57 protein-coding genes (1 of these 57 cut by a window edge) are annotated in these 55,786 nt (G+C 71.1%); 17 read left to right on the forward strand and 40 right to left on the reverse strand.

Going from position 1 to position 55,786, the window contains the following annotated elements; genetic code table 11:
- Window positions 1-253, forward strand: a 253-nt coding sequence (locus Q7L73_RS10140) for a TetR/AcrR family transcriptional regulator C-terminal domain-containing protein (RefSeq protein WP_304695310.1), incomplete at its 5' end; no start/stop codon positions are given.
- 440 nt (window positions 254-693) lie between these two features.
- On the opposite strand, the gene Q7L73_RS10145 is transcribed toward Q7L73_RS10140, so the two are convergent.
- From Q7L73_RS10145 to Q7L73_RS10210, 14 genes are all read right to left on the reverse strand, one after another.
- The gene (locus Q7L73_RS10145) at window positions 694-1,845 is read right to left on the reverse strand and encodes an inositol monophosphatase family protein (protein WP_304695309.1); all 1,152 of its coding nucleotides are present in this window, start codon (window positions 1,843-1,845) and stop codon (window positions 694-696) included.
- Entirely contained in the window at window positions 1,842-3,032 is a 1,191-nt protein-coding gene (locus Q7L73_RS10150) for an alpha-D-ribose 1-methylphosphonate 5-triphosphate diphosphatase (RefSeq protein WP_304695307.1), read from the reverse strand. The genes Q7L73_RS10145 and Q7L73_RS10150 overlap by 4 nt, the downstream gene beginning before the upstream one ends.
- Window position 3,033: 1 nt before the next feature.
- Window positions 3,034-3,771 (reverse strand): phosphonate C-P lyase system protein PhnL, encoded by a 738-nt coding sequence (locus Q7L73_RS10155; RefSeq protein WP_304695305.1) that lies wholly within the window; start codon window positions 3,769-3,771, stop codon window positions 3,034-3,036.
- 11 nt (window positions 3,772-3,782) lie between these two features.
- Window positions 3,783-4,607 carry an ATP-binding cassette domain-containing protein gene (locus Q7L73_RS10160; RefSeq protein WP_304695303.1) on the reverse strand — a complete coding sequence of 275 codons (825 nt, stop codon included), beginning with the start codon at window positions 4,605-4,607 and terminating at the stop codon, window positions 3,783-3,785.
- Window positions 4,604-5,485, reverse strand: a complete 882-nt coding sequence (locus Q7L73_RS10165) for an alpha-D-ribose 1-methylphosphonate 5-phosphate C-P-lyase PhnJ (RefSeq protein ID WP_304695301.1) — start codon at window positions 5,483-5,485, stop codon at window positions 4,604-4,606. Before Q7L73_RS10165 ends, Q7L73_RS10160 begins: the two co-directional genes overlap by 4 nt.
- Complete coding sequence (locus Q7L73_RS10170; protein ID WP_304695299.1) at window positions 5,482-6,540, reverse strand: carbon-phosphorus lyase complex subunit PhnI; 1,059 nt, start codon at window positions 6,538-6,540, stop codon at window positions 5,482-5,484. The genes Q7L73_RS10165 and Q7L73_RS10170 overlap by 4 nt, the downstream gene beginning before the upstream one ends.
- A complete protein-coding gene (phnH, locus tag Q7L73_RS10175; protein WP_304695297.1) occupies window positions 6,540-7,118 on the reverse strand; it encodes a phosphonate C-P lyase system protein PhnH in 579 nt (192 codons plus the stop codon). Before phnH ends, Q7L73_RS10170 begins: the two co-directional genes overlap by 1 nt.
- Window positions 7,115-7,540 carry a phosphonate C-P lyase system protein PhnG gene (locus tag Q7L73_RS10180; RefSeq protein WP_304695295.1) on the reverse strand — a complete coding sequence of 142 codons (426 nt, stop codon included), beginning with the start codon at window positions 7,538-7,540 and terminating at the stop codon, window positions 7,115-7,117. Before Q7L73_RS10180 ends, phnH begins: the two co-directional genes overlap by 4 nt.
- Window positions 7,537-8,436 carry a CehA/McbA family metallohydrolase gene (locus tag Q7L73_RS10185; protein WP_304695292.1) on the reverse strand — a complete coding sequence of 300 codons (900 nt, stop codon included), beginning with the start codon at window positions 8,434-8,436 and terminating at the stop codon, window positions 7,537-7,539. Before Q7L73_RS10185 ends, Q7L73_RS10180 begins: the two co-directional genes overlap by 4 nt.
- Window positions 8,433-9,257, reverse strand: a complete 825-nt coding sequence (locus Q7L73_RS10190) for a carbohydrate ABC transporter permease (protein ID WP_304695290.1) — start codon at window positions 9,255-9,257, stop codon at window positions 8,433-8,435. The genes Q7L73_RS10185 and Q7L73_RS10190 overlap by 4 nt, the downstream gene beginning before the upstream one ends.
- Window positions 9,247-10,092: a carbohydrate ABC transporter permease gene (locus Q7L73_RS10195; RefSeq protein WP_304695288.1), complete on the reverse strand. Its 846-nt coding sequence runs from the start codon at window positions 10,090-10,092 to the stop codon at window positions 9,247-9,249. The genes Q7L73_RS10190 and Q7L73_RS10195 overlap by 11 nt, the downstream gene beginning before the upstream one ends.
- Before the next feature lie 59 nt (window positions 10,093-10,151).
- Window positions 10,152-11,411 (reverse strand): ABC transporter substrate-binding protein, encoded by a 1,260-nt coding sequence (locus Q7L73_RS10200; protein ID WP_304695286.1) that lies wholly within the window; start codon window positions 11,409-11,411, stop codon window positions 10,152-10,154.
- Between the two features lie 215 nt (window positions 11,412-11,626).
- Window positions 11,627-12,376, reverse strand: coding sequence for a GntR family transcriptional regulator (locus tag Q7L73_RS10205; RefSeq protein ID WP_304695284.1), 750 nt, complete (start codon window positions 12,374-12,376; stop codon window positions 11,627-11,629).
- A gap of 251 nt (window positions 12,377-12,627) precedes the next feature.
- Window positions 12,628-12,921 (reverse strand): hypothetical protein, encoded by a 294-nt coding sequence (locus Q7L73_RS10210; protein WP_304695282.1) that lies wholly within the window; start codon window positions 12,919-12,921, stop codon window positions 12,628-12,630.
- On the opposite strand from Q7L73_RS10210, the gene Q7L73_RS10215 reads away from it, so the two are divergent.
- A complete protein-coding gene (locus Q7L73_RS10215; protein ID WP_304695281.1) occupies window positions 12,916-13,305 on the forward strand; it encodes a hypothetical protein in 390 nt (129 codons plus the stop codon). The genes Q7L73_RS10210 and Q7L73_RS10215 overlap by 6 nt on opposite strands.
- A gap of 85 nt (window positions 13,306-13,390) precedes the next feature.
- On the opposite strand, the gene Q7L73_RS10220 is transcribed toward Q7L73_RS10215, so the two are convergent.
- The 12 genes from Q7L73_RS10220 to Q7L73_RS10275 all read right to left on the reverse strand — a co-directional run bounded on the left by Q7L73_RS10220 (window position 13,391) and on the right by Q7L73_RS10275 (window position 21,520).
- Window positions 13,391-13,825, reverse strand: coding sequence for a hypothetical protein (locus Q7L73_RS10220; protein WP_304695279.1), 435 nt, complete (start codon window positions 13,823-13,825; stop codon window positions 13,391-13,393).
- 84 nt (window positions 13,826-13,909) lie between these two features.
- On the reverse strand, window positions 13,910-14,443 hold the full coding sequence (locus Q7L73_RS10225; RefSeq protein ID WP_304695277.1) for a hypothetical protein: 534 nt from the start codon (window positions 14,441-14,443) through the stop codon (window positions 13,910-13,912).
- Window positions 14,444-14,526: 83 nt separating this feature from the next.
- A complete protein-coding gene (locus Q7L73_RS10230; RefSeq protein WP_304715541.1) occupies window positions 14,527-15,678 on the reverse strand; it encodes a S1 family peptidase in 1,152 nt (383 codons plus the stop codon).
- Between the two features lie 438 nt (window positions 15,679-16,116).
- Window positions 16,117-16,638, reverse strand: a complete 522-nt coding sequence (locus Q7L73_RS10235) for a hypothetical protein (protein WP_304695273.1) — start codon at window positions 16,636-16,638, stop codon at window positions 16,117-16,119.
- Window positions 16,635-17,759: a DUF11 domain-containing protein gene (locus tag Q7L73_RS10240; protein ID WP_304695271.1), complete on the reverse strand. Its 1,125-nt coding sequence runs from the start codon at window positions 17,757-17,759 to the stop codon at window positions 16,635-16,637. Before Q7L73_RS10240 ends, Q7L73_RS10235 begins: the two co-directional genes overlap by 4 nt.
- A gap of 123 nt (window positions 17,760-17,882) precedes the next feature.
- On the reverse strand, window positions 17,883-18,224 hold the full coding sequence (locus Q7L73_RS10245; RefSeq protein WP_304695269.1) for a hypothetical protein: 342 nt from the start codon (window positions 18,222-18,224) through the stop codon (window positions 17,883-17,885).
- A gap of 273 nt (window positions 18,225-18,497) precedes the next feature.
- The gene (locus Q7L73_RS10250; protein WP_304695267.1) at window positions 18,498-19,361 is read right to left on the reverse strand and encodes a hypothetical protein; all 864 of its coding nucleotides are present in this window, start codon (window positions 19,359-19,361) and stop codon (window positions 18,498-18,500) included.
- Window positions 19,358-19,777: an autotransporter gene (locus Q7L73_RS10255; protein WP_304695265.1), complete on the reverse strand. Its 420-nt coding sequence runs from the start codon at window positions 19,775-19,777 to the stop codon at window positions 19,358-19,360. The genes Q7L73_RS10250 and Q7L73_RS10255 overlap by 4 nt, the downstream gene beginning before the upstream one ends.
- A gap of 118 nt (window positions 19,778-19,895) precedes the next feature.
- Window positions 19,896-20,411: a hypothetical protein gene (locus tag Q7L73_RS10260; protein WP_304695263.1), complete on the reverse strand. Its 516-nt coding sequence runs from the start codon at window positions 20,409-20,411 to the stop codon at window positions 19,896-19,898.
- A gap of 4 nt (window positions 20,412-20,415) precedes the next feature.
- Entirely contained in the window at window positions 20,416-20,976 is a 561-nt protein-coding gene (locus Q7L73_RS10265; protein WP_304695262.1) for a hypothetical protein, read from the reverse strand.
- Window positions 20,976-21,131, reverse strand: coding sequence for a hypothetical protein (locus Q7L73_RS10270; RefSeq protein WP_304695261.1), 156 nt, complete (start codon window positions 21,129-21,131; stop codon window positions 20,976-20,978). Before Q7L73_RS10270 ends, Q7L73_RS10265 begins: the two co-directional genes overlap by 1 nt.
- Before the next feature lie 95 nt (window positions 21,132-21,226).
- A complete protein-coding gene (locus Q7L73_RS10275) occupies window positions 21,227-21,520 on the reverse strand; it encodes a hypothetical protein (RefSeq protein WP_304715543.1) in 294 nt (97 codons plus the stop codon).
- 460 nt (window positions 21,521-21,980) lie between these two features.
- Here Q7L73_RS10275 and Q7L73_RS10280 point away from each other — a divergent pair, with 460 nt between their 5' ends.
- Genes Q7L73_RS10280 through Q7L73_RS10300 form a run of 5 tightly spaced genes read left to right on the forward strand, consistent with a single transcriptional unit; the run spans window position 21,981 to window position 27,683 of the window.
- Window positions 21,981-22,577: a PadR family transcriptional regulator gene (locus tag Q7L73_RS10280; protein WP_304690256.1), complete on the forward strand. Its 597-nt coding sequence runs from the start codon at window positions 21,981-21,983 to the stop codon at window positions 22,575-22,577.
- Complete coding sequence (locus Q7L73_RS10285; protein ID WP_304690257.1) at window positions 22,574-23,275, forward strand: ATP-binding cassette domain-containing protein; 702 nt, start codon at window positions 22,574-22,576, stop codon at window positions 23,273-23,275. The genes Q7L73_RS10280 and Q7L73_RS10285 overlap by 4 nt, the downstream gene beginning before the upstream one ends.
- The gene (locus Q7L73_RS10290; protein WP_304690261.1) at window positions 23,272-23,994 is read left to right on the forward strand and encodes an ABC transporter ATP-binding protein; all 723 of its coding nucleotides are present in this window, start codon (window positions 23,272-23,274) and stop codon (window positions 23,992-23,994) included. Before Q7L73_RS10285 ends, Q7L73_RS10290 begins: the two co-directional genes overlap by 4 nt.
- Window positions 23,991-26,528 carry an ABC transporter permease gene (locus Q7L73_RS10295; protein WP_304690263.1) on the forward strand — a complete coding sequence of 846 codons (2,538 nt, stop codon included), beginning with the start codon at window positions 23,991-23,993 and terminating at the stop codon, window positions 26,526-26,528. The genes Q7L73_RS10290 and Q7L73_RS10295 overlap by 4 nt, the downstream gene beginning before the upstream one ends.
- A 57-nt stretch (window positions 26,529-26,585) precedes the next feature.
- Window positions 26,586-27,683, forward strand: a complete 1,098-nt coding sequence (locus Q7L73_RS10300) for a DUF2600 family protein (RefSeq protein WP_304690266.1) — start codon at window positions 26,586-26,588, stop codon at window positions 27,681-27,683.
- Between the two features lie 551 nt (window positions 27,684-28,234).
- On the opposite strand, the gene Q7L73_RS10305 is transcribed toward Q7L73_RS10300, so the two are convergent.
- Window positions 28,235-28,555: a hypothetical protein gene (locus tag Q7L73_RS10305; protein ID WP_304690268.1), complete on the reverse strand. Its 321-nt coding sequence runs from the start codon at window positions 28,553-28,555 to the stop codon at window positions 28,235-28,237.
- A gap of 950 nt (window positions 28,556-29,505) precedes the next feature.
- On the opposite strand from Q7L73_RS10305, the gene Q7L73_RS10310 reads away from it, so the two are divergent.
- From Q7L73_RS10310 to Q7L73_RS10350, 9 genes are all read left to right on the forward strand, one after another.
- A complete protein-coding gene (locus Q7L73_RS10310; RefSeq protein WP_304690273.1) occupies window positions 29,506-30,141 on the forward strand; it encodes a hypothetical protein in 636 nt (211 codons plus the stop codon).
- A complete protein-coding gene (locus Q7L73_RS10315; RefSeq protein ID WP_304690276.1) occupies window positions 30,128-30,400 on the forward strand; it encodes a hypothetical protein in 273 nt (90 codons plus the stop codon). The genes Q7L73_RS10310 and Q7L73_RS10315 overlap by 14 nt, the downstream gene beginning before the upstream one ends.
- A 75-nt stretch (window positions 30,401-30,475) precedes the next feature.
- Window positions 30,476-31,027, forward strand: a complete 552-nt coding sequence (locus Q7L73_RS10320; protein WP_304690363.1) for a PadR family transcriptional regulator — start codon at window positions 30,476-30,478, stop codon at window positions 31,025-31,027.
- Window positions 31,024-31,764 (forward strand): ATP-binding cassette domain-containing protein, encoded by a 741-nt coding sequence (locus Q7L73_RS10325; RefSeq protein ID WP_304690364.1) that lies wholly within the window; start codon window positions 31,024-31,026, stop codon window positions 31,762-31,764. Before Q7L73_RS10320 ends, Q7L73_RS10325 begins: the two co-directional genes overlap by 4 nt.
- Window positions 31,764-32,483 carry an ABC transporter ATP-binding protein gene (locus tag Q7L73_RS10330; RefSeq protein ID WP_304690365.1) on the forward strand — a complete coding sequence of 240 codons (720 nt, stop codon included), beginning with the start codon at window positions 31,764-31,766 and terminating at the stop codon, window positions 32,481-32,483. Before Q7L73_RS10325 ends, Q7L73_RS10330 begins: the two co-directional genes overlap by 1 nt.
- Window positions 32,480-35,017: an FtsX-like permease family protein gene (locus Q7L73_RS10335; protein WP_304690366.1), complete on the forward strand. Its 2,538-nt coding sequence runs from the start codon at window positions 32,480-32,482 to the stop codon at window positions 35,015-35,017. Before Q7L73_RS10330 ends, Q7L73_RS10335 begins: the two co-directional genes overlap by 4 nt.
- 40 nt (window positions 35,018-35,057) lie before the next feature.
- On the forward strand, window positions 35,058-36,146 hold the full coding sequence (locus Q7L73_RS10340; RefSeq protein ID WP_304690367.1) for a DUF2600 family protein: 1,089 nt from the start codon (window positions 35,058-35,060) through the stop codon (window positions 36,144-36,146).
- 538 nt (window positions 36,147-36,684) lie between these two features.
- A complete protein-coding gene (locus tag Q7L73_RS10345) occupies window positions 36,685-37,920 on the forward strand; it encodes a S1 family peptidase (protein WP_304690368.1) in 1,236 nt (411 codons plus the stop codon).
- Complete coding sequence (locus tag Q7L73_RS10350) at window positions 37,917-38,441, forward strand: hypothetical protein (protein WP_304690369.1); 525 nt, start codon at window positions 37,917-37,919, stop codon at window positions 38,439-38,441. Before Q7L73_RS10345 ends, Q7L73_RS10350 begins: the two co-directional genes overlap by 4 nt.
- 169 nt (window positions 38,442-38,610) lie before the next feature.
- Here Q7L73_RS10350 and Q7L73_RS10355 read toward each other — a convergent pair whose 3' ends face one another.
- From Q7L73_RS10355 to Q7L73_RS10390, 8 genes are all read right to left on the reverse strand, one after another.
- A complete protein-coding gene (locus Q7L73_RS10355) occupies window positions 38,611-38,763 on the reverse strand; it encodes a hypothetical protein (RefSeq protein WP_304690370.1) in 153 nt (50 codons plus the stop codon).
- A 446-nt stretch (window positions 38,764-39,209) separates the two neighbouring features.
- On the reverse strand, window positions 39,210-41,798 hold the full coding sequence (locus Q7L73_RS10360; RefSeq protein ID WP_304690371.1) for a hypothetical protein: 2,589 nt from the start codon (window positions 41,796-41,798) through the stop codon (window positions 39,210-39,212).
- A gap of 161 nt (window positions 41,799-41,959) precedes the next feature.
- Entirely contained in the window at window positions 41,960-45,352 is a 3,393-nt protein-coding gene (locus Q7L73_RS10365) for a hypothetical protein (RefSeq protein WP_304690372.1), read from the reverse strand.
- Window positions 45,353-46,663: 1,311 nt separating this feature from the next.
- Entirely contained in the window at window positions 46,664-47,014 is a 351-nt protein-coding gene (locus tag Q7L73_RS10370; protein WP_304690373.1) for a hypothetical protein, read from the reverse strand.
- Between the two features lie 35 nt (window positions 47,015-47,049).
- Window positions 47,050-47,586 carry a hypothetical protein gene (locus tag Q7L73_RS10375; RefSeq protein WP_304690374.1) on the reverse strand — a complete coding sequence of 179 codons (537 nt, stop codon included), beginning with the start codon at window positions 47,584-47,586 and terminating at the stop codon, window positions 47,050-47,052.
- A gap of 192 nt (window positions 47,587-47,778) precedes the next feature.
- Window positions 47,779-49,650 (reverse strand): hypothetical protein, encoded by a 1,872-nt coding sequence (locus tag Q7L73_RS10380; protein ID WP_304690375.1) that lies wholly within the window; start codon window positions 49,648-49,650, stop codon window positions 47,779-47,781.
- Entirely contained in the window at window positions 49,647-49,859 is a 213-nt protein-coding gene (locus Q7L73_RS10385) for a hypothetical protein (RefSeq protein ID WP_304690376.1), read from the reverse strand. The genes Q7L73_RS10380 and Q7L73_RS10385 overlap by 4 nt, the downstream gene beginning before the upstream one ends.
- 139 nt (window positions 49,860-49,998) lie before the next feature.
- Window positions 49,999-50,580, reverse strand: a complete 582-nt coding sequence (locus Q7L73_RS10390; RefSeq protein ID WP_304690377.1) for a hypothetical protein — start codon at window positions 50,578-50,580, stop codon at window positions 49,999-50,001.
- A gap of 354 nt (window positions 50,581-50,934) precedes the next feature.
- Here Q7L73_RS10390 and Q7L73_RS10395 point away from each other — a divergent pair, with 354 nt between their 5' ends.
- Window positions 50,935-51,279, forward strand: a complete 345-nt coding sequence (locus tag Q7L73_RS10395; protein ID WP_304690378.1) for a hypothetical protein — start codon at window positions 50,935-50,937, stop codon at window positions 51,277-51,279.
- Window positions 51,280-51,654: 375 nt separating this feature from the next.
- On the opposite strand, the gene Q7L73_RS28705 is transcribed toward Q7L73_RS10395, so the two are convergent.
- From Q7L73_RS28705 to Q7L73_RS10415, 5 genes are all read right to left on the reverse strand, one after another.
- On the reverse strand, window positions 51,655-52,299 hold the full coding sequence (locus Q7L73_RS28705) for a DUF6283 family protein (protein WP_370552386.1): 645 nt from the start codon (window positions 52,297-52,299) through the stop codon (window positions 51,655-51,657).
- On the reverse strand, window positions 52,296-53,324 hold the full coding sequence (locus tag Q7L73_RS10400; protein WP_304690379.1) for a DNA adenine methylase: 1,029 nt from the start codon (window positions 53,322-53,324) through the stop codon (window positions 52,296-52,298). Before Q7L73_RS10400 ends, Q7L73_RS28705 begins: the two co-directional genes overlap by 4 nt.
- A complete protein-coding gene (locus Q7L73_RS10405) occupies window positions 53,321-53,992 on the reverse strand; it encodes a hypothetical protein (protein ID WP_304690380.1) in 672 nt (223 codons plus the stop codon). Before Q7L73_RS10405 ends, Q7L73_RS10400 begins: the two co-directional genes overlap by 4 nt.
- Window positions 53,989-54,873 (reverse strand): DUF4262 domain-containing protein, encoded by an 885-nt coding sequence (locus tag Q7L73_RS10410; RefSeq protein WP_304690381.1) that lies wholly within the window; start codon window positions 54,871-54,873, stop codon window positions 53,989-53,991. Before Q7L73_RS10410 ends, Q7L73_RS10405 begins: the two co-directional genes overlap by 4 nt.
- A gap of 98 nt (window positions 54,874-54,971) precedes the next feature.
- A protein-coding gene (locus Q7L73_RS10415; RefSeq protein ID WP_304690382.1) for a DNA methyltransferase crosses the window boundary here: on the reverse strand, window positions 54,972-55,786 show its 3' portion. Its footprint extends 256 nt past the window's final position; only the last 815 of its 1,071 coding nucleotides appear in the window; its start codon lies beyond the right edge, outside the window; the stop codon is at window positions 54,972-54,974.

Genomic DNA, 55,786 nt, shown 5'->3' on the forward strand with positions numbered 1-55,786 from the left:
CACCTTCATGCTGGGCCATGTGATCGTGGAGCTCGCAGGCCACGACTTCGCATCTCCCGAGGCGCCGGAGGACACAGAGCACCGCCAGGCCATCACCGAGTACGTGCGCGCGCAGATCGACGCAGGCGGACTCCCGCACCTCGCGCAGGACAACGTCAGCGGCATGCTGCAGCCCGGCGATCCGGACATCGCCTTCGAGCGGGGGCTCGACTGGCTGCTGGCCGGCGCCGCCGCCGCACTCGAACCGCAGTAGCGCCGAACAGTCGTCTCGACCAGCCAAGCGACGATGGCCCACGCGCGATTTCGCTCAGCGGCCCCCGCCGCCAGAGACGAGCGAAGGCCGGAGCGTGGCCTCGCCCCCAGAGATCTGCCGGCCCGCCCACTGAAGTCCGCCTGGCGCCGCCGCCGGAGGATCGAGCGACGGCTTCCTAGATCGTCAGAGGCTCGCGCGCGAACGTCTACGTCATCGCCGAACGGCCCTCCGATGACGAAGACGCGCTCGCCGAGAACATCCCCGCACATCGCTGCCATCCAAGAAGGCCGCTGCGACGCTCGCCCCACCGGTGCGGCGATGCCGCACCGATACCCGGCCCGCCGTTGTCGACCGCAACGTCCCTCCCAGTCATCACCACGACCAGCTCCTGGGAGAGCGACCGCCGATCTCCGCGCTTGAGCCCGGCGGGCCCGATGACGCTAGCGGCCCACTCCCTCCAGCAGCTCCTCCGCCTCGTGCCGCGTCGCGGCGGCGACGAGGTGGTAGTGGCGGCTCGGGTCGGCCGCGTCGAAGCGCGGGCGCTCGCGCGTGTCGGCGTCGAGAATCGTCGCGCCGGCCGCGTCGAGGATCGCAACCGCCGCGGCGATGTCGTGCGCCTGGCTGATCGCGCGGTGGACATCGAGGAACGCGGTCGCCGAGCCGTCGGCGACACGGCAGAGGTCGACAGCGGTCGCGCCCGCGATCCGCAGCCGCGCGAGGCCAGCAGCGCCGCCCAGCGCGGGCACCGCCCCGGGCGCGGTGCTCGGCAGCACGAGCAGACCGCCCGCGCAGGGGCGCGCGGGGCGCCCGTCGACGTGCGCGCCGGCGCCCGGCGCCGTCCACCAGCGCCGTCCGCTCGAGAGGTCGACGACGAGGCCGGCGACCGCCCGACCGTCGTCGATCAGCCCCGCCGACAGCGCCCACGGCGCGTAGCCGCGCAGGCAGTTGCGCGTCCCGTCGATCGGGTCGAGCGAGATCCACGCCTCGCGCGGCGCGCGCGGCGCCGCGCCGAGCCAGCCGCTCTCCTCGCTGAAGATCGGCACGCCGAGCGGCGCGAGGATGCCGCCGGCGACCTGCTCGGCCAGCAGGTCGAGGCCCTTGTCGGCCGGGTCGAGCAGGCCGCTGGTCGGCCGGCCGCGCGCGATCGTCGCGCTGACGGCGTTGGCGGCGCGGGCGGCGGCGCGCAGGAAGCGCTGCGGCAGCGAGCCGTCCGCGCCGAAGCGCACGGGCCGCTCACCGCCGACGTCGAAGGCGGCGCCGGCCGTGGTGCGGTCGACCAGCGCGGCCGCCCCCAGCAGCGCCGCCTCCACGTCGGCGGCGGCCAGCAGCGCGGACACCGCCGCCTCGTCGGCGTGCAGCTCGACGATCTCCGCCTGCCAGCGGGCGGCGGTCGGGCGGGCGAGCATCTGCAGGTGGCCGCGGTGCGCGCGCCCGCGCTCGGCGACGAGCGTCCGCTGCCACGGGATCCCCATGTCGACGTGGACGCGTTCGACGCCGCTCGCGTCCGCGCCGAGCGCGTCCAGCAGCAGCTCGGCGTCGTCGGGTCCCGCCGCGCGCACGGTCACCGTCTCCTCGCTCGGTGCAGCGCTCATGCCGGCACCCCCGCCGTCTCGCGGACCGCCGGCGGCGGCGCCTGGAAGCTGGCCGTGAGGCGACCGCCGACGACCGTAGCGATCGCCGACGGCAGGATGCCGCGGTGCTCGACGACGACGAGGTCTGCGAGCCCGCCCTCGGCCAGCGTTCCGCGGTCGGCGAGGCCGGCCGCGCGCGCCGGGTTGCCGGTCGCGAGCGCGACCGCGTCCGGCAGCGGGAGGACGTCGTCGGCCGCCAGCGCGAAGACCGCCCGCAGCATGCTCGCCGGGTGGTAGTCGGAGACGAGCGCATCGACGACGCCGAGCGCGATCGCCTCGCGCGCCGACAGATGGCCGCCGGTCGAGACGCCGCGGACGACGTTCGGCGCGCCCATGCAGACGTGCATGCCCAGCTCGCGCGCCGCGCGCGCCGCCGCGACGGTGATCGGGAACTCGCTCACGCGCGCGCCGCTGGCGTGCACGAGCCGCACGCGCTCGGGCTCGTCGTCGTCGTGGGACAGCAGCAGCGCGTCGTGCTCCCGCGCCGCCGCCCCGAGCCGGCGCAGCCGCTCGCGCGCCTCCTCGCCGAGCAGCAGCGCCGCCGCCTCGTCGGCGCGCGCGACCGCCTGGTCGACCTCCTGCTCGGACAGGTGCCCGGTGCCGAGCTGGTGGCGGCGGTACCAGTCGGCGTCGCGGAACTGGCCCTGGCCGGGCGTGTGGTCCATCGCGGAGACGGCGCGGGTGCCGCCCAGCGCCAGCAGCCGCAGCACCGCCTCCAGCGACTCCTGCTGCGGCAGCTCGCAGCGCAGGTGCAGCTCGTGCCGCACCAGCGCCCGCGCGCGCTCGGCCAGCACGACGTCGTGCGTCTCCTCGGCCCAGGCGACGGTGCGGGCTCTGCCGAGCATCAGCGAGATCGCGTGGAAACAGGTCGTGATCGCGCTGCCGGCCAGCAGCCGGTCGACCTCGGCGAACGCCAGCGGCGGCGGGAAGCGGACGTTCAGCCGCGGCATCAGCTGCTGCTCGATCGCGTCGGAGTGGAGGTCGACCATGCCGGGCATGACGACCGCGCCGCGCGCGTCGAGCGCGTCGGGCTCCGGCCCGCTGCGGTCGCGGATGCCGGCGATGCGGCCGTCCTCGATCGCGATCGTCGCGTCCTCCACGACGGCCGCGGGCGTGACCGCGGTGGCGTGGACGATCGTGCTCAGCATCTCAGGCCTCCAATGCCGTCGTCGCGTAGTCGGCGACCGGTCCGTGCCAGCTGACGGCGCCGTCCTCGAGCACGAGCACGTCGTCGGCGAGCGCCTCGACCGCCTCGCGGTCGTGGAAGATGCCGACGGCGGTCGCGCCGTCGCGCTTGAGCGCGAGGATCGCGGCGAGCGCCAGGCGGCGCGTCTCCGGGTCCAGCGCGCTGGTCGGCTCGTCGAGCAGCAGCAGCCGCGGCGCCGCGCAGAGCGCCCGCGCGACGTTCACGCGTTGGCGCTCGCCGCCGCTCATCGTCGCTGGGAAGGTGCCGCGCAGCGCCGCCGACATGCCGAGCCGCTCGAGCATCTCGTCGGCCGCGGCGCGCGCCTGCGCCGGCTCGGCGCCGGCGCGCAGCAGCGGCGCGGCGACGATGTCGCGCGACGGCACGCGCGGGATCGCCTGCAGGAACTGCGACACGTAGCCGATCTCGCTGCGCCGCAGCCGCAGCACCTCGCGGTCGGGCGCGCTGAGGAGGTCGACCGTCCCGCCGGCGGTGGCGTAGCGGATCGCGCCGGTCGAGGGCAGGTAGCGGCGGTACAGGCAGCGCAGCAGCGACGACTTGCCCGAGCCGGAGCGGCCGACGATCGCCAGGAAGCGACCGCGCGGCACCGTGAAGCTGACGTCGGCGAAGGCCGTCAGCGTCGTGCCGCCGAGCAGGTGCATCGTGAACGTCTTCGAGAGCGCGCGCACGTCGAGATGGGGCATCGGGTCGGTCCTCACAGCGCGGAGTTGACGAGCAGTTGGGTGTAGGCGTCCTGCGGGTCCTCGAGCACCTGGTCGGTCAGCCCCTCCTCGACGACGCGGCCGAGCTTCATCACGAGCGTGCGCTCGGTCAGCAGGCGGATCACGCCGAGGTCGTGGGAGATGACGACCATCGCGACGCCGGCCTCGCGCTGGATCCCCTGGATCAGGTCGAGGATGCGCGCCTGCACGGAGACGTCGAGGCCGGTCGTCGGCTCGTCGAGGATCAGCAGCGACGGTCTGCTCGCGAGCGCCTTGGCGAGCTGGACGCGCTGGCGCATCCCGCCCGAGAAGGCGCGCGGCTCCTCGTCGATCCGCGCGATCGGGATCTCGGTGCGCTCCAGCAGGTCGCTGGCGCGGGCGCGGATCCGGCCGACGTGGCGCCAGTCGGCGGCGAGCAGCCGCTCGCCGACGTTGCCGCCGGTCGTGACGTCGAGCGCGAGGCCCTGCTGCGGGGTCTGGTAGACGATCCCGATGCGCGTGTTGCGCAAGCGCCGGCGCGCGGCCGCGTCGGCGCTCAGCATGTCGCCGTCGAAGCCCTCCAGGAACGCCTGTCCGCTCGTCGGCGGCTGGTCGAAGGCGAGGCACGCGGCGACGGTGCTCTTGCCGCTGCCGGACTCGCCGACGATGCCGAGCACCTCGCCGTCCTCGACGTCGAAGCTGACGTCGGCGCAGGCGACGACGGTGCCGCAGTGGGGGCAGCTGTTGGTGCCGTGGGCGGGGCCGGTCGACGCCAGGCAGCGGTCGCAGCCGGGACCGTAGCGGCGCGTCAGCCGCTCGACGCTCAGCATCGCGCTCATCGCTGCGCCTCCGTCCGCCGCAGCTCGCAGTGGGCGGTGTCCGAGCAGGTGAAGCAGACGGTCTCGCCGCTGCGCGGGTCGAGCACCTCGTCGAGGTAGGCGTCGGTCGCGCCGCAGCGCGCGCACGGCTGCGCGAAGCGCTCGACCTGGAAGCGATAGTCCTCGAACTCCAGCGGCACCACCGACGTGTGCGGCGGGACCGCGTAGATGCGCTTCTCGCGGCCGGCGCCGAGCAGTGTCAGGAACGGCGCGCGGTCGAGCTTGGGCACGTCCCAGCGCGGGATCGGGGTCGGGCTCATCAGGTAGTGGCCGTCGACGATCACCGGGTAGTTCGCGCCGACGGCGATCTCGCCGTGGCGGGCGATGCTCTCGTACAGGTAGAGCCACATCGGCGAGTAGTCGCGCTCGGCGTGCATCCGCTGCGTCTGCGCGTAGCGCGGCTCGATCCACGACAGCGGCTCCGGCGCCGGCACCTGCAGCACGAGCGTCTGGTCGGGTCGCAGCCGCTCCTCCGGGATCCGGTGGCGGCTCTGCACGAGCGTCGCCGCGCGTGTGTCGGTGACCGGCTCGGCGTCGGTCATCGCGGCGACGAGGCGGCGCATGTTGACGGCGTTGACGGAGTCGTCGGCGCCCTGGTCGATCGCCTTGAAGCACTCGCCCTCGCCGAGCAGCGACAGCGACAGCTGCAGCCCGCCGGTGCCCCAGCCGCGTCCGAGCGGCATCTCGCGGCTGCCGAACGGCACCTGATGGCCGGGGATCGCGACCGCCTTGAGGACCGCGCGGCGGATCTCGCGCTTGGTGCCCTCGTCGAGGAACGCGTAGTTGTACGCCGGCCCCGGCTCCGGGACGGGCGTGTCGAGCAGGGTACGGACGTTCATCGATCCTCTTCTTGGTCGGTGTGCGCGCGCAGCCGGTCCAGCGAGGACTGGAAGGACACGTAGTGCGGCAGCTTGAGGTGCTCCACGTAGCCGGTCGCCTCGATCCCGTCGACGTGGAAGAGGACGAACTCCTCGTCCTCGGCGGGCGCAGCAGGCCCTTCGGCGCGGGCGTTGCCGGCCTCGATCGCGGCGTCGAGGATCGCCATCGCGATCGCCTTGCGCTCGTTGCGCCCGAGCGTGAAGCCGTAGCCGAGCTCGAGCTGGTCGCCGCCGCCGTGGTCGTGCTGGACGGTCTCGACCTCGGTGCAGACGATCTCGCCGATCTCGACCGCGACGCCGGCGTGCGGGTGCTCGACCAGCACGGGCAGGTGGCCGACGCGGAACTCGGCGAGCGTCGGGTGGGTCGCGCCGTAGCCGCGCAGCGAGCTGTACGCCAGCGCCGTCAGCGCGCCGGCCTCGCCGCGCGCGAGCCCCTGCAGCCGTCCGGAGCGCGGCGGCGGCACGCGCAGCGCGTGGCGGGTGATGTCGTACGGCTCGGCCTCCTCGGTCGCGGCGGGCGCGCTGACGAGGCCGCTCTCGCGCAGCAGGTCGGTGACCTTCGGCAGCCCGCCGCCGTCGTGCTCGGGCGCCGCGCCGAGCTCCATGTCGGGCGCGACCTCGGCGTCGGCCAGCTCGCTCCCGAGCAGCCGCCGCGTGTAGTCGCGCGTGGCGCCGAGCACCTGCCCGCCGGGCACGTCCTTGTAGGTCGACGAGATCCGCCGCACGACCCGCACCGTGCCCGTGTCCAGCGCCGGCGTCTGGTGGACGCGCGGCAGCGTGGAGCGGTAGGCCCGCAGCAGGAAGGCGGCCTCCGGCAGGTCGCCGCGCGCCTGCGCGAGCGCCAGCGCCGCGAGCTCGGGCGCGTACAGCCCGGCCTCGGCGATGACGGTGTCGACGGCGTAGGGCAGCGCCGCGACGAGCTGCGCCGGCGAGAGCCGCTCGCCGGCGTCGGCGCGCTCCAGTCGCTCGGCGGCGACGATCGCCTGCTCGCCGCCGCGCACCGCTGTGTACGCCATCAGCGCACCTCCATCCTGGTCGAGCGCGGCAGTGCCGTCACCTGTCGCCCTCCGGCGACGAGGAAGACGTCGACGCCGCGCGGGTAGCCCGCGCGCGTGGCGAGGATCGCCTCGGCCGTCGTCGCGCCGAGGCCGGCGAGGCGCAGCTCGCGCGGCGCTTCGATGCCGGGGCCGCTCAGCGTCGCGCGCGGCGCGGCGGCGCTGTCGTCCTGCTCGTCGAGCAGGTAGACGGCGGTCGCCCCCTCCGACGGGGCGACGAGCGTGCCGCGCGGCAGGCGGGCGAGCGCCTCGCCGCCGTCGTCGGCGGTCAGGAACGCGAAGCGCGCCTGCTCCAGCTCGCTCGGCCGGCCGCCGCAGCGCAGGCGGACCCGATCGGTCAGCGTGACCGCCTCCGGGCCGTGCACGGCGAAGGTCGTCTCGTCGTCCACGAGCGTCGTCGCGAGCGCGAGCAGCGGGTCGGCCGTCGCCGTCGCGGGCAGCGCGACGGCGACGCCGGGGGCGGCGCTCGCCTGCAGCAGCGCGCGGAAGGTGCTCTGCGCCAGGCGCGTCTGCGGCTGGATCTGCGGTATCGGGCTCATTGGGCCATCTCCTCGAACTCGACGCGGGTCGGCTGCACCGCCGCCCACCGCTGCGCGCGGGCGGCGCGGCAGCGCAGCAGCTCGGCGGCAAGGTCGGCCTCGACGCCGGCGAGCGCGCCGCGCCGCGCGGCGGCGTCGAGCAGCGCGCCGCAGAGCGCGCGGCGGCGCTCGTCGCCGACGACGGTCGACCAGCCGGGGACGCCCTCCAGCTCGAGCTCGCAGCGGGTGACGAGCACCTCGCCGGCGTTGAAGGCCGCGCCGGCGACCGCGTCTCTCACGCGCAGCAGCGTCAGCGCCGGCTCGGCCGGTGCGGTCACGCTCACGTCGAGCTCGCCGACGGCGGCCTGCGTGGCCGCCTCCAGCCGCTCGATCCGCCCGTGGGCGATCAGCTCGTGCAGCTCCTCGATCGTCAATCCGCTCACCGTGCCCACAGCGGGTTCGTCCACGCGCGCTTGCCGTCGGCGTCGACGACGGTGACGCGCAGCGGTCTGTCGCCGAACTGCTCGAGCTCGACCTCGTGCTCGGTCAGGCCGGGGCCGGGCGCGGGCGCGCAGACGCCGTTGGCGCCGTTGACGTAGATCCACTCGGCCGGCGAGCAGGAGATCCGCAGCGAGTCGCCGTCGATCGCGACGTCGTGCAGCTCGGGGCCCTGCGACGCGTAGCTGTGGCCGGCGCGCAGCGCCGCCACCAGCGCTTCGGGCTCGAGCGACTCAGCCCGCACCATCGTCCACGCCTCGCCCTTGCTCCCGCGGTCGCCGAAGTGGGCGTCGTCGCTGGCGACGACGCTGATGCGGCGGCCGCGCACCATCAGCGCGTCGAGCAGGTAGCCGCCGCTGTGGCGGCCGTCCCAGCCGGGGCCGCCGGACCAGATCTCGAGCGCGTGCGCGGCGGGGATCGACTCCGCGTCCTCGACCGTCAGCACGCTCGCCTCCGGGTGGGCGAGCACGACGAAGGCGCCAGCGGCGGCGGCGCGCGCGGCCAGCTCGGGCGCGCCCTCGTCCGCGACGTGCGCGAAGTCGCCCGGCAGGCCGGAGGCGACGATGTGCCAGAGGATCCCCTGCGAGGTGGCGGGCGCGTGCAGCTCGGCGCCGAGTAGCGTCGTGAAGTCCTCGCGGCGCAGCGAGCGCGTGTCGGTCACCGTGTTGGTGAACCTGCCCGGCCAGCCCCAGTGGTCGGTGATCGCGACGAAGTCGAAGCCGCGCTCGCGATAGAAGGCGGCGGTGTCGGCCGGCGACAGGAGGCCGTCGGAGCCGGTCGAGTGACAATGCAGGTTGCCTCTGAAGAAGCGCCCCGGCTTGTCGAACGGGAGCATGCTCATCCTTTCACTGCTCCTTCGAGCAGCACGTTGAAGATCTGACGTCGCAGCGCGAGGAAGGCGGCGACGGTGGGGAGGCAGGCGATCGTCGCGGCGGCCATGATCGAGCCCCATTGCGTGCCGGCCTCCTCGCTGGCGAACGCGGCCACGCCGACCGACAGCGTCTGCATCCCGGGCGCGCCGGCGACCAGCTGCGGCCAGACGTACTCGTTCCAGGTCGAGATGAAGACGAAGATCGCCAGCGCCGAGATCGCCGAGCGGCTGGCCGGCACGACCACCCGCCAGAGCACCATCCACTCCGACGCCCCGTCGATCCGGGCGGCTTCGACGATCGCGCGCGGGAACGCCTGGAAGTGCTGGCGCAGCAGGAAGATCCCGTACGCGCTGGCGACCTGCGGGAGGATCATGCCGGCGTGGCTGTCGAGCAGGCCGACCTCGGACAGGAGGATGTAGTTCGGCAGGTAGACGACGACGAACGGCACCGACATCGTCAGCAGCAGCACCGCGAACGCCCAGCGCGACCAGCGTCCGCGCGACTGGCTGAAGGCGTACGCCGCGGGGATCCCGATCGCCAGCTGCCCGAGCGTCACGCCGCCGGCGAAGATCACGCTGTTGAGCAGCTGCCGGCCGATGTCGACCGAGTGCAGGACGGCGCTGAAGTTGTCGAACGTCAGCGCCGACGGCAGCGCGCCGTCGAAGACGTCCTGCTTGGGCCGCAGGCTCGTCACGAGCATCCACAGCAGCGGCGCCAGCGTCGTGGCGACCGCCGCCAGCAGCACGGCGTTGCCGATCAGGCGGCCGAGCCGGTGCCTGCTAGCGCTCATAGGTGACACCCCGCTCGATCAGCCGCATCTGCCACACGGCCGCGCCGCCGATCAGCGCCATCAGCACGACCGCCTCGGCGCTCGCCTCACCGACTCTGAAGAAGCGCAGCCCGTTGCTGTAGACGTCGTAGAGCAGGTTGCTCGAGCTGCCGGCCGGTCCGCCCGAGGTGAGGATCTCGATCGCGACGAAGACGTTCGGCAGCGCGTGCAGCACGGCCGTCGTCGCGAGGAACAGCAGCGTCGGCATCAGCAGCGGCAGCACGACGTGGCGCAGCAGCTGCCAGCCGCTGGCGCCGTCCAGCTCGGCCGCTTCGAGCAGCGTCGGCGAGACGGCGCTGAGCCCGGCGAGCGCGATCATGTAGCTGAAGCCGAGGTTCTGCCAGGCGCCGACGACGCCGACCGCCGGCAGCGCGGTCGACGGGTCCTTGAGCCAGTTGACGGGCGAGATCCCGACCGTGTCGAGCAGCTCGTTGACGGGGCCGCCGGAGGGCAGGTACATGAACTGCCAGACGAGCGCGCCGACCGCGGTCGTGATGACCGTCGGCACGAACAGCAGCGTCTGGTAGACGCCCGTCGCGCGGCCGGCGTGGCGCAGCGTCAGCATCGCCAGCCCGACCGGCAGCAGGAAGCCGCCGACCAGGCCGATCGCGACGTACATCAGCGTGCGCCCGAGCAGCCGGTGGAAGTCCGGGTCGCCGAGCAGCTCGCTGTAGTTGTCGAGCCCGACGAACTCGCGGTCGGGGCTGACGAGGTTCCAGTCGTGCAGGCTCAGCCAGCCGGTCCGCGCGATCGGCCACAGCACGAACGCGCCGAACAGCAGCAGCGCGGGCGCCATGAACGCGAGCGGCCAGGCGCGCCGCCACCGGGGACGGTGGCGGCGGCGGATGTGATCCGCTACTGGCAAGACGCTCCGGCGATGGTGTCGTCGATCTCCTCCGCGGCCGGCGTGAGCGCGTCAGCCGCGCTCTTCTGGCCGCCGAGGATCGTGTCGGTCGCGTCCGAGACCACCTGCGTCGCCGCGAGGCCGTCTCTGCCCGGCCACGAGGTCCACGGGATCGCCGCCGGCAGCTCGGCGTCGGCGACCGCCTGCATCGGGTTTCTCGCCGTGAAGTCGCGTGCGACGCCCGGGATCGGCGACAGGTAGCCCTTCTCGTGCACCCACGTCTCCAGCGACGGTCTCGAGTCGAGGAACTGGGCGAACTTCCAGGCCGCCTCCTGCTTGGCGTCCTCCTGCGAGAAGACCATCAGCGTGTTGCCGCCGGCCGGCAGCTGCTGCGGCTTGCCGCCGAAGGTCGGGAACGGCGCGGCCTGCACGTCGAATCTCGCCTGCTGCTCGAGCGTCTCGCGGCTGGCGATCGACGTGATCAGCGTCGCGGCGCGCCCGGCCAGGAACGACTGCATGCTCTGGTCGGCGGTGACGTTGAGCGCCAGTCTGTCTCTGATCAGGCCGGCCCACCAGCTCATCGCCTCGACGGCCGGCGGCTGCGCGAAGGCGGCCTTCGTCTCGCCGGAGACGCACTGCGTCATCGCGCCGCCGTTGCCGGCGATCAGCGCCTGGCTGATGAAGTTGTCGCCGGGGTACTGCTGGAAGTTGATCGCCGGGTCGCCGCCGCTTCTGGCGATCGTGCGCGCGGCGGCCTCCCAGCCGGCCCAGTCTCTCGGCGCCTCGCTGACGCCGGCTCTTCTGAGCAGGTCGGCGTTGTAGAAGACGACGAGCAGCGAGAGGCCGTACGGCAGGCCGATCTGTCTGCCGTCCTGCTGACCGAGCGCGGCGATGTTCTCCGGCATCGCTCTCAGCGGGCCCTCGTCGCCGTATCTCTCCACCAGCTCGCTGACGGGCACGACGGGGAAGTTGCCGGCGACGTAGTTGAGGCTGTTGTAGCCGACGGTGGCGACGTCCGGCGGGCGTCTGGAGGCGATCCCGGTCTGGACGTTCTCCAGCAGCGCGGCGTAGCCGTCGTAGGTGCGCTCGGTGACGTGGATGCCGGGGTTGGCGGCGTTGAATCTTCTGACCAGCGCCTGGACCGCGGGACGCCCGTTGGCGTCGCTGTTGGTGTGCCAGTACTGGATCTCGACCGGCGTGCCGTCGGCGCCGGAGGCGCTGCTGGTGTCGGCGTCGTCGCTGCCGCACGCGGCCAGCGAGGTGATGCCCACGGCGGATGCTGCCGCGACAGCGATCGCTCGTCGCAGACGAGTCGTGGGGCGAAGTCTCATGGTGGTGGGAGTTCCTCAGGTGGTCGTGGTGTCGAGCGCCGCGCGCCCGGAACGACGGCCACCTTGCGGCCCCGCGGCGCAGGCGAGGTGAATGAGATGTGACGGCCTGCGCGACGGCGCCGCTTCCCTAGACAAGCGGCGCTGCCGGCGACCGCTCAGGCGCCAACGGTGATGATCGGCCGCGTCTGCACGTCGAAGCGGACGGCGTCGCTGCGGAAGTAGCTGAGCCCCCAGACCGCAGGCGTGCCGTCGCTCAGCGTGTCGAGCTTCTCGACCTTGAACAGCGGGAAGCCGATCGCGACGCGCAGCTGCGCCGCCGCCTCGGGTTCGGCCGGCTGCACCTCGAACCGGGTCTGCGCGCGGAACAGCTCGATCCCGTAGACGCTGCGGAACAGCTCGCTGGTGGACCCGCGGAAGCCGGCGAGCAGGTCGGCGACGCCCGGCAGCACCGCCTCGCGGAAGTATCCGACGCCCCACGACAGCGGTGAGCCGCCGACCGCGCTGCCGTTGCGGACGCCGACCAGCTCCTCCCCCACGGGGATCCGCATCAGGGTCGCGAGCGTCGCGTCGGCGCGCGCCGCGTGGATCGTCGGCGGCTGCTTGCGCACCCGCGCGCCGACGGCCTCGAACATCGCCGTGAAGCTGACCTGGTCGGCGATGCGGTAGTCCAGCCGCGGCGGCCGCACGTGGGTGCCGTGCCCCTTCACGCGGGCGACCAGCCCCATCTGCTGCAGGTGGTTGAGCGCCCGGCCGACCGTGTGCCGGTTGACGCTCCAGCGCTTGGCGAGCTCCAGCTCGCCCGGCAGCAGCTCGCCCTCGCCGAGGTCACCGCGCCGGATCGACGCCTCCAGCTCCTCGGCGATCTCCAGATAGCGCGGCAGGTGGGATTCCCGAGCACGACTCATGCGACCGCTTCAGCATCGCGCTCCACTCCGCCGAGACTGTCAACGAAGTGTTACCGAGGTGTGACCTGACACAAAGCAAGTCGATGTCGGTTGGGGGCACCGACGCGACGATTGCTGCCATCGAGCGCGTCGTCGCCGCCTCCAGGGCCCCGCGGGCTCTAGAGAAGCCGGCGGCAGGCGCCAACCGCGCACTTGCAAGCCGCCGCTGTGCGACCTCGGAAAACCGAGGTCGCACAGTCTCCCGCGGCGAGTCAGCGCACGCGCGCGCGCAGCGTCGTGACGACCCGCTGGCCGTCGCGCACGCCGCCGTCGACGCGCAGCTGGTAGCTGCCGCGCGGCAGCGTGCGCGCCGTGGTCATCTTCGTGATCGTGCCGGTCGCGAAGGTGCGCTTGCCGCGCACCAGGCGCGCCTTGGCGTCGCGCTTGAGGCGCTTGGTCGCGCCCGCCGCCGATCTCCCCGACGGGGAGCTGTAGAGGACGGAGCAGCTGACGCTTCTCGCTACCGCGTCTACGTCGGCGAGACGGCGCGCGAGGGCCTCGTGCACATCGCGATCGGTTACGCAGAGCGCCCGAGAGCCTTCGGCCGCAAGCGGAAGTACCGGATCCTCTTCCTTGGCCCCTCCTCGCCGGTCCGGCCGCTCGTCGAGTTCCTCGAGGTTGACGATCACGACAGAACCGGCGACCTGATCGCGGTCATCCGCGGCAGCGACGGCGCCAAGAAGATGTACGACCCCAGCGCCGCCCTCCCGCCCGCCTACGACCAGGTCGGCGGCTCGATCGTCGTGTTCCGCGACCGCGTGCCGCAGAGATACGCCTGGACCAAGCTCGCGCTTGTCGCCCACGAGGGCGACGTCGCGACCCAGCTCAACCACGCGCTGCTGCAGGCCCGCCGCCGCGGCGACCTCCCGCCCTCAGGGCGCCGCGAGTAGGCATGCCGCCGCCGGCCGGCGCGTCGACAAGACGCCGACGCGGACAGCACCGCCGCGACGCGGGTCACGGGCTCGCCCGCGCTGCTCAGCCGCGGGGCGGCGGCGGAGCGGGCGTGGCGGGTGGTCTGTGCGGCGAAGCGACGCCCTCCCAGGCGCCGTAGACGGTGCGGTCGCCGTCGCGGGCGACCAAGCGCGCCACGAGCTGCTGCTTGATCGAGAGGTCGTGAATGGTGCGGCGGACGGTGCGGCGCGGTGCGGGCGCGGCCGTGCGTCTGCGCGTCGAGTGGACCCCCGGGCCGGTTCTGTACTCGAACCAGATCGTGACCGGCCGGCTGTTGCGCAGCGTGCCGAGGAACGTGATGTCCATCCGCTCGTGCGGGCGCAGCTTCGTCTGCGCCAGCTCGGTCCGCACGAGCGGATCGACGGCCGCGGCCGCCGCCGGCGCGGCGGTCGCGGCGAGCGCTGCGGCGAGCAGGATCGCGGTCGGGAGCTTAGGAGCAGCCGGGGTCACGTGGTCCACCGCCCTCAAGGTCGTGCGGTGCCGCTTCGGTCGCCGGCGTCGAGCAGCCGGCCTGCGAGGTGCGGCGGTATCGCGAGCGGCCCCTTACAGCGGGATGGGATCATCGGGTCCGAGGAGTCTGAGGGCGACGCGGTCGCTGCCGAAACGGCGCTGCTGGGCGGCGGCCCAGGCGGCGTTGGCGTCGGTGAAGAGGATCGTGGCCGAGCCGCAGGTGTTCGGCCGGGTCGTGGCCTCGTCACGGACTATCGCGACGAGCTTGCGTCCCTCGGCGGCCTTTCTCAGGCCCCGGTAGACCGGTGCCATCCCGCGCAGGCCGTAGCGTCTGGGTATCAGGCGCACGGTCACCGAGAACCGCATGCTGGCGGCGATTCTGCGGGCGGCGGGCAGTGCGGCCTTGTCGGTCACCTTGAGCTGCACCGGGCTCGTCTCGTCCGTGGCGTAGGCGCAGCCGAGCGCGTCCGGGCCGAGCCGGTTGTAGGCGATGCGCTCGAGGCGAGCGATCGCCGCACTGTCGGCCGCGCGCGCCGCCGGCGCGGCGGCGCCGACGGCGACGACGGCCGCGACCAACGCGAGCGCGGGCGCTGGACTGAGGTGGAAGGTGGTACGTGCTGTCGGCATGCCGCTCCTGGGACTGGTCGGTGCTCTGCAGGTAAGCGCTGGCCGCGTCGCTGCGGAGCGACGCGGCCAGCTGGTCGGTGGCTTTAGAGCAGGTGGACGTTCATCAGGCTGTTGGCCCAGTTCTGCTGCTGGTAGTAGGTGTAGAACGTCGGCCCGCAGGCGATCGGCGTCGCGAAGGCGGCGACGCCGCCGGCGAGGTTGCCGTTTATGAACGGGCCGCCGCTGTCGCCATGGTCCCCGCAGGTCTGGACCGCGACGATCCCGGATGAATTGGCCGGCCCCGCGGTGTAGCCGCACTGGATGTTGGTGTGGATGCCGCTGTGGCAGATCCAGACGCCGGGGGTGGCTTCGTAGGTGCCGGTGATCACGCGGTTCTCGTCGATCGTCCACGCGACGACCGAGTTGGTGATGATCGGCCAGCCGGTGTTGGTCCAGCGGACGATCCCTGCGTCGGTCCCGGTCGCCTCGTTGTAGACGAAGTTGTGCACCACGCCAAACGCGGCGGCCGAACCGTTGTAGGTGTATGCGCTGACCGCCGCGCCTCTCCCGGCGCTGTTGAGGCAGTGCCCCGCCGTCAGGAGAAAGTAGTTGGCGCCGCCGTTGCCCTGCGTCATGAACCCGCCGGTGCATGTCGCGCCGGCGTTGCTGATCTTGATGCCGCCGCGCATCGGCAGATCGCAGCCGTGGGTGCCGATGTTGCACGCCAGCGGCTCGACCTTCAGCTGCTCGGCCGCAACCGTCTCGATCCGCACCGTCCCCGGCGCCCCGCGTCGGGCTTCGGCCTGAAGGCCCCCGAGCGCCTCGGTTGACGTGTCGTCGCCCACCCTGGCCACGACCGTGTTGCGCTCATAGTCGATGTTGACGTTGATCGCCGCTCTTGCGAGGAGATCGGGATGTGCCGCCGACCAGCGGGCAGCGACACCGGTCAGCTGCGCAGCGGTGTACCGCACCGGCACCAGCCGCGCCGGGACCTGCTTGGCGGCCGCGACGCGACGCGCGGCGTCCTCGCCCTTGCCGTCGACGACGCCGATCTGGAACGTCGCCGCCTCGCGGTCGTACCAGACGCCGGCGAAGTCCTCGCCGAGAGCCGCTCTCAACTCGGTCGTGATGTCGCCCGCTCGATGCTGAACCTCCAGCGAGCGCGTCGCCTGCTCGACCGAGATCCCATCATGCTCGGCGAGCGACTCGACCTCTGCCGCCGCCGGCGGCGACTGCTGGCCCAACGTCTGGATCAAGACCTCCTGTGCGGAGCCCATCGCGCCGGGCTCGCTCGCTCCGGCAGCCGCAGACCCCAGCGCCGACCAGGCCAGACATACGGCAGCTGTGCCCACAACGGCACGCACACAACCGTTCATTCTCATTCCTTTCCGCCGCGGAAGGCGGCGGTACTTGGCCCCCCCCGGTGACCCCTGCGCGAGAATCTACACCGCGTTCTCGCGTGTTGACGCACCAATTACAAAGTGTTCACAGCTCGGCCAGCATCGGATCCCGGGCGCGGGCGCAGGTACCTCTCCAGAGGCTGTCGGGGATCAGAACGATCAGTCCCACCTGCACGCGCCACTCCTGCGCGCCCGACTGCGATCGTCTACGCGCCCCGCTGGGCGTGTCGATGGCGTTCCGGGCGCTTGAGCGCCTGCGGCGCTTCCGGAAGCCGCCCGCCGGCGTCGATCTGATCACCGACGCTTCGGCGCGTGTCGACCGCTTGCGGCTGGCGGTCTGCGGCCGGCCGCCGATCCCCCCCGGAGATACGCGCAGACGCGCGGCTGGCCGAGGAGGTACGCGACGGTTTCGGCGACCTGGGTGCTGCTCGTGGAGGTGGCGGTGACCTCGATCCGCTGGACGGCGGTCGCGGCGTGAGCGGGGACCGCGGCCGGCGCGATCATCGTCAGTCGTGCGTTGCCCCGTGTATTCGCGCGGCCGCGGGCGACGGACGTCTCGGAGTCGCGGGCGACGGCGCTGATCGTGGTGCGCGGTGCGGCTCCTCTGATGTAGATCGGGATCCTGCCGTTCGGCGGGTAGCAGCCGGAGGGGTCGATCCCGACCGCCACCGCCAGCTCGTGCGGCGCGACGCCGGCAGCCCGCGCGCGCCCGGAGCGGCGGGCTCTCGCTCTGATCGTGGGCTTGCCGGCGCTGACGATCACGCGTACGCGCCGGCCGGACGGGTAGAGGCCTCGGCCGGGCTGGGTCGAGATCACAGCCCCCTCGGGATCCTCGTCCGGGACGGCGGCCGGCGCACGACGACCGGTCTGCAGCCCAGCCGCGAGAGCACGTCGCGGGCGACCGCGACGGGCGCGCCCCTGAGTCGCGGCACGACGCATCTGCGGCCTGCCGCGCGCACGCCCGGCTCGACGACCCTGATCCCTCCGCCCTGCACCGGAAGCTCGGCGTCTGCGACCGTGAGCGTCGCGCTCGCGGTGTTGTCGATCGGCGTGGCCTCCAGCGGCGGCATCGCCGTCACCGTGTTGACGAACCCGCCCGCGCTGGACGGCGTGACGACGACGACGATCGGGTCGCTGGCGCCTGGCGCCAGCGACGGGATCGCACACGTCACCTGCTGGCCCAGGACGCTGCAGCTGCCGCCGCCGGCGACAGCCGTCTCGATCCGCAGCCCCGCGGGAACGGCGTCGGTGACGCTGACCGGCGCCGGCGCAGCCCCGGCGTTGGTGATCGTCGCGGTCAGCTGCGCGAGCGTGCCGCTGGCGACGAGTCTGGGGCCGGCTGCGGCGGTGACGCGCACGTCGGTCTGCTCGACCAGGTCCGCGCTGATGTTCAGCTGCGCGGCCGGCTCGGGCGCGATCGTCTCTCTGACGGTCGCGCCGGCAGCGAGCGCCGGGACGGCCTCGCCGACGGCCGCCTGCTGCTCGACCGGGATCGAGCCGTGCTGCCATCCGCAGGTCGCGCCGTCGCCGCCGGCGACAGCCAGTCTGTCGCCGGGCTCCATCACGATCGGCACGTCCGGTTTGACCGTCGCGATCCCGTCGGCGGGCATCTGCGCGGGCACGGTCGCGGTGTCGACGGCGGCGATCGTCATCGCGTCGCCGGCGGCGCGCAGCACGACCAGCGACATGCTCGCGCCCGCCGCCGCCTCGCTCACGTTCGTCGACCACGACCCCACCACCGCACGCGCCGGCGCTGTCCAGCTGATGTCGCCCTCGGCCGCCGGGATCCCGACGAGGTTCGGTATCGACGGACAGCGGACCTCGTCGGCGCCGGCCGGGCGCTGCGTGCTGCCGAGCGTGCGCCCCTCAGCGGAGGCGCTGAGCACCACTAGCGCCGTCGCCGTCACGACCGTCGTGGCCGTCCACCGTGCCCGCATTTGGTTCCTCCTCGTTGTTGTACGCGTAGGGGCCGTCGACGTCGTCGACGGCCGGCGTTGAGCTGCGCTACCGCGTCCGCGTCCGTCGCAGGCGCCTAGCACCGCGACGGCAACGACAACGACCTATCGCTCGCTCGCGCTCGCCTGCGCAGCGCGTCGCAGTCGGTAGAGCTGCGCGCGCGCTGCGTCGGGCGTTCGATCAGGGAGCAGGCGCCGTAGCTCCTGCTCCTCTGCTGGCGCGGTCTTGAACGGGTGCAGCTTTGCGAGTTCCGCGTCCGTCCACTTCTGGCTTCTCGCTGCTTCCAGTCGGCCGGCGCGACGGAGGCGGCGTCGCTTCTGCTTGACGGCGCCGACCGTCTTTCTGGTTCTGTCAGCGATCGTCGCAGCGGACTCGCCCGCGACGGTGCCGCGAATGACGCGCTCTTCGTCGAAAGAGGTCCAGGACCCGGGAATCGGGGTCGCCACGACGCGAGCCTAGCGGCCGGGGCCGCTTCGCCGTCGCAGGAGTCTGGGAGGCGTGGCCGCCGCGCCGCAGGCTGTTGCGTCTTCATCTCGCTTCTCCGTCTCGCCCTGCTCCCCCTGCAACCCCTAGCGACAGATCCTCTCACATCTCGGCTTCACGATCTTCGGCTTCTTGGCGTTTCGTTTTGATGCTGACCCAACCTGTCACAGATTCGCGCAGCCGGCGGGCGTGGCGCGCCGCGGTCGACGAGCCGCGACCGCTGCCCGCCGAAGCCGCTAGCGTGACGCGGCGCGCGGCTCCGCCCCGTCGCCCGGAGTGCGGGGCCGCGCGCGAGGCGGGCAGGTCGCTCGTGCCGTCGCCGTGATCGTGGCGCCGTCGGAGAGCAGGACCTCGGCGCGGAACGGCAGCCCGCCCCTGGGGCAGCGGGCGGGGAGGATCGGCCCGTCCGGATGCCAGCGGCGAACGCGGCCGCGACGATCGCGGCGCTGGTAGACGATCGCCTTGGAGCCGATCGTCGCGTCGACGTCCAGCAGCGCGACGTCGGAGGTGTCGTCGGGGAAGACGTCGGGGATCCGCGGGAGCGCGACGTCGATGCGGCCGCCGAACGGGCCGCGGTCGGCCGTCACCATCCCGGCGTAGACAAGGTTCGCGCCGAAGGGATTGATGCCCGTGACGAGGCCGACGACCTTGAGGCCGGTCGGGTCGAGCGGTCCGGCGAGGAGCGTGAACGTCGCTGTCTGGGTGATCGTTGGCGGGTGCAGCCGGATCTGTCCGCGAGCGCGACCGATCGCGATGACGGCGTTGGCGGGACAGCCCGCGCGTACCGGGAGCGGGTCGATCGCGACGGCGGCGAACGTCGCCGGCGACGGTCGGCAGGTGGCCAAGCCCAGGCCGCTGCCGATGATGTCGATCCCCGCGGCGTAGCGCAGCGTCAGGCGACGCGCGACCGCCCCTCGGCGGCGATCGAGATGCAGCTGCAGACGCAGCGCCGTCGGCTCGCCCAACCGCGCGTCGGCCGCGACGGACGCCTTCAGCCGCATCGCCGCCGGCGAAGCGGCGCTCACCGCGGGCACCGCGCCGGCGAGCACCAGGCCGGCGACGGCGGCGCCGAGCGCGCGGGGGCAGCGCGGGGCGGTCAATAGTGGAGTCGGCCCTTGGCCGAGACGGTCGCGATCCAGGTCCGGCGGTTGAGCGTGCCCGACCAGGACGCAGAGCCACGCGCGCCGGCGAACTTGCCGGTGCCGCCGGAGACGGTCATGCGGCCCTTGAGCGTGACGGGCGAGCCGCTGACCCGGACCGAAATCGACCCGCCGCGCGGGTAGAAGGTGACCGAGCCGCGGATCGACGTCAGGCCGAACCGCAACGCTGCGGTCACGTTGCCGGGCAGCGTGCCCGTCGCGCTGCCTCCGAAGCGGTAGAGGCCGCCGGCCGTACTGATGCGGTGCAGTCTCGCGTTCTCGTTGAGCGCGATCGTCCGCGCTGGTGCCGTCGCGGGCGTCAGCAGCACGACCGCGACGATCGCGGCCGCAAGTGCAGTTCGGGTTTTCGCCAGCACCGTCCTGTCCCCTTCCCCTCCGTCGAGCTGCGCCAGCTCTACGGCGCCGGCGCGTCAGCTCTGGACGGTAGCGCGGGTCGCGCGCGGCGCGCGGCAGCTCGATGCCGCCACGGTCGGGTCAGCCGTTGACGATCTGCGGCACGATCGTCTGCAACAGGGTTGGAGCGGCGGCGGCGTTGATCTGCTCCACGAGGTCGGAGACGCGGTGTGACGCCCACGTCAGTGGCAGCTCGCCGAATCTGATGCGGTCCGGTAGCGGTCTGAACGTGAGCTGCGTCTCGATTCGCGTCGTCGTGTGGGCCCGGTCCTTGAGCGGGCGGAGGTGGCCGACGACCGCGTCGTAGCGCCACGCGGCCGGCTCCAGCGCTGACCGGCGGCCGCGGATCCGCGGCAGGGTCGCCAGCACCACGGACGCGCGCAGCGTCCCGGCCGGCCCCTCGACTTTGACGCCGAACTCGAGCACGCGCGGCTCGCCCCGCGCGATCGGCGCGAGATCGAAGAGCACCGCCAGCAGCGCCCCCGCGCCGACCGCGCGCGCGGTCGCGATCCGGTCCGCTGCCGCCTGCAGGTCCGCAGCGAACGAGCTGGCGGTCGCGGCCCAGTCCAGCAGCAGAGCGGGACGCAGCTCGTTCACGGCGTCAGCTCCGTCGCTGGGCGAGAATTGGCCGGCTCAGCGTGGCCAGCACTTCGGCCCCTCGCTCGTTGATCTGCTCGTGGAGGTCGAGGATCGCCTCGCGCGCCCGGTCCTCTATCTCGCCGAAGGACTCCGGCGGCGTCGCGTTCAGCGTGATCGCGGGCGTGAGATCGATCGCGTCGAGTTCGACCAGCGCGGTGGCGACGATCGACGGGCTTCCGGTCGGCGGTCGCTTGACGCGCCCGCCGGCGTCGGCCTGCCAGCCCGCGTAGCGCGGCAGGCGCTTGGCGCCGGCCGCCTCGACGGCGATCGTCACCCAGGGCACGAGCTGCCGATCGTCGGTGATGATCAAGCTGAACGTCTTCACCCGCGAAGACGACAGCTCCAGCGCGGAGCGCCGGCCGACGAACGCGAGGTCAAACAGCATGTTCAGCCAGCGCTCAGCGCCTGACGCGGCCGCGGCGTCCAGGTCGGCGTACGCCTCCGCAAGCGCCTGAAGGAAGCGTCCGCGGCTCACGTCGAGCCGCAGGACGTTGCGCTCGGCGGCAGGCAGCCGGCGGCCCATCACGCAGTTGCCCGCCGGTCGGAGGTCCAGATGACCAGCGCGTCGACGGCGAACAGCTCGGACCGTTCGCCGGCCCGTTGACGGGCTGCGGCGCGGGCCAGCGCCTCAGCCTCCAGCTCGCAGAGGCGACGCTCGAAGTCCAGCAGCTCGCGCATGATGCGCCGCTGCGCTCGGCGACGGAGCGGCGGGGTTGCGTGGACCCGCTCCAGCCACCGGGAGGCCGCTTCAGCGGTCGTCGACGGGTTGGCGCTCACGTCAGGCTCCAGTTGACCCGCGGCCGTACGAACGGCCGCCGAAGCGCGCACGCGATCGGCAGCTCGCGGCCGTCGTCGAGCGTCGCGATCGCCCACCACTGAGCACCGGGCTCGGGAAGGTCACCGAGCCTGATCCGCACCTGCCCGACCGGCAGCCCGCGCCGCTGCAGCGCGACCCGCAACCGGCCGGCGATCAGCGCCTCGAACGCGCGCCGCTGTTCGAGGTAGGCACCATCGGCGCGGAGGTCGCGCGGTCGCAGCCGGATGACGCCGCGATCGCTATACCGCATGCGCCGCCTCGCCGAGCCGGCCGCCGCGGCGGCCCCGCGCAGGCCCGGCCGACCAGGGGACGGGTCGACCGGGCGTCCTGCGCTCCAGGCCCCGGGCCGACGCCATCGCAAGGACCGGTCCGGGGTGGTGCAGCCCTTCGACCGCGCGATCGCAACGCGCTCTCGGGCTCTTGCTCGCACCAGCCTGATCATCGGGGCTGGCGTCGAGCACGCGTCGCGTCCGCTGCCATGCGATCGGAGGGGGAATCTGATCGCTGTGCGGCGGGCGCGTCACGCTGAAAACCGTCCCACCGGCCAGGGCCGTTTACTAGTTCATCTCGATGGGTGCACTTTGACCTATCGCCACGATTTCGCTGCTGTGGCGGGCGATCAGCGGTTGCGCAACAGCCAGGAACAGGCTAGTTTTCGAGTTCGTCAGACCGGATCTGGGCGTGGTGGCAATGGGGAGATAGGGGACGCAGTGGGGGCAAGCGAGCACAACAGCACCGCCGAGCCGCGGATGACGCGAATGCGTGCGGCCGCGTTGGCGGCCGCGTACAGCATGCCGGACATCGGCTACGCGATCCGCGGGGACGTCGACGAGCGCTTCGGCGGTTTCGGGATCAGAATCGGCTCTCGCGTCTACGCGGTTCTCGATGAGCTGGCGGCGCTGGGCCTGGTCGAGGTGTTCGACAGCTCCGAGCTGTGGCCCGCCCGGCCGAAGAACCGGCGAGGCAGCAGACGTGCGTTTCGGATCACGGCACGCGGCGTGCAGGCGCTGACCGAGTATCTGCGCACGCCGCTGGACGATTCCAGCGCCGTCAGCCTGACCGCCGACGTGCAGCTGCGCCTGACGGCCGTGCCACCCTCTGACACCAGCACGCTGCGCCACATACTGGAGATGTGCGACGACGCGCTTCGTCGCCTCATCGCTGCGGAGGAACACGCCGCGCGCGCTGACGCCTCGCTGCCGGAACGGATGCACGCCGATCTCGTGGGCGATACGTTGGATGCGCTGCGTGAGTGGCTGCGCGGCGCGCGCAAGCGGCTGGCAGAGATGGAGGACGGTCGAGGGTGACGCCGTTGCTGGAGCTGGAGACGATCGCGTGGCGCCAGGGGGCGCGCGAGGTTCTGCGCTCGGTCACCTTCAGCGTGCAGGCCGGCGAGCTGTTGGCGATCGGTGCCGGCGCCGACGCGGGCAAGTCGACGCTTGCGCAGATCATCATCGGCGCGCGCGAGCCCAGCGCCGGCACGGTCCGCTTCGACGGCGAGCCACCCCGCAGCCAGCTCGGCCAGCCCGGCGGGCTGCAGCTCGCGCGGATCACGTTCCTGCCGGCGCTTGGCCGCACCTCGCTTGAGCAGGTCGCCGCGCCGCGCAGCGGCGTTGTGAGCGCGCGCCGTGCTCGTGACGAGGCGGGGGAGGCGCTGCGGCTGACCAACGCCACCCGGCTGGCCGACCAACGGCCCGTCGACCTGCATCACGACGACCGCGTCCGCGTTGGGATCGCGCAGGCCGTGATGACCAGACCGCGCCTGCTCGTCCTCGATGAGCCGCTGCGCGGCGCCGAGCCGTCCAACCGCGACGAGCTGCTGATGCTCCTGCGCCTGCTGCGCGACAGACACGCCATGACGATCGTGATGACGACCAGCAGCATCAAGGGCCTGGGCGGTTGGCGGATCGAGGATCTCGCCGACGGCGTCCTTGAGGCGCGCGCCGCAGCGGCGCGCGCCGGGGGCGAGGTGGTCCACCTGCCGCGTCGAGGCACCGGCTCGTGACGCTGCTGCTGGAGGCCGTCGGACACGACCATCGCGACGGCGACCAGCTCCTGCACGCCCTCAACGACATCAGCCTGACCGTCGACCGCGGCCAGCTGATCGCGCTCGTCGGTCCCAGCGGCGCCGGCAAGAGCACGCTGCTGTCGATCGCCGCCGGGATCCTCGTGCCGACTCGCGGGACGGTGACGTGGATCGAGCGAGACGGCGCGCCTATCGACATCAGCGCGCTGCAGGGGCGCGAGCAGCGGTGGTGGCGGCGGGAGCGGTTGGGGATGCTCGTGCAGGAGACGCGGCTCATCAGCGGCGTCGACGCGGTCGCCAACGTCGAGAGTCGCCTGCTGGGCAGCGGGATCCGCCCCTCAGCAGCCCGCCGGCGCGCTGAGCTGCTGCTCGGTGACGTCGGCCTGGGTAAACGGATGCGCGTCCACGTGCAGCGACTCTCCGGCGGCGAGCGCCGTCGCGTCGCGCTCGCGCAAGCGCTCGCTGCCGACCCCGTCCTGCTGCTCGCTGATGAGCCGACCGTCTCGCTCGACGGCGACGCCGGCCGGCTCGTGCTCGACGTGCTGCGCGCGCAGGCGCGCGACCACGGGCGGGCCGTGCTGATGGTCACCCACGATCCCGCTGCCGCCGCGGCCGCCGACCATACGCTGACCCTGCGAGATGGCCGCCTGCAGGCCGAGGCGCCGCCGCGCGCGGCGCAGGGATCGCTGCGGTCGTGATCCCGCTCTCCTCTCTGCTGCGCTTCGCCGTCATCGAGTGGTCCAGCGCGCGGTTGCGGACCGTCTTCACGCTCCTGGCCGGCGTGATGGGCGTCGGGATCATCTGCGCGATGCTGATCTCGATGACGTCGATCAGCGCCGGCGCCCGCGAGATCATGACCAGCATCGCCGGCACCGCGCAGCTGCAGCTCACGGCCCGCTCCGCCGACGGCGTCGACGAGCGTCTCGTCACGCGCATCCGGGCCGTGCCCGGCGTCGTGACGGCCGCGCCACTGCTGGAGCAGCGCGCGACGATCCGCTACGGCGACCGCCGCGTCGGCGTGCAGCTCGTCGGCGTCACCGCCGCCGTCGGCGACCTCGACGGCATCACCTCCGGACCTTTGCTGACCGGCCTGCTCTCCGTCCCGCAGCTCTTCCTCCCCCGGGCCGTCGCCGACGCCGCCGGGGTGCCCGATCGCGGCGAGCCGGTCGTGCGCGTGGAGACGCGCGGGCTGACGCACGCCGTGGCCGTCAGCGACGTGCTCGACGAGCCCGTGCTCGGCCCGCTCGCCGCCGCGCACATCGCCGGCACGCCGCTGGCCCGCGCCCAGGCATGGGCCGGCCTCCCCCACCGCGTCAGCCGCATCCTCGTCCGCGCCGCGCCCGGCCAGGAAGCCGCCGTCAGGACGCACCTGGAGCGCCTCGCCGGCGACGCGCTGCAGGTCGGCACCGTCGATGACGAACTGGCGCTGCTGCGACGCGCCAGCGCACCCAACGACCAGGCGACCGGCCTCTTCGCCGCGATCGGCCTGCTCGTCGGCCTGCTGCTCTCCTGGATGGCGGCGGCCCTCACGCTGCCCGAACGCCGGCGCGCGATCATCGCCCACGCCGAGCACGGCCTGCCCCGCAGCAGGATCGCGCAGACGATCCTGTTCCCCGCGCTCCTGCTCGGCCTCATCTCCGGCGCGCTCGGCGTCGGTGCCGGCGTGCTGCTCACGCACGCGGCCGCGCACGACGCCCCCGGCTACCTCGCGTTCGCGTGGCCGCTGTCCTCGAGCCAGCCGCTGACCCCGGCGATCGTCGCCGCCTCGATCGCCGCCGGCGTCCTGATCAGCGTCCTCGCCGCGGCGCTGCCGCTGCTGGAGCTGCGCGGCGATCCCGTCCGACGTGCGCTTGAGGCCGACCACGACCCCGGGGAGACGATCGCGCCGACCCTCCAGAAGCGCTTCAGCGGCCTCAGCGTCGTCGCGATCGCCGCCGCGGCGATCATCGCGATCGCCGCGCCCTCGCTCACCGTCCTCGCCGTCGTGCTGCTGGCGCTCGGCACCCTCGCGCTCATCCCCGCCCTCTTCTGCGCGATGCTGGCGATCGTCGCGGCGTGGCCGCGACGCGATCGCGAAGGCGTCTCGCTGGAGGCCGTCCGCGAGCTGCGCAGCACCGGCGTGCGGGCGGTCGCGCTGTGCGCGACCGCCGCCATCGCCGTCTTCGGCGCCGTCGCCGTCGACGGCGCGCGCATGAACCTGCTCAACGGCCTCTACGAAGACTACGAGCAGTACACCGCCAGCGGCGACATCTGGATCACCGGCCACGGCGACGACCTCGCGCTCCAGCCGCTGCTCCTGCGCTCCGACCAGCTCGCAGACCTGCCCGGCGTCGCGACCGCGCGCGCCTACGGCGGCGGCTTCACCGACATCGGCGACCGCCGCGTCTGGATCCAAGCGCGCGACGCAGCCGATAGCCCGATCATCCCGCCCAGCCAGCTGCAGCGCGGCGACCTCGCCCACGCCAGCGCGCAACTGCGCGCCGGCGGCGCGATCACGCTCTCCCGCCAGCTCGCCGACAGCGCTGGCGTCACCGTCGGCGACCCCTACCCGCTGCAGACACCGACCGGCCGCCGCGTCTACACCGTCGCCGCGCTCACCACCAACCTCGGCTGGGGGCCCGGCGCGATCATCATGCCCCGCCGCGACTACGCCGAGGCGTGGCAGACGGCCTCGCCGACCGCGATCGAGATCCTCACCAGACCCGGCACCGCGCCCCAGCACGTCATCGCCGAGATCCGCGACACGCTGGGCCCCGAACTCGCAGCCGGCGTCCGCATCCAGACCGCCGCCCAGCGCAACGCGGCCGCCAACGACGTCGCTCGCGCCGGCCTGGCGCGGCTGCGTCAAATCGCGATCATCCTCGTCGCCGGCGCCGGCCTCGCGCTCGGCGCCGCGCTGGCGACCACCATCTGGCAGCGCCGCCCCACCTGGGCCGCCCGCGCCTTCCACGCCTTCCCCCGCCGCCTCGCGGCCCGCCTCATCCTGCTCGAAGGCCTCCTGATCCTCGGCACCGGCTGCCTCGTCGGCGCGCTCGCCGGCCTCGCCGGACACTGGATGCTCGGCCGCTGGCTGGAAGCCACCACCGGCTACCCAGCCCCCTTCTCCATCGCGCCCGTGTCAGCCGCCGTCCCCTGCGCCATCCTGCTCCTGATCGCGCTGATCGTCACAGCGATCCCAGCCGATCGCGCCATCCGAGCCCCGCTGAAACTGGCGCTCGAACCCGACAACTGAACACACGCGCGCGGCACTGGGGCGCCGCGCGCGGCAAGGCCGGGGGGATCCTTGCCCATGACCCAGCACCACCGCCGAGCCATCACCGCAACCGCGGCGATGCTCACCGCGCTCGCCCGCTACCAGCTCGCGATCGTCCCGGTCGCCGACGCCGAGATAGCCCGCTGGCGCAACCGCGCCCGCGCCATCCCCGACCCGCACCTGCGGCGCCTCACGCTCGCGACCCTCACCGAGGAGGACAGCAACGCCTCGGCCGCCGCTGTCTTCGCGCTCCTGGCGCCCCGCAGCGCTCGCCGCGAGGCTGTCGAGCTGCTGACGGCCTGGCAGCTCATGTACGACCTGCTGGACACCCTCACCGAGCAACCCTCGCCTGACCCGCTCGCCGCCGGCCTGCGCGCCCACCGCGCCCTGGTCGCCTCGATCGACCCCGCGATGCCGCTGGACGAGATCCCCGCCGAAGACGGCGGCTACCTGCGCGAGCTGGCCGCGACCTGCAGGCGGCGGCTCTGGCGCCTGCCCGCAGCGCCCGCGATCGCGTCCGCCGCCGCCGCCGAAGCCGACCGCTGCGCGCATGCGCAGAGCCACACGCACGCAGCCGTGCTCCACGGCGACCAGACCGCGCTGCGCGCCTGGGCCGAGCGCGACACCCGCTGGCACAGCAGCGCGTGGTGGGAGACAGCAGCCGCAGGGATCTCCAGCCTCGCCGTCCTCGCGCTGCTCGCGCTCGCCGCGAGCCCGAGGACGACCCCGACCGAGGCGGCCACGGTCGCCAACGTCTACGGCGCCGTCTGCGCGCTCAGCACGCTGCTCGACAGCCTCGTCGACGTCACCGAGGACGAGACCTCCGGCAACACCTCCTACTTCGCCCACTACCCGACCGCATCCGACGCAGCCGCCGGCATGGGCCAGATGGCCCGCGCGAGCATGGCAGCCGCCGACCTCCTCCCCGCCGCAGCGGTGCACAGGACGATCGTCAGCGGCCTCGTCGCCTTCTACCTCGCCAAGCTCCCACGGTCCCCGCGGGCCGACCAAGCGCAGGCCGCTGACAGCGTCCGCGCGCAACTCGGCCCGAGCGTCGATCCGGCGCTCGTTCTGCTTTCGCTGAGACGTCACGGCCCGCGGCCGCTGTCGCAGCGGCGTGCTCGATTGCTCTGATCGCTCGCTTTTGGATCGGGTCGCTTGGGCACAGACGTATCGAGCCGACTATCCGATAGGCCGGGCGTCCCGCCCGACCTGATCGCTGGGCTTGTGACCAGGTCGCCGGGTGACGCGCGGGCCGACGGGGCGCAGACGCGCGCATCTCACGTGAGCCGAGGCTGCTCGCGCCAGGTCGCGCACTACCACCGCCCGCGTCGGGGTCTGTCCCGCGACTTGAATAGATGCGCGTGAGGGGTTCGTCCCCAGCCGCGGAGGACGTGGCTGCGTTCAGGGCTCCCAGCTTCCCAGTTCGCCGGGTCTGTCAGGTCAGAGCGGCGGCAAGCAGGTGCCCAAACCCGGACGCTGTCCGGGCTCGAACGAGCGGACGGTGACGCGGTCACCCCAGCTCGGTTGGTTGGAGGCGAGGTAGTCGGTGACCCACTTTGCCGCGGCGGTGCTCACGTAGAGCGCGACGTCGAGGCAGCGTCTTGCTGAGGCGACGCGCAGTGGAGCGGTGTCGGTGTATATGTCCGGGTTGTAGAGCCCGAGCGACTGGATGATCGTCGTGTTCAGGCGAGCGAGCGCGTTGTTGGTGTAGGCGGGGTTGACGAGCCGAACTTGGACATAGCGCTGGTAGCGCTGGCTGCGGACGATCTCGTCGCTTTGCGGAGGCTTGCTCTGGTCGTCACGAGCACCTGCGTGCGACCATCCGTCGTTTGGACAAAGCAGCCGAAACGCACTCCGAGGGTCGTCTCAAACGCAGGCTGGAGCGAGTCGACAATGTCGTCGCTGATGTTGTCTCTCGTGGCCGCCAGTGTCGCACTGCTGCCGACACCGAGCGTGACCGTGATCAGCGCTGTCGCGATCCCCAATTTCGTGTTCATGGACATGCCCCTGCGAACTGGATGGTGAATGTTTTGTGAACGAGATGAGCGGACGTCGCCGTTGGCTCTCGGCGACGTCCCGGTCGGTCCGCTCCAGCAGCGCGGCCCGACCGTGTGTACGGCGTGGGCCGGAGACTAGTACGTCACGACCTGGAAGGCGGTCCGTGCGTCATCGACCTGGCCGTAGGCCGAGTCGCAGCCTGAGCCGGAGCTGAGTATTCCCTGCGGCTGGTGCCGACGATGAACGGTCCTCCGCTGTCGCCGTCTACGGAGCAGGTCCCCGGAACGTTGAAGAGGTTCCGAACGGAGCTCGTCGAGGTGTTGAGGGCCGTGCGATCGACCAGAATCTGTCTGCTGTCGAGGCCGACGTATTGGACGGTCCCGCAGGCGTAGTTGCTGCTGCGCCCGCTGCGGCACCCGAATCTTCCCGGCAATGCGAGGTCGGTTGCGGTCGCGATGTCCATCGTGACGAGGCCGATGTCGTGCTGGGTGCCCGGCTGACCAGCGCCGTCACGCTCAGCACCAACGCGGTTCAGACCCCAATGGGAACAGACAGACAGCCCACATGGACGGAGTGCCATGGACGCCACGCCTCCGGCAGCGGCAAACGACGCACGGCGCGTCGAGAGCAACGACCTCAAAATTCAGCACTAAAAAATAGGCTGGTGGTCGGGGGGAGGGCGCCGTACGGTGCCTCTTGTCGATGACCGCAGAGACGTTCCTCACCACCAACCGCCGTGACGTTCCTCCCCCTCCAGGCCACGGCAACGGGAGCAGAGACAGGCTCCGCGTGTCGCAGGCGCAGGCTTCCCCCTTGAGCCAGCGCCTGCCGCGACACGACGAGCCGCGCCACAGCCGCGACCTGGGACACGAGTGGTCCCGGCGCCGTCGCGTTCCCCTTGACGCGGCGGTCGCCGGGGCCGCTCAACTCTTGCCAGCAGCGACCCGAAGTCCGCATGGCGCTGGTCTCTGAGCAGCTCCCGGGCAGCGACCAACTGCGATGGGTCGAGACAGCCGAGTTGCTTCGCACAGGCGAGGCGCTCCTGCTTCACATGCTCAGCCTGCTACGCGGCGTCGATCCTGAGATCCCGGCGACCACGTCGTTCACGCTCTCGCTGCTGGACGCGACCGACGCGCTCACTCTGCGCGACGAGTTCTTGGACATCGCCGACCAGCTTCGGCTGACGGCGGAGCGACTTCCTGCCGACGAGGTCCAGTTCCGCTGGCGCGACCTCCAGCGGCAAGCTGCGCGGGCGCTCGCCGCCGGCACGGTCGACGCCCGTCGAGCGCTGGTGCTGGCGCGGTGCATGGCGGTCCCGACGGGCTTTGCAGCACTCGCCGAGATGCTGCGCTGCACTGACGCGCACGAGTCGTGGGACCGCATGGATGTCGGGCAACTGCTCGCGTCGTTTCGCGACGTTGACGGCCCACTTGCCGCGTCGCTGACAGCGATGGCGCGGCTCTCGCCCGAGGCGCCGATCGCGACCCTGTCGCGCCCGCAGATCGTGAGACTCGCAGCCGTGCTCGAAACGTACGCCGCGAAGGCGCCACGGCATCCGCACGACCGAGGTTCAGACGATGGCGAGCGGTGATCTTCAGACGGTCGACCGCGAGGAGCTGCGGGTCCAGAGCGACCTGCTCGTGTTCCTGCTGCTGCGCGGCCGTACCGGACCCACGTCGTTCCAGGAGGTCGAGCGCGAGATGGCGCACGAGTTCCACGGCCCGTACGAGGTCGACGACGTTCGCCGGGCGCTCCGCGATCTCACGCACGCCGGCCTGCTGCATCATCTGCCGGGCAACTTCGTCGTGCCTACCGTCGCCGCCTTCCACATGTCGATGCTGTCTGTCTGACGCCTGGCTAACAGGCGCGTTGCGCTGTCTGCTGGTGTAGCGTTGGCTCGACGGCGATCGGGGAGCGGTTAGGGGATGTCGGTCAGGCAGGCGGTGCTGGGGCTGGTGATCGAGCGGCCGGGCTACGGCTACGAGCTGGACGCGCGCCTCACCGAGCGGATAGGGAGTTGGCGCCACTCCGAGACGGCGGTCTACCCAGCGCTGCTGAAGCTGGCGAGAGACGGGATGGTGCGCGAGACGCTACGGCGTCCGGCCCACGACAGAGTTGTCTGGTACGAAGCCACCGACGCGGGGCGCGACGACTTCAAGAGATGGTTGAGGAAGCCGCCGTCGCTGCTGCCGCTGCGCGATGACCTCCATCTCAAGATCTCGCTTGCAGATGAAGAGGATCTCGCGTTCTTGATCGAGCAGACGCGAGCACAGGAGCAGCTCTGCCTCGACCGGCTCGACAGACTCAGCGACGCTGGCGCCGAGCCGGAGCGGTTGATGGATCCCAACGTCGAGTGGCGCGCGATCGGCCATCTGTGGATGCGACGGACCGAGGTCGCGCACGTGACAGCCGCGATCGAGTCGTTGCAGGAGGCGCGTTCGCTGATGAGAGCCCACCTGCGCCGGAGAGCGCGTTGACGAAGCCGCCGCTCCTGTCGGTCGAAAGCGTCGGGCGCACCTTCTGGCGCGGGATCGTGGAGGTGCCGGTCCTCGACGGTGTCAGCTTCGAGGTCAACGAGGGCGAGTTTGCCGCCGTCGCCGGCCGGCAGGCGTCGGGCAAGACGACGCTCGTCCGCATCGCCGCCGGCCTTGACGCTCCCGACACCGGAGTTGTCCGCTTCCAAGGTCGCGATCTCCACGCGGAGATGCGCAAGTCCCGGTTTCGTGGGCTGCCGCCGTCGATCGGCTGGATGTCGCGGTCTGGGCCGCAGATACCGTCGCAGCGCATGCGCGAGTACGTCGCTGTGCCGGTTCTCGAGGACGTGTCGCACCGCGCCGCGAGCCAGCGCGCGATGCGGGCGCTTGACAGCTTCGGCGCGACCCAACTCGCAGACGCCGTGTGGAGCGAGATGTCCGACGCGCAGCGCACGCAAGCCGCGTTGGCGCGCGCGATCGTCCGCGAGCCCGCGCTGCTCGTGGCTGACGATCCGACGGCCGGCCTCGACGTGCACGATCGAGAGATCCTGCTCGGCCTGTTGCGCCGGGTGGCCGAGACGACCGGCATGGCGACGTTGATCGCCGTGCCCGAGATCGCCGACATGCTGCGCTCGCACAAGGTGATGACGCTCAGCGACGGAGAGCTGATGCAAGCGAGCCGGCACAAGCCGGGCCAGGTCGTGGAGTTCCCGCCGAGACGCCGTCCGGGGTCGGCCTGATGCTCGAAGTCCGCGACCTCGTCAAGCACTACCCGACGCCGGGCGGCGAGACGGTCCGCGCGCTCGATGGCGTCTCGCTGAACGTCGCCGCTGGCGAGTTCGTCGCGCTGTACGGCCCCAGCGGCTCAGGCAAGACGACGCTGTTGACGATCGTCGCCGCCGCGCTGGTGCCAGACGCGGGCGACGTGCGCGTAGACAGCCGCTCGGTGATCGGGCTGCCCGAGCGAGAGGTGTCCCTGTATCGGCAGCGCGAGCTGGGCCTGATGCTGCCGACCCACAACGTTATCGCGGGCCTGACGGCGATCGACAACGCGTCGCTCAAGCTGCTGGCCGGCAGCGTCAGCAAACGCGCCGAAGCCCGCAGACGCGTGGAACCGCTGTTGAGACGGTTGGGTCTCGCGGCGCGTGCACAGCACCGCGCGACAGACCTCTCCCTCGGCGAGCGTCAGCGGCTGATGCTCGCAGCGGCGCTGTCGACCGATCCGCCGCTGCTCGTCGCCGACGAGCCGACCGGCAGCCTCGACACAGCCCGCAGCCGCGACGTGCTCGCGTTCCTGCGTGAGCGCAGCCACGAGCGCGGGACGGCCGTCCTCGTTGCCACCCACGATCCGCAGGCGACGGCGTTCGCCGACACCGTCTACACGCTCCGCGACGGCCTGGTCGGGGCGTTCGACCGCGAGCGCGACGCCGATCTCACCACCACGCTGCACCGCTCGTGAGCCTGCGCAACCTGTGGTGGTTCTATCGCGAGCGGCTCCGCGCACGCCGCGTGCAGGAGCTGTTCGCGCTCGTCGGCATCGCGGTCGGGGTTGCGCTGCTGTTCGCAGTCCAGACCGCCAACCAGAGTCTCAGCGCGTCCGCCTCGCAGTTGACCGAGGGGCTGACCGGCAGCGCCCAGCTCCAGCTCAAGGCACGCGACCCGCGCGGCTTTCCCGGGACGCTGCTGAGAGAGGTCGAGGCGATCGACGGCGTCGACGCCGCCGCTCCGGTCCTTGAGTTCCCCGCCAACGCGGTCAACGGCCAGCGGGAGCAGTCGGTGACGGTGCTGGCTGCCGACCCGCGCCTGGCCCGGATGGGCGGGCGGCTCGTGCGCGACTACACCGACGACCGCTTCTCGGATCTCGAAGCCGTGGTGCTCCCATCCGGCGTCGCGCAGTCGCTCGACGTCGGCTTCGGCGGCTGGGTCACGCTCCAAGCAGCCGGCCGCGCCGAACGCGTGCCCGTCGCGACGGTCGCCGGTCAGGAGCTTCTCGGCGCCGTCGCCGAGAGCCCGCTGCTGATCACGTCGCTGCCGTACGCGCAGAAGATCACCGGCCTGAGAGGGCGTGTCACCCGCATCTACGTCACCGCGGATCCGTCCCGCATCAGTGAGGTCACGGGAGCGCTTGAGAAGATCGCGGGCGATCAGATCGATGTGCGCGGCGCCGACTTCGACGCGGCCGTCTTCGCCAATCTGGCGATGCCCAACGATAACTCGACCTCGCTGTTCGCCGGGATCAGCGCCCTCGTCGGCTTCCTCTTCGCCTTCAACGCCATGCTCGTCATGGCGCGCGAGCGACGCAGAACAATCGCCGAGATGCGCCTCGCCGGCTATCGCTCGCGCACGGTCGTGCAGGTGATGCTGTTCGACGCCGTGGTCCTTGGGACCGCTGCCTCCGTGCTCGGCGTCGTGCTCGGCGCCGCGCTCTCTCGCTTCGCCTTCCAGCCCGACCCCGGATACCTCGCCATCGCATTCCCCGTCGGCGCCGGCCGCGTGATCGAGCCGCTGACCGTCGCACTCGCCTTCGGCTGCGGCCTCCTCGCCGCCGTCGCCGCCGCGATGGTGCCGTTGATCGGCGCCTATCGCTCCGTCGGCCCGATGGACGCGATCCGCGACGACGCACTCGATCGCGGCGGTAGAAACGCTCAGCGGTCTTTCTGGGCGCCTGCCGCCGGCGCCGCTGTCTGTCTCGCTGCGACGACGGCGGTCCTCGTACTGGCGCCGGAGGCCGCGCTGGCAGGCATGGCGACGTTGATCGCAGCAATGCTCCTGATCCTCCGGCCGGCGCTCGGCATCGTCGTCGCGAGCCTGAATCAGATACGCAGCCGTGTGCGCAGCGTCGTGCCGACGATCGCGGTCGGCGAGCTGATGTCCGCCAGCACCCGCTCGCTCGCGATCGTCGCCATCGCCGCCATCGCCGTCTTCGGCACGACCGCGATCGAGGGCGCCCGAGGCGACCTGCAACGCGGCCTCGATCCCAACGCGCGCGAACTGGCCGACACCACCGACCTGTGGGTCAGCGCGCGAGGTGCCTCAAACCTGCTGGCCACGACGCCGTTCGACGCCGAAGGCGTCGCCCGTCGCGTCGAGTCGGCGCCTGGCGTCAGCTCGGTGTCGCTCTATCGCGGGTCGTTCCTCGACACAGGCGATCGGCGCATGCTGGTGATCGCGCCGCCGCGAGACAGCAGAACGCCGATCCCGCCGACGCAGCTCCTCCACGGCGACCTCGCACAAGCGACGGCGCGCGTGCGCGCCGGAGGATGGGCGGTCGCGTCGGAGGCGATCGTCAGAGAACAGGGCTGGAAGCTCGGCGAGCCGTTCCGACTCGAATCACCGCACCCGTTGACGCTCCGGCTCGCCGGCATCTCGACCAACTTCGGGTGGTCGCCGGGCGCGCTCGTCATCAACGCCGACGACTACCGCGCCGGCTGGGGTAGCGACGCCGTCAGCGCCGTGCAGGTCGCGCTCGCGCCGAGCGCTGCTGCTGCGGTCGCTCAACGAGCGGTCGTGATGGCGCTCGGCGACAGCGCGCCGTTCCAAGTCCAGACCGCCGCCCAGCGCGAGCAATCATTCCGCACCACGACACGCGCCGGCCTGGCGCGGCTCCAGCAGATCGCCGCGCTGTTGATCGGCGCCGCCGCGCTCGCCGTCGCGGCAGCGACCGCCGCGATGATCTGGCAGCGACGACGGCAGCTCGCCGACCACAAGCTCAGCAACGGCATCAGCGCCAAGAGCCTGTGGAAGGCACTGCTGCTGGAGTGCACCGTCCTGCTCGGCGTCGGCGCCACCGTCGGCGCCGCCTTCGGCCTCTACGGACAACAGCTCCTCGACCGCGCGCTCGGCACGGTCACCGGCTTCCCAGTCGAGCACACGATCGGCATCCCCGCCGCGCTGGCGAGCCTCGTTCTCGTGACCGTCATCACCCTGCTCATCGCCGCCGTGCCCGGCTGGCTCGCCGCGCGCGTGCCGGCAGCCGCAGCATTCGACCAATGAGCTGAGAAGCGCGCCCAATTCGGCGGGTCATGCTTGCCGGATGAGCCCAACGACACTGACGCCCGCCCAGCTCGGCGCGTTCTGCGCCGTCGCCTGGCGGGAGCTGACATGGACGCTGCCGCGCGTGCGCAGAGAGGTCGCCCGCTGGCGCACCCGTGCGCTCGCGATCCCCGATCCGTCACTGCGCTTCGACGCAGTGGAGAGCCTGCGCAGCGAGCGACTCAATCTCGAAGGCGCCGCGCTGTTCACCTGTCTGCCGCGCTGGCGCGACCTCCGGCTCCTGCGCCTGACCGTCGCCTACCAAGTCGCGCTCGACTACCTCGACCGCATCAGCGAACGCCACACGCCGGACCCGATCGCCAACGGCCGGCAGCTCAACCGGGCGCTCCTGCACGCGCTCGATCCCGATGCCGCGCTGACGGACTACTACCGCCACCATCCATGGCACGACGACGGCGGCTACCTCGCCGCGATCGTCGCGTACTGCCAACACGAATGTCAGCGATTGCCGACCTACCCGAGGATCAAACCGCACATCCTCGCCGCCGCGCGCCGCATAGACGTACAGATCTTCAACCACGACCCGAACCCGGCCCGCCGAGACGCGGCGCTCGCCGCCTTTGCCGCGCAGACCTACCCCGATCTCCACGAGCCGGCTTGGTTCGAGCTGACCGCCGCCGCCAGCTCGACCGTCGGCGTGCACGCCCTGCTCGCGCTCGCCGCTGATCCCGAGACGACCGAAGCGGACGTGATTGCGACCGACCGCGCCTACGCCTTTTCCATCTGCGCGGCCAGCACGCTCCTCGACAGCCTGGTCGATGAGCGCGAAGACGCTACAACCGGCGACCACAGCTACATCGGCCACTACCCGAGCGCCGCGGAGGCGATCGATCGGATCTGCGCGATCGTCACGCAGTCTCGCGACGAAGCGGCAGCGCTCAGACAGGGCCGCCGCCACGCCTTGATCGCAGGCGGCATCGTCGCGATGTACCTCTCCAAGGACGACGCCTATCGACCCGATATACGGGATCGCGTTGGGCGCATTCTACGAGCGGCTGGACCGCTCCCAACGCTTCAGCGACCGATCATGCGAACGCTGCGTTTAGCGCGGGGGCTGAGCAACGCGTAATGAAAGGTCCAACGTTTACACACAAAGCCGAAGATTGCCTAACAAGTTAGTAGTTTCCGACTCAGGCCCTGACGTATAGTCCCCAACGGCCGCCACGGGCTCGGCGGTCCAGCTCGGCAACGTCACCGGCACTTCGAGCCGCGGGCGCTCCCAAGCTGGAATAAAAGCGTAACCATCGGCTTCCAAGGAGGCCTGCGCCAATTCAGGGGGCATCGATGATCGATGATTGTCGCTGCACGCGTCAGCTCATCCTCACGAGCAGCGTTGTGCTTGTCGTCTCAGGAGCCGTTCTGCTCGTCTGTCGCTGGCGCGGGCTGGCGCCAACGTCAGGAGCGGTGGGGACCGTCCTCGACCGGATCGCAGCAGAGCACGTCGCCAAGGTGATGAGACGGATCGACCCGATGCCGGGTCGCAGATACCCGTAGGCACGCACGCGCTCGATGCCGAGCGGCCTACACCAGTCGCCAACCCGGAACACGCTGGTTCCTGGGACTGGACAATTCGAATGGGAGTGTGAGTTGTGATTGGATGTTCACAGTTGCGAGGCGGCCTTCTGGCTGCCCTCGTCGCGTGCCTGATGTTCTGCGCCTCGGGCGCATCGGCAGCCACCGTCGCACCCTCGTTCCAGGCCCCGCTGCCCGGGGTTATGCCGACGGAGCCTGACGCGGCGACCGTCAAGCAGCTCGCCGAGCACGATCGCGTTTCGGTCGCGCATGCCGAGCAGGTCCTCAAGGTCCAAGCGAAGGGCGGAAATCTCGGAACCGACGTGAAAGAGCGACTCGGCAGCGAGTTCGCGGGCGTCTGGCTCGACCGCAAGGAAGGGCGCTGGAAAGTCGGTGTCATCAGTGACGATGCCGGATCCAAGATCCAAGATCTTCTGTCACAGCGCGGCATTGCCGAGGAGACCAGCCTGGTCAGGGTCGACCGAACTGACGATCAGCTTCGGGAACTGGCAGCGAAGTGGGAAGCGACCCACCCCGTCAAGAGCAACGATCAGCAATGGGTTCTCATCGACCACGAGAACAACGCCGTGCGGGTGAAGGTGCCAAACGACCTCGATCCCAAAGCGCTCGCCGCGCTTCGCTCTGACGCGGGTCCCGGGGTGGAGATCGAGAGCGTCCCGCCAGTGCAGCTGATGACCGAGGACGACGCCTGCAACATCGCCGTGAAGGGCTGCGACGCCCCCGCCCGTGGCGGCGTGAAGTTCGGAACCAACAGCGTCACGTGCACCGCCGGCTTCATGACCATCGGCACGGGCGGCAGAAACTACTTCATGCTCACGGCCGGCCACTGCCTTGAAAACGACCCCATCGGCGCCCAAGTCGACTTGGTCAGCATCGGCAACGTGTGGCGCTACTTCGGCGTGACCCACAACTTCCTGCACATCCCTGGCGGCGTCGACACTGGCATCGTCCGCTACGCGGGGGCGAACTCGTGGTGGTCCTCGGTGGCAGACGCGGTCGTCGCTTGGACGGTCGACGAATATCGGCTCATCTGGGGCTGGTACGCCGTTTCTCAGGGCGAATGGGTCTGCCACTCGGGCATCACCAGCGGCATCCAATGCGGGAACGTCGTCGCGCCGGTCGACGCGACCGGTCGCGTGGCTGTCGCGGCATGCTCAAAGGGCGGCGACAGCGGCGGTCCGTGGATAGTCGGCTACGGCGCCGCGGGAATTCACAGCAGCTCCACCCCCGGCGACTGCGTCGTTCCGGAAACATCGTGGTATACACAGATTGACTTCGCGTCCAATCCCATGCACGTGGTGCCATTTTGAGATCAACCAAGATCAAGAGCAGCAGGACTCAGATCGCCTCCGCGCTCGGCGTGGCGTGCCTCGCCAGCGGCGGCCTCAGCGCACAGCTTGCGCAGGCAGCCCCTGGCGCCGCCGCAGCACTTGAGCGGCAGGCAGCGAAGGCGCTCGGTACGGACGGCCTCGCTTGTGTCGTCCCGGGCAGACCGATCCGTCTCAACGTGACGACCAAAGCCGCAGTCAGAAAGGCCGACAAGCTGGCGGCGGCGAGCCCTCAACCGGTCGTGGTCCGCGTCGTCGGAAAGCGCTTCAGCGCCGCCGCGATGTCGGACATCGCCAGACGAATTCGACAACCGGCCGGGCGGTCAATCCAACAGGTGTCGCGCTCCTACGCCAACGGATCCTGCGGCCCGTTCAACATCCACGTGTCCGACGGCATCACGTCGCCGCAAGACATCGCCTGGGCGCACGCACAAGAACGCCGATACGGCAGCGACCGCGTGCGCGTCAGACGCGTTCCACGCGACGGGACCGCGCCGGACTAGCTAGCTCTGACCAGCTAGGACAATTGCGTCGCCGCTAGGCGACGAGTTCGAAGAAGACCCAGAGCGGCCCCGCTACCAAGAGCGGGGCCGCTCTCGGTTCGGCCCGACAATCATCGACCCAACTCCCACAGGAGGACGACTCGGCGACGCAGCCATTCCGGCCGTGGGGTCATCGCGCGCCGATCAAGCCCCGCCCGTGAAGACTGATGAGGATCGCTTCGATCGATCCCACGCTCAGTTCGAGCGAACCGCCGAAGCGCTCGTCAAGAAGCGGTTTGAGCTGAGCAGCGGACAGCCCTTGGTGCGCGATCAACAAGCTCATCACCGCGCCTTCCGCACTCGTCAACCCAGTTGGGCCCTGCTCGTCAGCCGGCATTCTCACTCCCGTATCTCTCCCCATCGGGGGCCAACGGTACGGATTCGAGGGCGCCGTCGCCACCCGTGCAATACGTGCCCCTCCAGGCCGACGACCGGGCACCGTACCTCCAATCCTCAGCGCCTGACAGCCGCGCCGCTTCCATACGCGCTTCGATGGCGGTGTGCGGCACCGACCGGCAGGTTCAGCCCCCGCAGCAGGAAGCCCGCCATAGCGGGCTTCCCTTGCTCATGGGCAATGCCAGGCTCGAACCAGCGACCTCTTGCTTGTAAGGCAGCGAGCCGCCGGCTTGCCTCACAGCATTGAGCCCATTGACCCGCGCTACCAGGTCTCAAGCCGCCGCACGCGATCCTGACGCTGCGGCAGCGGCTCGAGGTGCGGGCTCGGTGGTCTTAGGGTCCCGACGGCCGAACGGTCACGGTCGTCCGCCGGCTGGAGCCTGTGACGAAGGGATAGAGACCCTGGCGGGAGACCTCGGCGACGAACTCGTATCGGGTCGTGACGGTCGTCGACGTGAACCGGTAGGTCGCGGTGTAGTGGCCGGTTCGGTCGGTGCGCACGACGTTGAACTTCTTCCACTGCCCGCCGGGGTAGCGGGCTCTGAGCGTGACGAGCACGCCGCTCTTCGGGAGGCCTTGGCGGCCGACGGTGCCGGTGAAGCGGACCTTGTTGCCGTTGCGGGCCGCTCGCGGCGCAACCCGCAGCGACACGACGGCCCGTGTGTTGGCCGTGATCGTGTTGCTTGAGCTGTAGGTCCGCGAGTCCGCAAACGCGAAGTAGACGAATCTAATCCGCCGACTGGGGCCCTTGGGCAGGATGTAGACGAACATGCCGGCCTTCGTCGTCACGACGCCTGTCTTCGCGACCCACCGGCCACCGGGCAGTTGCCAGGCAGTGACCAGCTTGGCGCCGCCGATCGCCTTTCCGGACGCGTTCACAAGCCGGCCGCGGACGACCTGCCGTTGGGCGAACCGTCCCGTCACCGTCGCCACCTGACGCCTCGCCTTGCCTGTGCCGATCTCGAACAACGCTCGGCCGCGGGCGTTCTCCGACGCGCCCGTCCCGTTGGACGCATGACCAGGTCCAGCGATCGGATTCGTCAACCCGAGGATGTCGAACGAGGGCGTTGAGGGAGACCGTCCGCTTGGGCCCAACGGGTTGGCGGTGTCGGGGTTCCTGGTGCCGTCGTCGCCGACGGGTCGTCTCTCGGTTCCGGTGTCTCTCCCGGTCGCGTCGTTGGCGGCCGCGATCGCGCCGGTGGCAGGTGTCCGGGCCGACGCGGTGCCGAAGGCGTTGGCGGCTGACACCTCGGCGATGAGGTGCTTGCCGACGTCGGCAGCCGTCACGGTGTAGGTGGCGGACGCGCCGCTGGCGATCGGCTCGCAGCCTCCGCCGGCAGTTGCGCATCGCAGGAACCGGGTCGACGTGTTGACGGCTGGCCCCACCCAGGTGCCGGGGAGGGCGGTCAGGCGGTCACCGGGTCTGGGTGCTGCGATCGGCGAGTCGGTGGTCCAATCGGGCGAGCGCGTGCTCCGTGGGGTCGGATCGGTGATGCCGTCCTGGTCGGCGACGATCTTCGTCGGGGTGCTGAAAGCCGCCAGCGTCCCCTGGCTGTTCGTTCCTGTCACCTTCAGCGTGAGACGGTGGTAGGCATCTGCGGCGATCGGCGTGTAGGTCGATGTCGTCGCGCCTTGGATCGGGACACAGGTGGCGAGGTCGCTCTCCTCGGTGGCCGTCGCGGGGCACCGCAGCCACTGCAGGGTGAGGCTTGGGGTCGGAGCGCCCGCCCAGGTCCCGGAGCTGCTCGTCAGCTCGGCCCCCACCGTCGGCGTGCCGGCGGTTGTCGGCCGGGCCGAGTGCGTCGGCGGCTGGAGGTTGTCGATCTCGGCTCTGCGGTTGAGCGCCGTGGTCTGGTTGCCGCTTGCGTCCTCGACGAGCACGCGAATCGCGTGGATGCCTTCCGGCGCTTTGGTGGTGTCGAACGTGACGTTGCCGCTGCCGACGCTGAGCTTGCACGGCACGGCGCTGCTGAAGACGTAGTCGTCGGTGGAGGAGAGCGTGGCGCAGCGGCCGGCGTTGGTGTCGATGACCTTGCGCTCGATGACGTTGCCGTCGACCTCGAGCACGGCCCGGTAGATGCCGCTGCCGACGTCTGTCGCGGTGAAGGCGACCCCTTCGGTGCCTCTGAGCACCGTCTCGGTGGCGAGCGAGCCGCTGACGTTGGTGACGGTCGCGTCAGAGGTGTCGAAGAGCGACATGCGCCCGCCGTAGATCCGGTACTCCCAGGCTCGGTTGGTGCCCCAGTCGCAGGTCGTTGCGTTGGCGACGCATGCGGCTGTGATCGTCCAGCCCGCCTTCGGCGCGACCTTGAGGTCGACGCGGTTCTCGGCGGGGAACGAGCTTGTCGTCACTCCGCGTCTGGTGACGTTGCCGGCGAACCAGTCGCCGCGCTCGGTCAGGTGCGCGGGCTCCGCCCAGATGTTGCTGGGTTCGCTGCCGGCGTTCTGGTTGATCGCGAGGTAGCCGTTGTTCGGTGCGTAGTTCCAGAGGGCGCGATAGATCGTGCCGGCTCTGAGCTCCAATCCTGCCGGCACGGCGTAGTGGATGGTGGTGTAGGTCCCGACGGCGTAGCTGCCGGCCGAGGCGCTGATGCCGATGCCCTCGTTCGAGAGGGGGTAGCGCTGCGGGCACGACGAGATGCTGTTGGCGAGGTTCCAGCGGGAGTTGTTGTGCGCGATCTCGATCTCGACGGGAAGTCCGCCGCCGACGCCTCTCGTCGTCACGGGGTCCGAGCAGAGGACCTGTGTAAACGCGCCGCCGGCAGCCGAGGCGCTCGGCGCCGCGCCGGCAGACGCGATCAGCGCGACCGCGACGCCTCCCGTCAGCCTCCGCAGGAAGCCGTTGCTGCGGCGCTTGGGCGGGCGCGTGTCCGCTCCTGGCTTGTTGTGGTCGTGCTGGCCCGCGTGGTTGCGACGTTGCATCGGTCCCTTTCGGTCGCGCGCGTCTCTCTGGCGCGTGGGTGTGAAGATGGCCGGCGCGTCCTCGCCAAGGAGACGACCGGTCGTGGGTTGTGCTGTGCCACCTGCAGCCGTTGAGCCGGCTGCGTCGCGTGCCCGCTGCAGCGCGAGCGTCCAGGGCGTCGTCATCGCCGAGCCCCCGGTCTCAGGTCGACACGAACGTCGCCTCCGGTGCGTGCGGCGAACCTTCCGGCGGCGCCGACGGCGGTTCGGAGGACGAGCTGGGGTCCGCCGGCGTGCCGCCGTGGCGTCGCCGCGCGCACTCGCCAACGGCCATCGGCTGCGACTCTGGCGGTCGCGAGCCGCACCCACCGCATGTCGGATGCGAGGTAGTCGACCCCGAGGGTCCGTGCGGCGCCGTGCATGGTGCCGTGGAGTTGGACGCTCGCGTCGGTTGCGTGACCGACGAGCGTTGCGACGCCCTGGATCGTCAGCCGCGCGTCGAGCTTGGCCGGCTCGTGGGACGCGTTGCCCGCGAACGTCAGCGTCACCACGCGAGTGCCGCGGCGCGCGTTCGACTCGATCCGGACGCGGCCGCGTCGATCTGTCGTGGTCGTAGTGAATCGGGTGCCGTCGCGGACGGTGATCGGGGCGTTGGGGAGTGCTGCGCCAGCGTCGTCGACGAGCCACGCCGACCACCGGGCCGATCTGTCTGCCCGCGCGACGACGTGTGCCGTCGGCGCTGCGCTGAAGCGGCAGGTCCGGCCCTTCACGATCGCTCGTCCGCGGCCGCTGTCGAGCCCGAGCACGACCAGTGCGCTCCCGTCTGCGGCGCGAGCGGTGACCCGTCGCGGCGACTGCCCGAGCCAAGTGACGGGCGCTCTGCTGCGTGCGATCCCGAGCAGCGCGCCGCGACCATCGCGGACGGCCACACCGTCGGGCCGTGTCTGGAGCTGGAGCACCACGCGCCGGCCGGCGAGCACGCGAGCGCCGCCGGGGAGCGTCCCGTCGACGCCCAAGTGACCGTGTGCGGGCAAGTGCACCCGCAGCTCTCTGACGCAACGAGCACGTGGCGCGGTACTGCTGAGGATGCTGGCGACCGCAGGCCGCTTGCCGGCGGCGAGCGGCCCGACGGGAGCGGCACCTTCCGGCGGAAGGGCAGCCAGCGCCACGATCTCCTCGCCGGTGGGCGGGTCCTCCGAATCGGCGGGCTCTCTGGCCTGCGGGTCGTCGATGATGAGGACCGGGTCCGTGACGGCCGTCGCATTTCCGCCGGAGTTGCTGGCGACGATCTCGGCGCGGACGGCGCTTCCGATGTCCGATCGATTTGAGATGTAGGTGCGGTCGTCGGCGCCGTCGATCGCGACGCAACCGGTTCCGCGGTCGTTGCATCGCTGCCATTGGACGCCGACGGTCAGGTTCGGGGTGCCGTCCCAGGCGTCGCCGCCGACGTCGAGCGTCTCCCCTGCCGCGACCGCCGCTCTCAGGGCGGCACCGGGCGGCGGCGGCAGCGTTCTGCCCGCCGGCGCCGTCGTGCGCGGCGGAGCGATCAGCACGGGTGGCCGGGCCTGCACGACGTCGCTGGGAGCTGACCGCTCTGCACGCTCGCCACCCGCGTTGCGGGCAACGACGGTGACGCGGAACGTCGCGCCAACGTGCTCGGGTCTCAGCTGGACCGTGTCGCCGACGGCGTCGCTGAGCGGCGTGCAGCCCGTGCCGGCTCGGTCGCAGATCCACCATTGGCGCTCGACGATGGCCGGCGCTGGAACACCGGTCCAGCTGCCCTCGTCGCTGGTGAGCCGCTCACCTTCGAGCGCGGATCCCGTGACGCCGGGCGCGAGCGTCGCCACGGGCGGGGACGCGAGCCGGCTGCTCCCAGCTGCGACCGGAGGGCCGATGTTGCCCGCCTCGTCCTCCAGCGCGATCGCGGTGGGCCACTCACCGGGCGCCGGCACAGCGCGACCGAGGACCGCCGTGATGTCGCCGCCGGCGACGCGGTCCGTCTCGCAGGTGGTGGTGTTCGCGTCGCAGCGCGTGATGTGCGCGGCGACGATGGGTGATCCGTCGCCTGGATTGGTCCAGCGGAGGTCGAAGGCGTTCGTCGTCGTCCAGGCGTTGGGGCTCAGGCTGGGGGTCGTCGGCGTGTCGCCGTGGTTGTCGGTGCGGAACGTCGTTCTCTTTTGAGTTGCGTTGCCGCTGGCGTCGACGGCCTCGATCGTCAGCTCGTGCTCACCACCGGCCAGCAGGCCGGTGTCGATCGTCGCGGTCGTCACGGCTCTCTCGCCACACCAACGACCCGCCTGCCACTGGTGATCGCACGTCGCGTCGCTGGTCGACGGGATCGTTCTGCCGTCGACCACCACCGCCGTGTGCTCGATGCCAAGGCCGCCGACGTCCTCGGCGCGGATGCTGATCGCCTGTCTTCCGCGCAGCCATCTCGTCGGGGCGGTCAGTGGGCTCCCGGTAGCCGAGCTCTCCACGAGGACCGGCGCTCTCGGATCGTTGACCGTCACCGTCATGCGGCTCGCTCTCCACAACCATTGCGAGCTCGTGACCGTGCAGGGAGATCCGTAGCAGTGCGCCTCCCACGCGACGCGTCGCGTATCGGCGGGGATCGAGACCGACTTGTCGGTCGCAGAGAACGCTCTGCATTCGGTCTGCGTGTTGCAGCCGGCAACGATCGGCTGAACGTTGCTGTCGTTGAACGCGATCGCACGCAGATGCCAACCGGGCCCGATCGCCGGATTGGTGGTCCACGTGCCGACCACACCGCTGAGCGTCGCTGCGGGAAACGGGCTGACGATTTCGAGGCGGGCTGAACCGTCCCACGCGATATCGCCGATGCCGCTGGTCTTCAGCTGCACCCCGTCGACGGCTTCCGCGCACGTCGCGGGGATGTCGAACGCGAAGTACGGCTCCAGATACCAGTTCAACCCTCCCGTCCACATGTCGGCGGGGTTGAGGACCGCCGAGGCCATCTCGCAGGCGCCAACGTCGATGGTGCCGGCCCTCGCCGCAGGCGCGGTCATCGCGCCGCTGGCCGCCAGTGCCACGATCGCCAGGAGCAAGCCGAGCAGCATGCTGGTCGGCCGGTGGCGCGATCGAGCGGCCGCAGGAAATGGGTCCGCCGAGCCGTTGTTCAGCGCAGTGCGCTTGAGCCGTCCGCGGCTGTCTCGCGACGCCCGCACTGCGGTTCGTGTGCGTCTGCGTGGGATCGCGCTCGGTCGCTGAAGCCGCTCCTCAACTCCGAGCCGGCTCACGGACGGCGCGACTCGACCAATCGCGGGGCCTGCCGCCCGCAACCACATGCGCAAGCGGGCCGCGCCAGGTCCGTCGGCGGCCGGCCGTCGCGTGCGCGCATCGCCACCGCGTTCGTCGGGAAGGCGCAGGCGCCAAGTTCGCCCGTCGCAAGTCCGGTTCCAGGTATCGTCTGCTGTTCCGCTGGCTTCGGCCATCGGAACCTCCTCAATTGAGCGCACGAAAGCGCGTTTGGTTGACGTGACGACCGCCTCGCCCTCAGAAAGCCACGGCGGTCGTCGCACGGGATGACTCGCAGCACCCGCCACGAGTCCAGTCATCTCTGTTCACTTAACCGACCGCAGAAGCGGCAGCGACCGACGCGTCCGACGCGTCGCTTGATAGCGCGCACGTGCAGAGGCAGAGGCAGGCTTCACGCCTCCCTGCGGACGATCTAAGTGCCTGCTGTGGGCCTACCTCCCTCGGACTGGTGCAGTCGATCAGCGAACGCGACTTCGCGAACGACGAGACCTACGCGCCCCTTCCAACCAACTCGGCAGTCAAGCAGCCTTGAGCAAAGTTGCCAATCCCTGCGTGTAGGTATTGGACACATGTTTGTCGTTCTCACCAAGACGCTGTTGTTTACAGTGAATGTGCCGAGTAGACACTGAGCTGCGTCACCGTTGCGCTCTCATGATCGGACGTCGTGCGCCGTCGGCAATTCGACCCGAGTGAGAGTTCCTGCGCTCGCTGACGCGCCCGCCACTGGCGCGACGTCCCGGCGCTCCAGCGATCCAGCGCCGCACGCCCCGACAGCGAGGAGAGCACCGGCGACGACGAGGCCCGGCAACGGGGCGTGGGCCGCCACCCACGCGCTGATGCGCCGCCACCCGCGTCGGCGAGCGCGACGAGTCCGCGGAGGGATCGGCGTGGGTTGGACCGCCGCGCGTGAGATGCGTCCGAGTCGGCTGGCGCGAAGGGGCATCGGACGTTCCTTTCGATGGGCCGCCGCACCGTCGCGCCCGCCGTGACCTGCTGCGGGCCACGCCCACAACCAGACGCCGAGCACCTCACCGACGAGCGGTAGGCGTCGCGAAGTCCGGGGAGGGAGCGGCGCTGAGCGAGAGACACGGAGTGATCCGGAACAGAGCGGAAGTCGAGGACTGGATGGCGAATGTCGTCAGAAGTCGCCTGGTTCTACCCCCCCAATCGCTGTCCGGGCCGCCGCCTGCTTCCTGGCTTCCCGCCCGCGCCGCCGCTTCAGCCCCCGAGGACGGTCAGCTGCTGATCGCCAGGGTCTTGACGCTTGACCTGGTCCATTCGATCGACACACGCACTCTGCTCCAACGACTCCGTGCCTTGGACCGCGTCGAGCGCGAGCTCGTGCTCGACGGAATCGCTTCGTGGCAGACGAACACGAGCCGCGACGAGCGCGCCCGATGGAAGGAGCGCGAGCACGCCGCGCGAGTGCAGCGCGTCAGGACCGCTCTCGCCTAACGTCCCCGTGGCGGCGAGTTACCTCGTCGGTTCCGGTGCGTGTCGCGGCCGACCCGCACCGATCCAGCTATCCAGACCTGTTCCATCCCGGCCCCCCCGGAGGAGGACGAGCGTCCCGACCGAGGACCGGGCTCTCGGATCGTGGGCCATTCTCGTCAGTATTCCGGGTAGCAGGCGTTCGAGCCGCCGACGAAGCCCATTGTGATGCGTGCTGAGCCACGGGTCAGCAGCACCTGGGCCGTGTTCGACGGCCGAACCAGTCGGCCGGTTCGCGTGACGCTCCAGCCCGGGTGGGCGCCGGCGTTGACGCAACGGGCTGCGAGACGTCGCGCAGTGCGGCAGCTTGCGTTGGTCGCCCGGATGCCGACCGCGGCACCGGTCCCAGCGTGGTTGGCGACCTGCTTGCACGGGTGGCTGCGAGCCGCCGTGGCGTCGCTCGCGTCAAGCAGCGCGGCGGGGCACGCGAGCGAGGCGACCAGACACAGCAGGGTGCGGATTCGTCTCACCGTCGGGCTCCTTGGTGCGGGTGTCGAGGTGGCGCTCATTCGCACCAGCGCTTCCAGATGATCAGGCGACTCACTCGGCCGCCGGACGTCTGTGCGATCACAGCTGGGAAGCGGCCGACCGAGCAGTCGCTGCGGTGGAACGCGAAGCCGTAGCCGGTCACGCCGCCGCAGAGCTGCCGGGTGCAGCGATGCGGCGACGACCGAGCGGCGCGCCGGTCGCTCACGCCTGGGCCAACACCGTCTGGCGTGCGCCAGCGCCGGGTCGTCACGACCGCGCGGTTGAAGAGGCCGGTGCGGCACGGGTTGCCGGCATCATCGTCGAAGACGACGAAGTCTGCCGTGAGACCGAGGCCCCGCCACCGTTTTGTGCAGTTCCACTCGCTCTCGCGGACGGTGCGCGTTGGCGCGCCGAAGGCGGTCTCGATGCGCGCTGCGTCGCCGGCGCCGTCATCGACGAAGACGCCCAGGCGGGCGTGTTCGAGCCCGAGCCCTACGGTCAACGGCTCAGCGGCGCTCGCCGTCGCAGGCGCGGACGCGAACAGAGCGAACAAAAACAACGAAAACAGGCGCATCGGGGTGATGCTACGTCGCCGTCGTGTGCCGCGCGCCGGTACGAGCCTCCGGGGCGAATCCTCAGGAACTCGTTGCCTGTACGAGCCGACGCGGACCCCGAAGCTGCGCGTCCGAACCGAAGGCACGCCGGTGGAGTCCGCCGCTGTCCGCCGGGGCGCCACGTCGGCGATCGCGCGTTCCGCGCCGTTCGCCTAGGTCAGTGGTGGCCGCTGTGGTCGGCCGAGCCGTTGCGCCAGCCGCTTCTTGATTGCCACGTCCATCAGTTGCCGTGAGAAGACGGCGATCGTGAGCGCCTGCGGGGTCAGGATTCGGCTCTCAGGTCCGTCGCCACGTCCTGGCGCAGGCCATGCCTGTGAGGTTCCTTCGAGTGCGCGTGCTGTGAGAACCGCCTCGATCAAGGCCTGTTCGAAGGACTCCTGGACGGCCAGGAGCACGAGCTGGCGTTCAGCAGACCCGCGCGCGAAGGTGGCTTGCCAGCGTCTGACCATGTCGGTGATGAGCCGGAAGTCGCCGTTGATGGTCAGCAGGTCCGCGCGCTGGTCGTAGCGGGCCGCGAGGTCTTCCAACTCGCCTGCCGCGCGGGTTCCCTCGGCGATTGCCACCCACCGCACCGTCGGGAGCTCGATCGCTGGCGGGGAGCGGCGCGCCCCCGCTTCCCGCGGTGTCGGCGGCTGCCGCGTTTGCGCACGACAGGTCGGCGCAGGCTGCCGGGCGGACCGTCTGCCAGGCATGGGGAGCGACCTGTCGGCCATGACGTCGTAGCCGAGGGCAGGGGCATCGTGCGCAATCTCGCTGGCGACGCGATCGCCGCGCGCTCGCCGATCGTGGTCTGTGCCGCCGACGGGTCCGCGGGGGCGGCGGTAGGCGCTCACCTGGAAGATTGCTGCGTGCTGTTCAAGCCGGCTCCGGATCGACTTCCTCGACTCCGGAGCGTGGGAGAGGTCTGCCTGCAGGCCGCGCAGCGCGTCGGGGAGGCTCGCCTGAAACTCGCGTCCCCAGCGATCCCACGCCGGCTCGGCGCCGTCGACCAGCAGGTGGGTGCGTTTGATGTCGACCTCGACCGCGTCCTGGCGAGGCTCGAGATAGATGACGACGCGCTCGTAGCCAAGCCGCAAGCCGAAGCTGTTCTGCAGCGTGGCGTACCCGCCTTCGGTGGAGTCGAGCATCGCGAACAGCTCGCCGCGGTAGAGGACAGCGAGGTGCCCGCTCGAGGCCCAGAGCGGGCTCTGCCGCCCTCGCTTTGGCTGAGCGCGCAGCAGCCACCAGTGGGCGCGGGCAGCGTCCAGCTCAACCGTCCCAGCCTTCTCAGCTTGCTCATCGAGGTAGCTCCGCTGACCGCGGATAGCCGACCGTGCCTCAGACGACGGCGCGCCCTCGCAGACCACGACCGTCACCTCGCGTGGCAGCTCGAAGTAGCGGGTGTTGAGGTAGTAGCGGATCCAGCCGCGGCGGCCCACAGTGCGAGCGAGCGGTGGTCGGGTGGTGTCGTGCGCTGTGTCCCGTCCGAGGAGGATCACCTGCGTCCCGTTGCGCCCGTCCGCGAGCAGCTGAGGTCGAAGCTCGTCGCCGATCGCGCGCCATGCCGCCCCGTCGCCGTCCGGATGCCGGTGCTGCACGAGGCCGTAGACCGGGACGCCGCCGGCGTCGCCGGGCATACGGCGCACCTGGACCTCGGCGCCCTGGCGTCCGCGCCAGGAGCGCCAGATGATGCCCTCGGGGTTGTGGAAGTAGAGCGCGATCTTGGCTCCCATCCCGAAGTTCGCGTCGCGTGCCTGGTTGCGGCCGCTGGCCGCGAGGTTGCCGAAGTAGTGGACCATCTCGGCGCCCGTCAACCCGGTGCCGTCGTCGACGACCGAGAGCTTGCGTGCCCCAGTGTTGCCGGGCGGGGTGTGCGCGCACCACGCGACGCTGCCGGCGCCTCCGCGTGCCAGAACGGCCTCGATCCCGTTTTGCGTCAGCTCGCGCAACTGCTGCAGGGGCCCGCAGCTCGCTCCTTCCTTCTCGAGCAAGAACCCGGTGTTGAGCGCGCCGATCGCACGAACGCTGCTCAGGTCGTCCGTCATATCTCGTCCTCCTTGTCAGCTTCGTCGACCAGGTCACCGAGCCGTTCGGCGGCTGCGCTGAGTTCGGCTGCGCAGCGACGGGCGCAGGGCCGCTCGGCTGGGTCTTCAACGGTCGTCGGCAGTCGCCCGCCGACGAGGTCGGCGATCCACCCCGCGAGCCACTCGTACGTCTCGGCCGCGCCCGATGACCGTCTGTCGTCGGTTTCCATGCGCGGGACGTTCACGACCTCTGGAGAGGAGACCCTGCGGTTTGCATCTTGCCGTCGGGCTCTCGGCGTTTGACGGGTGCGAGCCGCCCGCAAGCGGCTGGGCGTCGCTCGCTGCGTGCGGGGCGGTAGAAGCCCCCGGCTAGTCGACGTCGCGGGGCGTCAGGCCCATCGCGACCGCCAGCCGGCCCGCTGCCGCGGGCGTGACGTGGGTCAAGAACCGGCCTCTGTAGACCACGCCTCTGATCGTTCGATCCGACGTCGCGACGACACCGAGCAGGCGCAGCGAGTCGATCGGCGAGGCCCACCCCCCCGCCTCGGCCAGCACGGTCGGATAGTTCTCATGCGCCTCATAATGATGCCAGAACGCTTTGCGCAGCCGGTCATTGGCGACGGGCGTCACGGAGGTCTCTTCCATCGCGCGCCGGTCGTGATCCTCGTCTACCAGCTCGGCCGCCATCGTCGGCGTGACGTGTTCGGCCTCGGCCGCCGCCTCCAGCGTACGTCCCGCGTCGATCGCCTCGACGATCCGCCGCGCGCGGCGACGGCATCGAAGGCACGGCCCCGAAGTGCTCTGTTCGCACTTCTCGCAGCTGTCAAGCGGCTCGCGCCGGCTCCGACATTCAACACGGGTTCGCGTCGAGCTCCTGCCGGCAAATGCTGCTCGTCCCTCAGGCGTGCGCGATCGAGCGCTTGGCGTCCAAAACAATGACGTGCTGCTCACGCCGACGAATTTAGCTGAACGCGATGTCGCTCTCCACCAACGTCGCCGCATTGGAGCTGCAGGATGCGACGTTGGAGCGGCCGCCGCCAACCAGCCGCCGGGCGCCGACGGCACCGCAGATACGGCGAGACCAGTCGTTAACGACAAATAGCGCGGCGCCACCGTTCGGCAGGGAACGCGCTGAGAATCCGGTCGTCACACGACGCGCTTAAACGCGAAAAGCCACCGGCTCCAGGAGACGGCGGGGTACGGGCCGGCGTCGTACGTCCTGACTACATGTCGAGTTCGGCGTCTCGCTCTGCGCTGGGTTGCGACCCTCGGTATCGTGGCGCCTTCTCGGACCAGGAGAGCAGTGTGGCCAACGACATCTCGGCGATGAAGCGCGACATCGAGCGGCGCCTGCGGGACCTCCCGCAGTTGATCGAGGAACACGACCGACTCACGGCAGCGCACCGGATCCTGAGCAGCAACGATCGCCACGACGACGATCCCGTGGCGGTCCCGAGAAGACGCGCAGCACGAGGCGCCAACCGCGGCGCGATCCTCGCTGTCGTGAAGGAGCGGCCCGGGATCGCCTCGTCTCAGATCGCGGTCGCGACAGGAATCGCGAAGACGGTGGTCTACTCCACGGTCGCCCATCTCAAGCGCGACGGCGAGATCCAGCCCGAGAAGGGCGGCTACAAGATCGCACGGCGCTAAGCCCGCCACTCCGAGCCGAACGACCCAAGGAGCCGAAACGACCCGCAGGCTGGACGACCGCGAACGCGGCGCTTGCGCCGCGTTCGCCGGGCGACGCGGCCGGAGCAGCGTCGCTCCGGCCGCGAAAGGCCACACTGGTCACGTCGCGTTCGCGACGACGTCGGCCACTTCCTCAGGTGGGCCGAGTACGGGCGATCCGCGCGCGGATGTCTCTCGCGCGGTCATGGAGCCAGACGCGGTCGACGTTCGCGGGGTTCGAAGGCGCGACCTTGATTGCGGCGCGGTCCAGCTCGAGCGCTGCTTCAGCCAGCGCGTGCCGCAACTCCGCGACCTCGATCGCGTCAGACGGTGGATCGATAGGCGTCATCGCGCCCTCTAGGATCTCGGACGCGGGTTCGGATGATCCAAGCGACGCCGTACGTGCCCGAGCGGACCGTTCTTGAGCTTGGTTAGCACCTCGGCCCAGGTGTCGTGAAGCCTTGGCCAGTCCGATCTTCTGCGCAGATATCTGGTGTCAAGCTGACCCCATGCGATCATGATCCGCAGTCGGATGCTCGTCGCGGGTCCGACCTGGGTGAGCCAGCTGGCGCAGACGAGCGGCCGGTGCTCCGGGGACATGTGGCAGGCGAAGAGCCGGGCGTTGAGATCGTGCGTGCTCGCCTCGCCGAGTGCCTCTGCCAGCTCCATCGAGAAGCCGGGGATCCTCGTCCCGTCCTGGTCAACGCGCCAAGGGCAGGACGGACATGGTCCCGGCATCACGCGCACTCTGCCGTCCGCGTCGAACGACTCCGCCCGTGGAGTGCCGGGCGCACGGCCGACGCCGAGTTCCCCCGATCCCACGCTGCAGCCTGAGCGATCCGGCGCCTGCGCCGCCCCGGCGGCCTGCGCTTGGCCTGCGTCGTCGAGTCGAGCCGCCCCTCCGAGCTTCGGGGCGCTGCCTTCGATCTGTCGTGCGTCGCGTTGCGCCGGCGACCTCATGCGACGATTGTGCCGGGCCGCGACTACCAAAGCGCCGTTCATGCAGCCCGGTTGTGCTCTGCCGCCCTACCCCGCAGGGGCTCGACGGACGGCAGTGCGGTTGCGTGCCCGTTGCTCGTTCGCCTTCCCACCGCGGAGGTCGGGCACGAGCCGCCCGCACCGAAGGGACGGCGTCGACGAGGCGGGTCGGTCGCGCGATCCCAGAGCGCTTGCTGCTGCTCGATCGGCCGGTTGGACCAGATGACCTCGATGGCGCGCGACGACGCCTGCCCGTGCGTGTTGGCAGAGGACTTGCGCGTGGCGATCTCGCGACGGTCCCAGTCTCCGTACAGCTGGGAGTAGAGCGGCGAGTTGTAGCCGGAGAGCACGACCGCTCCCGAGAAGGCGAGCAGGCGTTCGGCCAGCGCCTCATGCTCGCCGTCGGTCATGAACTCGTGCGCGTAGGCGCCCGCGGTGCGCGTGCTGCGCAGGTAGGGCGGATCGACGTAGATGGCAGCGTCGGGCAGGTCGCATGCATCGATGACGTCGAGCGCGTCGGTGTTCTCGATGGTCACCGATCGCAACCGTTCGGCGAAGGCCTCGAGCGCGTCGGCGCGTCGTGCCGCAGCGTGTGCTCTGGAGGTGTGCTGGCGTTGGCCGGCGGACCAGGCGCTCCGGCGGAATGCCGCGGTTGCGTTGACGCTCTGGCAGGTCAGCACGAAGAAGCGGCGGGCGCGTTCAAGCGGCTCGTCTAATGGGCCGAACCGGTCGCGACGACAGTCCTCGAACTCGTCGCGAGCGTACGGAGTGAGGCGCAGCGCGTAGGCAAGCTGCGGTGCTAGGGCGCGCATCACTCGAAAGAAGTTCACGACCTCGCCAAAGCGGTCGTTGAGGATCTCGTGCGGCGTCGGCGACTTGTGGAACAGCACGGCCGCCGAGCCGCAGAACGGCTCGGCGTAGACCCGGTGTGGTGGAAGAAGCGAGACGATCTCGGACGCGACACGGGCCTTGCTGCCGTAGTAGAGGAACGGCGTCGCGACGCCGAGCGGCAGAAGTGCGCGTGCGCCACCGCGCGGCCGAGCCGTCACGGCCTGGCCCGGCGCACGGGCCCGCCACGACGTTCGGCGACGGCGGGCTCGGGCGACGTCGGACCTCGGTGCTCGTGCCGATCGCCGACGACGGGCGGGGACGGGTTGGGCGCGGCGTCGCTGCGGAGGACCGGGACGGAGAAGCGGCGGCCCTCGGCGTCGTAGATCTGCACCATGGCGTCGTCGACTGGCGCAATCCACCGCAGACGTCCCGCGACGCCGAGGCGCACGCACACCTGGCTGCACGGCAGCTCAGTGAGGTGCGCGCCGGGCGGCACTCCCCGGGGGAGGTCGGCGCCGTGCGCGTCCGCCAGATAGACCGCTCGGGCGAGGGTCGTCGGGACCAGCGACGCTGACGCCGCGATCGTGACCGTGACGGTCGCTTGTGGCAGGAGACTTCCCAGAAGCGTCCGGACCGATCGTGCGACCTCCTCGCGATGGATCGCGTCAGGCCGCGGGTCCTTCACGGCCGTCTCAAATTCGGTCGGCCCCGCACGGAGGATCGCCACGGCCGCAGGGCCGGGGCGGATCTCGACCTCGACGCCGTCATGCCGGTGCAGCTTCAGACGACGGTCAACCACGATCGGATTGGGTTCGCGCCTGCATTTGCTGTCTCCCTTGGTCGGTGGGTGGTCGGACTCGCGCTCGTGCGGAGTCGACGCGGTCATTTCGAATGGTCCGGGTAGCTCTGGGCCGCCTTCCAGGCCGGGTCGACGTCCGGGTCGCTCGGGAGGCGACCCGCCGGGTCGGGCAGCAGCAGCTGAACCGCGTCGGTCGGATGGTCGGGGTCCTTGCTGACCAGGGCGAGCAGGTGCTGCGGGCAGTTGGTTACCGCGACCGCGTAGTCGCCTTGGAGCAGGTCAGAGCGCGTCTCGCCGGCCTGCAGCCTGTGTGAACCAGCGAGGATCTTCGCGCAGAGATTGCTCAGAAGCGGGCCGGCGGACTCTGCTGGGATGCCGACGAGCACGAGCTCTGGATGCGTCGCGTTCTCGACGAGGCCGACGGTGTAGGCGAACCCCGGCAGGGCCTGCGGCCCTTCACGGCCGCCGACCACTTGAATGTAGAAGCCGTGCTCCACGAGGAGGTGCGTGGCCCTTTGGCGGTAGGCCTCGATGCGTGCGGAGAGCACCGCGGGGCGCGCTGCGGCGAGCGCGGCATCGAGCGCGACCTTGGCATCGACGAGGTCGTCGCGGTCCTGGTAAGCGAGGAGACTTCGCATCTCGGCGGCGGCGTTGAAGGAAAGCTGATCCAGCTCGATCCGCCGGGCGAGCGCGTGATACAGCAAGATCTCCCGGTACATCGCCAGGATCCAGGAGGCTCTGTCGATCCCCAGTTCCTCGAGCTCTTCGCGAGCGGGCCCGACGCGGACCGCGCGCTTGAAGTCGGCGATCGTCTCCGCCAGCCACACCGAGACTGCACGGCGAGCCTCGGGGGTCAGCAGGTTGGGCACCAGTGGTTGCTCGATGCCGGTTCTGGCTTGTTGGGCGGCCTCCTGCGCGCTGGCGTCGGTGTCTGGTTCGTCGTCGGAGTGTCTTCTGATGTCAGCCATCGTTGGGCTGCTCCTGTCGCCTGTGGACCGGCCGGTGCGGTAGCACCGTCGGTCGTGTTGGTGGGAGGTGGTCGCGCTGCGAGCGGAAGGCGGGCGAGTCAGGCGCCGAAGAGGCGTGGCGCGCGCTCTGCCGGCCAGAGGACCTCGTCGAGCAGGCGGGCGGCCGTGAACCGGAGTGCCTCGGGATTGAGGTCGCCGCCGAGGAAGCGACGGTCAAGGCGCAGACAGGCGTCGCCGACGACGCCGGCGCCGCTGAACGCGTCAACAACGAGGTCGGCTTGACGGCTGAAGGCCTCGACGATCCGCAGGACCAGCCGCAGCGGGAGTTGGTTGTCGTAGCGGAGCAGACCGCGCCGGGCGACGCGTCCGTTCTCGGGCCACCAGTCCAACGGGTAGTCGGCGCCCGACCGGGCCAGAGGGAGGTCGCTCGGGGGCGTGAAGGTCCGCGCGGGATGACCCAGCGCACCGCGCGCGAGAACGGTGATCGTCCAGTGGGAGATCGCTGCTCGTCGTGTGCTTCGGAGGGCAAAGGTTCGGAAGGCGGCGATGCTGTTGACCCAGGTCAGGCCGCTGCGCTGCCCGTGGTATTGGACGGCGGCTGCTTGCTGGGGGCCGGTGATGGCGGCGAGCTGGCCGCCCATGCGAAGAGCGCTCGCGGCGGCGGCGACCCACCGCGCCGTGAACGCGTCGTACGCGCCCGGGTCTACGTCGACGTAGCCGGGGACAGTGCGGGTGCGGTCGCGCGCGTAACCGCGGGCCGCAGCCGCGGGGTCGTCGCGGCGCAAGCCGTAGGGCGGGTCGGTGACGATCAGATCGACCGGCTCCTCGACCGAGTTCAGCAGGTCGACGGCGTCGGCGAGCCGCAGCTCGAAGTCGGCAGGCGTCGCGCCGGCGATCAGCAGCGTGAGCCGAC

The sequence above is a fragment of the Conexibacter sp. CPCC 205762 genome (assembly GCF_030646155.1).
GTDB lineage: Bacteria > Actinomycetota > Thermoleophilia > Solirubrobacterales > Solirubrobacteraceae > Conexibacter.

Excerpts from the sequence above, each read along its gene's own strand:
- Q7L73_RS10145 (WP_304695309.1), bottom strand. The coding sequence starts at position 1,845 with ATGAGCGCTGCACCGAGCGAGGAGACGGTGACCGTGCGCGCGGCGGGA.
- Q7L73_RS10150 (WP_304695307.1), bottom strand. The coding sequence starts at position 3,032 with ATGCTGAGCACGATCGTCCACGCCACCGCGGTCACGCCCGCGGCCGTC.
- Q7L73_RS10155 (WP_304695305.1), bottom strand. The coding sequence starts at position 3,771 with ATGCCCCATCTCGACGTGCGCGCGCTCTCGAAGACGTTCACGATGCAC.
- Q7L73_RS10160 (WP_304695303.1), bottom strand. The coding sequence starts at position 4,607 with ATGAGCGCGATGCTGAGCGTCGAGCGGCTGACGCGCCGCTACGGTCCC.
- Q7L73_RS10165 (WP_304695301.1), bottom strand. The coding sequence starts at position 5,485 with ATGAACGTCCGTACCCTGCTCGACACGCCCGTCCCGGAGCCGGGGCCG.
- Q7L73_RS10170 (WP_304695299.1), bottom strand. The coding sequence starts at position 6,540 with ATGGCGTACACAGCGGTGCGCGGCGGCGAGCAGGCGATCGTCGCCGCC.
- phnH (WP_304695297.1), bottom strand. The coding sequence starts at position 7,118 with ATGAGCCCGATACCGCAGATCCAGCCGCAGACGCGCCTGGCGCAGAGC.
- Q7L73_RS10185 (WP_304695292.1), bottom strand. The coding sequence starts at position 8,436 with ATGAGCATGCTCCCGTTCGACAAGCCGGGGCGCTTCTTCAGAGGCAAC.
- Q7L73_RS10190 (WP_304695290.1), bottom strand. The coding sequence starts at position 9,257 with ATGAGCGCTAGCAGGCACCGGCTCGGCCGCCTGATCGGCAACGCCGTG.
- Q7L73_RS10195 (WP_304695288.1), bottom strand. The coding sequence starts at position 10,092 with ATGGCGCCCGCGCTGCTGCTGTTCGGCGCGTTCGTGCTGTGGCCGATC.
- Q7L73_RS10205 (WP_304695284.1), bottom strand. The coding sequence starts at position 12,376 with ATGAGTCGTGCTCGGGAATCCCACCTGCCGCGCTATCTGGAGATCGCC.
- Q7L73_RS10225 (WP_304695277.1), bottom strand. The coding sequence starts at position 14,443 with ATGCCGACAGCACGTACCACCTTCCACCTCAGTCCAGCGCCCGCGCTC.
- Q7L73_RS10240 (WP_304695271.1), bottom strand. The coding sequence starts at position 17,759 with ATGCGGGCACGGTGGACGGCCACGACGGTCGTGACGGCGACGGCGCTA.
- Q7L73_RS10265 (WP_304695262.1), bottom strand. The coding sequence starts at position 20,976 with ATGGGCCGCCGGCTGCCTGCCGCCGAGCGCAACGTCCTGCGGCTCGAC.
- Q7L73_RS10270 (WP_304695261.1), bottom strand. The coding sequence starts at position 21,131 with ATGCGCGAGCTGCTGGACTTCGAGCGTCGCCTCTGCGAGCTGGAGGCT.
- Q7L73_RS10275 (WP_304715543.1), bottom strand. The coding sequence starts at position 21,520 with ATGCGGTATAGCGATCGCGGCGTCATCCGGCTGCGACCGCGCGACCTC.
- Q7L73_RS10300 (WP_304690266.1), top strand. The coding sequence starts at position 26,586 with ATGACCCAGCACCACCGCCGAGCCATCACCGCAACCGCGGCGATGCTC.
- Q7L73_RS10305 (WP_304690268.1), bottom strand. The coding sequence starts at position 28,555 with ATGTCCATGAACACGAAATTGGGGATCGCGACAGCGCTGATCACGGTC.
- Q7L73_RS10310 (WP_304690273.1), top strand. The coding sequence starts at position 29,506 with ATGGCGCTGGTCTCTGAGCAGCTCCCGGGCAGCGACCAACTGCGATGG.
- Q7L73_RS10315 (WP_304690276.1), top strand. The coding sequence starts at position 30,128 with ATGGCGAGCGGTGATCTTCAGACGGTCGACCGCGAGGAGCTGCGGGTC.
- Q7L73_RS10320 (WP_304690363.1), top strand. The coding sequence starts at position 30,476 with ATGTCGGTCAGGCAGGCGGTGCTGGGGCTGGTGATCGAGCGGCCGGGC.
- Q7L73_RS10330 (WP_304690365.1), top strand. The coding sequence starts at position 31,764 with ATGCTCGAAGTCCGCGACCTCGTCAAGCACTACCCGACGCCGGGCGGC.
- Q7L73_RS10340 (WP_304690367.1), top strand. The coding sequence starts at position 35,058 with ATGAGCCCAACGACACTGACGCCCGCCCAGCTCGGCGCGTTCTGCGCC.
- Q7L73_RS10355 (WP_304690370.1), bottom strand. The coding sequence starts at position 38,763 with ATGAGCTTGTTGATCGCGCACCAAGGGCTGTCCGCTGCTCAGCTCAAA.
- Q7L73_RS10360 (WP_304690371.1), bottom strand. The coding sequence starts at position 41,798 with ATGCAACGTCGCAACCACGCGGGCCAGCACGACCACAACAAGCCAGGA.
- Q7L73_RS10365 (WP_304690372.1), bottom strand. The coding sequence starts at position 45,352 with ATGACTGGACTCGTGGCGGGTGCTGCGAGTCATCCCGTGCGACGACCG.
- Q7L73_RS10375 (WP_304690374.1), bottom strand. The coding sequence starts at position 47,586 with ATGCGCCTGTTTTCGTTGTTTTTGTTCGCTCTGTTCGCGTCCGCGCCT.
- Q7L73_RS10380 (WP_304690375.1), bottom strand. The coding sequence starts at position 49,650 with ATGACGGACGACCTGAGCAGCGTTCGTGCGATCGGCGCGCTCAACACC.
- Q7L73_RS10385 (WP_304690376.1), bottom strand. The coding sequence starts at position 49,859 with ATGGAAACCGACGACAGACGGTCATCGGGCGCGGCCGAGACGTACGAG.
- Q7L73_RS28705 (WP_370552386.1), bottom strand. The coding sequence starts at position 52,299 with ATGAACGGCGCTTTGGTAGTCGCGGCCCGGCACAATCGTCGCATGAGG.
- Q7L73_RS10405 (WP_304690380.1), bottom strand. The coding sequence starts at position 53,992 with ATGACCGCGTCGACTCCGCACGAGCGCGAGTCCGACCACCCACCGACC.
- Q7L73_RS10410 (WP_304690381.1), bottom strand. The coding sequence starts at position 54,873 with ATGGCTGACATCAGAAGACACTCCGACGACGAACCAGACACCGACGCC.